This is a genomic window from Bradyrhizobium sp. (genome assembly GCF_052389815.1).
In the GTDB taxonomy this organism is placed as follows: domain Bacteria; phylum Pseudomonadota; class Alphaproteobacteria; order Rhizobiales; family Xanthobacteraceae; genus Bradyrhizobium.
In genome coordinates, this window is sequence record NZ_JBQTHN010000062.1 from 1 (window position 1) to 40,935 (window position 40,935).

The following is a 40,935-nucleotide window of genomic DNA, read 5'->3' on the forward strand; positions in this document are numbered from 1 at the left end:
GCCGCCGGCGCCGAACACCACGACGAGCTTGCGCTTGGCATAAGGCCGCAGCGCCTGCAGCGCCTTGGCCAGCGCATCCGGCTTGTGTGCGTAATCGACGAAGACGGGCGCACCATTGCGCTCGCCGACGCGCTCGAGCCTGCCCTTGGCGCCTTCGAGCTGCTCGATGCCGGCAAACACCCTCTCCGCCTCGCTGCCGGTGCCGATGGCAAGGCCCGCGGCGACCAGCGCGTTCTCGATCTGGAACTCGCCGACCAGCGGAAGCCTGATCGCGTGCTTGCGGCCGCGATGCCCGATGACGAGCTTCTGCGCAAAGCCCTCGATGGCGGCATCGAGCAGACGGATGCCTTCCAGGCCATCCGCCCTGCGGCCGATCGCGACGATGCGAAGCTTTCGCGCACGCGCCGCGGCGATCACCTCGCCCGAGCAATCGTGATCGGCCGATATCACCGCTGCGCCGCCGTCGATCACGAGATCGCGGAACAGCCGCAGCTTGGCGTTGAGGTAATGCGCGACATCGGGATGATAATCCATGTGGTCGCGCGACAGGTTGGTGAAGCCGCCTGCGGCGACGCGCACGCCGTCGAGGCGGCACTGGTCGAGGCCATGCGAGGACGCCTCGAAGGCCAGGTGCGTGACGCCGTCGCGCGCGATCTCGTCGAGCTGGCGATGCAGCGCGATCGGATCGGGCGTGGTCAGCGAGCCGTAGACGGTGCGCTTCGGCGAAACCAGACCGATGGTTCCGATGCTCGCCGACGGGTGGCCGAGGCCTTGCCAGATCTGCCGCGCGAAGGCCGCCACCGACGTCTTGCCGCTGGTTCCGGTGACGGCGGCGATGGTTTCGGGCTGCCTCGGAAAGAATTTCGCCGCCGCCAGCGCCAGCGCGCGGCGCGGATTCGGCGTCGCCACGAAGGGAACGCGCCCGCCCTCCGGCCGGTGCTCGCCCGCCACCGCGACGGCGCCGGCTGCGATGGCCGCCTCGACGAAGCGCGAGCCGTCGGTCTTGCTGCCGGCGAGCGCAAAGAACAGATCCCCCGGATTCACCACGCGGCTGTCGACGGCCAGTCCCCGCACCTCGACCGATTCGCCCGGGGCGTCGATCGTGGAGTCGGAGCCAAAGAGATCGCCTAGTCGCATGCTGTTCCAGTTCCGCCGCCGCGGAGCCTCGCAGGGGCTCACTCCGGCAATAGCAGTGGATTACTGGTTTGTCCTCGATGTCGCAAGAATGAGGCGGTCGGACGGCGGCAGGTCGAAGCGGGGTTCGACCCCCAGCAGCGGCGCAATCCGGGAAATCACGTTGCCGCCGGTCGGCACCGCATTCCAGCCCGAGGTGATGAAGCCGTGGGTTTCCGGCAGCGGTTTCGGCTCGTCCAGCATGATCAGTAGCTGGTATTGCGGATTGTCTGCGGGGAGGATCGCGGTGAAGGAGTTGAGCACCTGCTTCTTGGAATAGCGGCCACCCACGACCTTTTCCGAGGTGCCGGTCTTGCCGCCGATGTAGTAGCCCTTGACGTCGGCCTTCTTGGCGGTGCCGATCTCGGCATTGAGCCGCATCAGATAGCGGATCTTGTCCGACGTGTCCGATTTGATGACCCGCCTGGCCACGGCTTTGGCGTCTTCCTCGGAGCGCTTCAGGAAGGTCGGCGGAATCAACAGGCCGCCGTTCACCATCGCGTTGATGCCCATCACCGCCTGCAGCGGCGCCACCGCGATGCCGTGGCCGAAGGCGATGGTGATGGTGTTGAGCTCGCCCCAGCGCTTCGGCACGATCGGCGAGGCGCTCTCCGGCAGTTCCGTGCGCAGCCGGTCGAGCTGGCCGACCTTCTTGAGGAAAGCCTTGTGCGCCTCGACGCCCTGGCTCAGCGCGACGCGCGCAGCTCCGACGTTCGAGGAGAAGGTGAACACTTCCGACAGCGTGATGGAGCGGCCGAGCGGATGGGTGTCGTGGATGGTGAACTTGCCGTAATGCAGCGCGCCGCGCGCATCGAAGAGCGTGTTGAGGTTGGCCTTGCCGGAATCCAGCGCCATCGCCAGCGTCAGCGTCTTGAAGGTCGACCCCATCTCGAACACGCCCGTGGTGAGGCGATTGATGCGCTCGGGATCGTGCGCCTCCTTCGGGTTGTTCGGATCGAAATCCGGCAGCGACACCAGCGCGACGAGTTCGCCGGTCCTGACGTTGGAGACGAGGCCCGAGGCGGCCTTGGCCTTGTACTTCTCCTTGGCCTTCAACAGCTCATCGCGCAGCGCGTGCTCGACGCGGAGGTCAATCGACAATTCCACCGGCTTCTGCAGCCGGTCGGTGGCAAAGCCCGCGCGATGCAGATCGGCCAGACCGTTATTGTCCAGCCATTTCTCCATGCCGGCGATGCCCTGGTTGTCGGTGTTGACGAGGCCGATCAGGTGCGCGACTTCGGCGCCGGTCGGATAGACGCGCTTGTTCTCGCGCAGGAAGCCGATGCCGGGGATGCCGAGCTTGTGGATGGCCTGCTGCTGCTTGGGCGTGATCTCGCGCTTCAGCCAGGCGAAGCCCTTGCGCGAGGACAGGCGCTCGCGCACCTCGATCGTGTCGAGGTCGGGCATCACGCCGGTCAGGAGCTCGATCGCCTCGTCCTTGTCGATGATGCGGCGCGGCTCCGCGAACAGGCTCGGCGCCTTGATGTCGGTGGCGAGAATTTCGCCGTTGCGGTCGACGATGTCGGGCCGCGCGGTGGCGATCGCGTCCTGCGAGGCGGTGCGGCGCGCGCTGTGGCTGTCGGCGCCGATGGCGAACATCACGAGGCGTCCGCCGATCACGGCATAGACCGCGGCAAAGGCCAGGATGGCAAAGCCGATGCGGGCGCGCGCCTTGACGTTGCGGTCGACATTGCGCCCGTAGAGCAGGCTGCGGATCAGCCGCTGCCGCCAGGGTTCGATGGGTTTTACGTGCTCGCTCATCGCCGCGCTCCCCGCGGCGGCACCGAGCCGGTGATTTCATTGGGGGTGCCTGCCGCCTCGATGGTGTCGAGCATCGAGCCGATCGGGTCGGGATCCCTGGTGAAGTTCGACGGCCGTTCCGGCAGGTTCCTGAGCTGGTCGTATTGCTGGGCGGTGATCGGCTTCAGCGCCAGATGGCGCTCGGTCAGGCCCTGCAGCCTGAGCGGCGCATCGAGCCTGGCCCATTCGGCGCGCAGCACCGCGATGGCGTCGCGCTGCTCGCGGATTTCGGCATTGAGCCGCTGCACGCGCTCGACCCGCGAGGTCGATTCCATCTTGATGTGGTAGACATAGGCCGCCGCGAAGATCAGCATGCCGACGACGAGCAGGTGGATGATCCGCACGATCAGCCTCCCCTCAGGACATCGGCGAGCCGCGGCCAGTCCGGCAATGCGTCTTCGGCATGCGCCGGCGCCGCCGTGCGCGCGGCGGCACGCAGCTTGGCCGAGCGCGCGCGCGGATTGGCCGATATCTCGGCCTCATCAGGCGTGACCGGACGCTTGGTCAGGATTTCGAAGCTGGTCGCGGCCTGCGCGACTTCAGGCATGTGCCGCGAGCCCGCGGAAACCTTGCCGCGCTCGGCGAGGAAATTCTTGACGATGCGGTCTTCCAGCGAGTGGAAGGACACGACGACGAGCCGCCCGCCCGGCTTCAGCACGCGCTCGGCGGCGCAAAGCGCCGCGTGCAGCTCGTCGAGCTCTTCGTTGACGAAAATCCGCAGCGCCTGGAAGGTGCGCGTGGCGGGGTGAATCTCGTTCGGCTTGGCGCGCACTACCCTGGCGACGAGGTCGGCGAGCGCGCGCGTGGTCGCGATCGGCGCCTCCTTGCGGGCGGCGGCGATGGCGCGGGCGATACGTCGCGAATTCCGCTCCTCGCCATAGATGTAGATGATGTTGGCAAGGTCGGTCTCGGACGCCCCGGCGACCACATCCGCCGCGGTCGGCCCCTGCTGCCCCATGCGCATGTCGAGCGGGCCGTCGAAGCGGAACGAAAAGCCGCGCTCCGCCTGGTCGAGCTGCATCGAGGAGACGCCGACATCCATCACGACGCCGTCGACCGCATCGACGCCCTGCGCCGCGCAGATCTCCGCAAGGTTCGAGAAGCGGTCCTGCACCAGAACCAGCCGGCCTTCGGAACTGTCGACCAGGTCGAACCCGCCGGCGATGGCGGTGCGGTCGCGATCGATGCCGATCACCCTCGTGCCGGCGACACCAAGGATCGCCCGACTGTAGCCGCCGGCCCCGAAAGTGGCGTCGACATAGATGCCATCAGCGCGCGGGGCGAGCCATTCGACCGCCTCGCGGCCGAGCACGGAGATATGGCGTTCGGCCGACGTCATGCGGAGGCTCCGGCCAAGCGCCGGACGGAATAGGGGAACCCTGACGCTGACAGGCCCATCACGCTCAAAACCCCTGCGCCTCAAACCCCTGCTCTTCGCCGGGCTGCTCCGGTCGAAATACCTCCGCGCGCCGCGATCACCGGTCCCGGCGGGCCGCAAACCCTGTTCTGGAGACGGAATTTGCCGGGCTGCCATGGGATTTCGAACGCGAAAATGGCCTTGGCCGCGCCCCACAGAGGTCGCGGCTCTTCACCACTTAGTAACGGCACTTAGCCTTAAGAAAGCGTTGACGGTATGCGGCGGCTTTTAGGCGCGTCGTATCGGTCGCGCACCGTACTGATGCACCCCGCACACACTCCGCCAAATTGCGGCCGGGCGAGCGACTTCCCGATTGCCACGAGCAAAGCGTAAAGGAATAGTAAACATCCACTCTTGTCTGCCGTCGTGTCGCCCGGTTTTGGTTCTGTCATGCCTTCTGTTTCGTTCGCGTCTGCTGCTATCGATTCGAAGCGTCAACGCGCCCTCCCGATCCCGAAGGGCACCGCGGACATGAAGGCCTTTACCCCGGATTCCTCGATCGCTTCCGACGTCATTCCATCGCCGAACTATGGCGAGCGCAACAACGGCCGCGCGCCGGACATGATCCTCCTGCATTACACGGGCATGCCGGACGTCGAGGGCGCGATCGCGCAGCTCTGCACGCCCGGTACCGACGTCTCGGCGCATTATATCGTGCTGGAGGACGGCCGCATCGTGCAATGCGTGCCGGAGGCGAAGCGCGCCTGGCACGCCGGCGTGTCGAGCTGGGCCGGCGAGGACGACATCAACTCCTGCTCGATCGGCATCGAGATCGTCAACCGCGGCCACGACTGGGGCTATCCGGACTATCCGTTGCGCCAGATCGCGGCCGTGATCGCGTTGTGCCGCGGCATCATGCTCCGCCGCAACATTGCCGGCCATCGCGTGCTCGGGCATTCCGACGTCGCGCCCTCGCGCAAGAAGGACCCCGGCGAGAAATTCCCGTGGCATTCGCTGGCCAATTCCGGCGTCGGGCACTGGGTGCAGCCGGCGCCGATCGTGCGCGGCGAGTTGATGCAGCTCGGGTCGATCAGCGACGACGTCATGAACATGCAGACCGCGTTCGCCAAGTACGGCTACGGCATTCCCGTCACCGGCAAGTATGACGGCGCGACCATGGAGGTGGTTTCAGCATTCCAGCGCCATTTCCGTCCCGCCAAGATCGATGGCGTTTGCGACCGCTCGACCATGGAGACGCTGCATGCCCTGCTGGCCAGCCTGCCGGCCGAGGCGGTGAACATGGCGACGAAGTAGTTCCGCAGCGGCGGCGAGCCCCCTCACCCCTTCTTCCTGGGGGAAGAGCCGAGCGAAAGCTCAGCTCTTGGAGGGTCGGGGTGAGGGGCAGTCGCGGCGGATCGCAAGTAGGATGGGTCGAGCTCTTCGCGAAACCCATCAGCACCGCCGCCGCGGAGATCATGATGGGTTTCGCAAGAGCTCAACCCATCCTACAGCTTTCTAATCGTGTACCCGATACGAAACCGAAAATTTATTGTAATGAGCACGGGCATCGAACGGCGACACATTGACAGCCTCTCCACGGTTCGAGGTGTCAATGACAAAGGTCAGCTTCTTGCTGAGATTGCCAATCGTAGCGTCAGCGACGCAAGTGCGCTTTCCATCGGCGCTTGAATACGCAACCTCTCGGGCATTTCTTATGTCCGATATTCTGCTGTTATTGTAGATTGTCGTAAAAACCTGCCCGTCGTTACAATTCACGTCTCCCCAGAAATTTGCTCGAAACGCGATAGCTCCCAATATTACCGGCCCCAAAGACAATATCAGATAGAACACGACGCGTTTGCCTAGATCCTGTGGCAAATGCTCCTCCGAGGGATTTTATAATCCGCTGCAATTTGAATGTCGAACGCGGTGACGCCGATCTACAATCGATATCGCACCTTGACTACGATGACAATCTTGCTGGTCATAGCTTTGTAGTCCAGCGAGCCGGAGCCCGGACAAACCGGTCAGGAAAACCCGAACAGCAAGTAGGATGGGTTGAGCTCTTCGCGAAACCCATCAGCACCGCCGCCCGCGGAGATCATGATGGGTTTCGCAAGAGCTCAACCCATCCTACAGCTACCCCGCAAACCCGAACAGCTTCGCCGGATTGCGAACCAAAATTTTCTCCAGCGCCGCTTCATCCGGCGCGTAACTGTACATCAGCTCCAGCAGGTCGGCGTCGTTCGGCGGCTGCACCACCGAGACCGGATGCGGCCAGTCGCTGGCCCAGACGCAGCGGTCGGGGGCTGCCTCGATGTAGGCGCGCGCGATCGGGATGACGTCGTCCCAGGGCGGGCCCTTCTTCGAGGTCTTCTCGCCGAGCGACAGCATCACCCAGAAATTTCCCTTCGACAGCAGCTCCAGCATCTTGACGAGGTTCGGATCGTCCTTGCCGCGCAGGGGATCGGGGCGCGCCATATGATCGATCAGCACGGGCACGTCGAGCGAGGCGTATTTCTCCACGCTCGAGACGATTCCGTCCTTCTCCGGTTGGATTTTTGCGTACCAGCCAAGCTCCCGGATCCGCGCAATCGCGCGTGCGAAATCCTTGTCGGACAGGACCGCGCCGAGCTCCTGGCGGAAGCTGAAGCGGGCGCCGCGCACGCCGGCGTCGTGCAGCTTCGCCAGATACGCGTCGTCCTTCTCGGCAAACACCAGCGCGTTGGCGCAGCCGCGGTAATTCGGACCCATGGCGGCAAGACCGTCGAGCACCACGGCGTGGTCGGCGCCATAGGTCGTGGTCTGCACGATGATGCCGCGCTCGATGCCGAGCGCCTTGTGCATGCGCAGCGCCGCTTCCCAAGTTGCGGTCGGCATGCGGTAGGCCGCGCCCGGCCGCTCCGGATATTTTTCGATCGGCCCAAGCACGTGGAACTGGCTGTCGATGGTTCCCATCGGCGGCAGCCTCATTGGCCGGCGCGGGTTCGGATCGAACGGAAGATAGGGCGGCACCGAAAACTCCTGTCAGTCGATCACGGCGGTGAAATCGCACTGCACCAGCGCGCCGCCTTCCATGCTGTCCATCGGCAGCGCGTGGCGCGCCGGCCGCGAATGCTCGTCGGGAAACATCTTCAGCCACTCGGCATTCACAGGCGCGCGCTGCGAGCGGTCCTTCAGCCACACCGTCATCTTGATGATGTCGTCGGTAGAGCCACCGGCGGCCTCCACCGTCGCCTTCATATGCGCGAACATGTTGGCGCATTGCGCTTCCAGGCTCTCAGGCATCTTTCCGTCGGCATCGCGGCCGAGGATGACGCCGGACATCACGAGATTGCCGATCCGGCTGGCGTTCGGGATTGGATTGGCGTGCTTGAAGCCGCCGATATGGATGCTCTTGCGGCGCGATGGCCCGGTCATGACGATCCCTCCCTCAAACGAACTGGCAGGACACCGAGCCGAACGGCCCGTAATCCGCATGGAACGTGTCGCCGCGGCGGATCTCGACCGGACGGGTGAACGATCCCGCGAGCACGACCTCGCCGGCCGCGAGATGCTCGCCATGCGGTGCGAGTCGATTGGCGAGCCAGGCGATGCCGTTGGCCGGGTGATTGAGCACGCCGGCGGCAAGACCGGTTTCCTCCACCTCGCCATTGCGGAACAACAGCGCACCGATCCAGCGCAGGTCCGCGTCCGAGGGGCGGAACGGCCGGCCGCCCAGCACCAGCGCGGCATTGGCGGCGTTGTCCGAAATCGTGTCCATGACCTTGCGCGCCTTGCCGGTCTCGGGATCGACGCGATGCATGCGCGTCTCGAGAATTTCCAGCGCGGGCGTCACGTAGTCGGTCGCGTTGAGCACGTCGAAGATCGTGCAGTCCGGTCCGCGCAGCGGCGCCTTCAGCACGAAGGCGAGCTCGACCTCGATGCGCGGCGCGGTGAAGCGGTCGAACGGGATCGGGCCAGCGTCGGGATAGAACATGTCGGCAAACAACACGCCGTAATCGGGCTCGGCGATGCCGACCGCGTTCTGCATCGCTTTCGAGGTCAGGCCGATCTTGTGGCCCTTGACTATGCGGCCGCGCGCCAGCTGCAACCTGGTCCAGGCGCGCTGGATGGCGTAGGCGTCCTCGATGGAGAGGTCAGGATGCTCCCGCGTGAACATCGGAACTAGCGACTTGGTGCGCTCGGCCTCGTCGAGCCGCGCCGCGAGGCGATCGATCGTGGCGGTGTCGAGCATGGCTATTGCTCCGCCGCCACGGTATTGCGCAGCACGCCGATCGCTGAGGATTCCACCTCGACCACGTCGCCTACCTTGAGCCAGCGCGGCGGATCGAAGCGCGCGCCGGCGCCGGTCGGCGTTCCCGTCAGGATCACGTCGCCGGGCTTCAGCGTCGCAAAGGTGGAGAGATAGTGAATGAGGAAATCGAACGGGAACATCAACCGCTCGGTCGAATCCTGTTGCCTCACCTCGCCGTTGACGCGGGTGACGATGTCGTGCGGCCCGCGCGGGTCGCATTCATCGGAGGTGACGATCCATGGGCCGATGCTGCCGGAACGGTCGAAGTTCTTGCCCTGGGTGACGTTGAACTTGCCGTGGCGTAGCCAGTCGCGGATGGTGCCCTCGTTGGCCAGCGTCATGCCGAAAATGTGCGACCATGCCGCCTCGCGCGGGATGTGGCGGCCCCCCTTGCCGATCACGATGGCGAGTTCGCCCTCGTAATCGAGTTGCTCCGACACTTTCGGCTTCTCGATCGGCCGGCCCGCGCCCGTGACCGAAGACGGGCTGCGCACGAACAGGCTCGGATATTTCGGCAGGTCCGAGTTGTCCCTGTACTCCTCGTTGCGGTCGCGATAATTGACGCCGATGCACCAGAGCTTTTCCGGTGCGGGAACCGGCGGCAGCAGCGCCAGTTGCCCGAGCGCGTAGTCGGGCATGGCTCCGGCCACGGCCTGCCGGGCGGCCGAAATCCCGTCGCCCGCGATCAGCGCCTTCATATCAGGGAAGTCGCGTCCGATCCGGCTGGAGAGGTCGACGACGCCTTCGCCGACCAGCACGCCGTAGCGCGGCTCGCCCTGCACCTCGTAGCTCAGCAATCGCATTTGCAGGATTCCTCGTTGTTCGCGCCGGGCGCGGCACGCTCAGTCCTGTGATTTCGGCGTTTGGAAGACGGTGTTCAGCGTCACGATCTCGCCGAGGCGCGCGTAGCGGGGGCCTCCGATGCGGGCGATCGGGTCGAGCGCTCCGGTCTCGACCTTGCCGTTGTTCACGAGACCATCGCGGATGTGGAACAGCACGACTTCGCCGACGATGAGGCGGCTCCTGGCCTCGCCGAATTCGAGGCATTGCCGTAACCGGCACTCCATCGCGACCGGCGGCGCCTCGAGGCGCGGCACCTTGATCAGCTCGCTCGGCACGGTCGCGAGCTTCAGATGCTCGACCTCGCTGACCTCGGGGGGATGCTCGACCGAGCTGTCGTGCAGCGCCTGCATCAGCGGCGTGTCGGCGATGTGGATGACGTATTCTTCAGTGTCGAGGATGTTGTGCGCCGTGTCCTTCCAGACGCCGGCCTTGCGGCCGATGCTGATGGCGAGCATCGGCGGCTTCTGCGATACGAAAGTGAACGCGCTGAACGGCGCGAGGTTGAGCACGCCCCTGGCCGACAGGCTCGTCACCCAGGCGATCGGACGCGGCACCACGATGCCGGTCATCAGCCGGTAGATGCGTTCCGCACCGAGCTCCGCAGGATCGATCCGCATGTCCGTCTCGCAGGGCCCGAGCGCGATCAGTTGGCCTTGATGTCCGCCTTGCGCACGATGGGAATCCACTTGGCGTCCTCGCGCGAAAGGTATGCGGTGAAGTCGGCCGGCGTCATCGCCACCGCCTCGGCGCCGATCTTGTCGAATTTCTCCACCACCGCCGGATCCTTCAGGATCGCCATCATCGCCTCCTGCAGCTTCGCAACGATCGGCGCGGGCGTGCCGGCCGGCGCGAACAGGCCGGTGAAGGTCTGGGCATCGAAGTCGGCAAAGCCGAGCTCCTTGAACGTCGGCACGTCAGGCAGCCACGACGTGCGTTTCGTACTGGTCACGGCGAGCGGCCGCAACATGCCGTTCTTGAAATATTGCAACGCCACCGAAATCTGGTCGAAGGCGAAATGCACCTGGCCGCCGATCAAGTCGTTGGTGGCCGGCGCGTTGCCGCGGTAATGCACGGTGACCCATTGTAGCCCAAGCGAGGATTGCGCGAGCTCGCTCAGGAGGTGATTGGTGGTGCCGGCGCCGGGAGAGGCCATCGTCATCTTGCCGGGCTCGCGCTTCACGAGGTCGAAGAATTCCTTCAAATTCTGCGCCTTGACGGAGGGATGCACCTCCAGCACCAGCGGCGTCATCGAGATCGTCGTGATCGGAACGAAGTCGCGCTTCCATCGATAGGCGTCTCGCCTGGCGATCTCGGGCGCGAACAGCACCGGCCCGTTGGCACCGACGAACAGCGTATAGCCGTCATTGGGGGATTTCGCGAAGGCTTCGCCCGCGATGAGACCGCCGGCGCCGGCCTTGTTCTCGATGATGAAGGGCTGGCCGAGCTTCTCCTGCAGCTTGTCGGCGACGATGCGGGCGGCGGTATCGACATTGCCGCCGGCCGGATAGGGCACCATCAGCTTGACGTTTCGCGAAGGCCATTCCTGGGCTGCGGCCGGGCCGGCCAGCATTGCCGCAAACGCAGCCACCATCAGCGTTGGAAACCTCATTGCATCCTCCCGAAGCCGGCGGCGGATCAAATCCGCCAATTCTCATTCAGGCGCGATCATCGGATTTACGGGCTTTACCTGTCGACGAAATTGTGCGGTTTTTGTCCACATTGTGGACAGGAGGTGCGGCATGCGGGCCGACCGGCGAACGGAACGGAGGCAAGAACCGAGGCAGGGCGCGCAGGCGATCCGGCGGGCGCTCGCGGTGCTGCGCATTCTCGCCGCCGGGCGCGAGACCGGCCTGCCGCTCGCCGACGTGGTCCAGGCCACCGGCCTAACCCGCCCGACGGTGCACCGCATCGTTCATGCGCTGATCGAGGAGGGCATCGTCGAGCGCAGCGAGAGGACAGGCCGCTATGCGATCGGCAACCAGGTGCCGGAACTGGCACTGGCGCGGCCGTCGCGCTCGCCGCTGCTCGCCGCGGCGGACGCGGTGCTGCGGCGAACGTCGCAACAGGTTGGCGACACCCTGTTCCTGACGGTGCGCACCGGCAACGACACGCTGTGCGTCGACCGCCGGATCGGCGCCTACCCGATCAAGGTGCTGTCGATCGAGGTCGGCGCGCGGCGCCCGCTCGGCGTCTCCAGCGCGGGCGTTGCCATCCTCGCGGCGCTGCCGGCGCCGGAAGCAAGGAAGATCGTGACCGCCAATGAAGCGAGATTCGTCGCCTATCGCACCGATTCCGTCGCCGTTCTTGCCCAGATCGCCGCCGCAAGGCGGCGCGGCTACAATCTGCGCGAGGTTGGCCTGGTGCAGGGAACTAAGTCGATCTCCACCTGGATCAAGACCATCGACGGCCGCCCCGCGGCCGCGATGACGGTGTCGGCCGTGCGCGCCCGGCTGGGGCCGCGCCGCGAGCAGGAGGTTGCGGAAATCCTGCTGAACGCCTCACGCGAGATCGAGCGGGCACTGCGATCTGCGCCGTAGGTCCGTAAGGTGGGCACGGCGCAAATGCGCCTTTGCCCGCCCTACGAGATCTTAGCGGACCGAAACACCGGCGTGGCTACGCCCACTGGCGCCAATGGGTGGGCTGAATGTCGGAGAGCGCGTTGCCTCGCTGGTCGACCCAATTGGATCCGTCCTTGTGACAAGGAAAAGGGACCGCACGGACGATGCCATCGAAGTCCAATGCGCAGATTTCCAGATCCCGGTCAGACGGCGCTGTCGAAGCGGGATGCCATTCGGCTGAGACCGCATGCATGGTCGACCTCCAGCAATAATGCAGCGAAGCAAGGCTCGTCCATATGCCCAAGTATAGCATGGGAAACGCACCCTGGAATGTGAACGGGTTCGCACGCCTGCGGCCAAATGCGCCGACGCGCATTCACCGGTTCAGTGTGCAGGATGGGTTGAACGGTCAACGCGGGATCGAGCGGGAGTTGTGCTATCTTCTGATCTCGGTGATCTTCACCTTTACCGCGCCGCCATCCTTGAAGATGCGAAAGTCGTATTCGACATTGCCGCCGGCCTTCAGCGCGAGACTCGCGGTGCAGGTGACTTCGGTGTCGGTCTTGCCGACGTTCTTGATGAAATTGTACTTCGACGCGTTGAACTTGTTCTGCTTGTTCAAATCGGAGAGCGTGTCCCGCGTGGTCTTTGCATCGCAGGCCGGCAGGCTGCCGACGCTCGTCACCCTGTCGATCAGCCCCGCCACGGTCACGAGCGCGGTGATGGCGGCGAAGGCATAGAGCAGGTAGCGCAGCCAGGGCGGACTCTTGCGCGCGGCCTGCACCATCATGGTGGTGCCGGCGGCACCCGATACGGTCGAGTAATAGTTCGGCGAAGCCAAATCCTTTTCGTCAGCCATGGCAATACCCCCTCAATAAAATGAGGAGCCTAAACCTCCGGATACGGCTGGCAAGCGAGGGACAATCAGCCTTTCGTCGCGGCCGACTGCGCAAGTTCAACCAGACGGCGTTCATAGAGCCGGCGCAGCGGTTCAAGTTGCGTCGCGGCCGATGCCGCGAGATACGCCTCGCGCGCCGCATCATGGCGGCCAAGCCGGCGCAAGAGATCGGCGCGCACCGCGGGCAAGAGCTCGTAGCCCTTCAAGGTGCCGCGCGCCTCCAGTGCATCGATCAGGTCGAGCGCGCGGCCCGGGCCGTCCACCAACGACACCGCGGCGGCATGGTTGAGCTCGATCACCGGCGACGGGCTGATGCGCAGCAGCACCTCGTAGAGACCGGCGATCTGCGGCCAGTCGGTGGCCTGGTAACTCGGCGCGCGGGCATGCAGCGCGGCGATCGCCGCCTGCACCGCATAGGAGTCGGGCCGACCCGGCATGCGCAGGGCTGCTTCGACCAGCGACAGGCCTTCGGCGATCTGCGCCTTGTCCCACAGCGCGCGGTCCTGCTCCTCCAGCAGCACGATGTCGCCACCCGCGGTTTCGCGTCCCGCGCGGCGGGCATCGTGCAGCAGCATAAGTGCGAGCAGGCCCTTGATCTCGCCGCGGCCGGGCATCAACCCGTCCAGCAGCCGCGCCAGCCTGATGGCCTCGCGTGCGAGGTCCGGGCGCATCAGATCTTCGCCTGCGGTCGCGACGTAGCCTTCGGTGAAGACGAGATAGATCACCGCGAGAACGCCGTGCAGCCGCGGGCCAAGCGCATCGCGCTCCGGCACTTCATAGGGGATGCCGGCGAGGCGGATCTTTTGCTTGGCGCGCAACAGCCGCTGCGCCATGGCATCTTCGCTTGTCAGGAACGCGCGCGCCACCTGCGCCGTGCTCAATCCGCATACCGTGCGCAAGGTCAATGCCACCTGCACCTCCGGCGCAAAGGACGGATGGCAGCAGGTGAAGATCAGCCGCAGCATGTCGTCGTCGAGCGCGGCGTTCGCGGCCTCGCAGGGCGCCGACGCATTGAGCTCGAGTTCATGCATCAATTGCTGCTGCTTTCCGCGAAACGCGACGTTGCGGCGGATGCGGTCAATCGCCTTGTTGCGGCCGACATTGACCAGCCACGCGCGCGCGTTGGACGGCACCCCGACATTCGGCCAGCGCTCCAGCGCCACCGCAAACGCCTCCTGCAGCACGTCTTCCGCCAGATCGAAATCGCCGACGAGGCGGATCAGCGTGGCCATCGCCCGGCCCGCCTCGTCGCGAAAGATTTTTTCGATTTCGGTGGGGGTCATAGGCACGTGCGTGACGTCATACTCCGGGCACCGAACGCAGGCCCGAAATGATCGTCACTTATAGATCATGATTGGTCTGACTTCGATCGAACCCTCTCTGGCGCCCGGAATGCGCGCGGCAAGGCCGAGCGCCATGTCGAGGTCCTTGGCCTCGACCAGATAATAGCCGCCCAGTTGTTCGCGCGTTTCCGCGAACGGACCATCCGTCGTGAGCATCTTGCCGTCGCGGACACGCACCGTGGTCGCAGTCGTCGACGGCTGCAGGGCATCGCCAGCCTTGAAATGGCCGCTTTGGATGATCGACTGGGTAAATTCGCCGTACTCCGCCGACATCTTCTGGCGCGCGGCAGGGTCCATCTTGGCCAGATCGGCTTCGCTTCGATAGATAAGCAGCAGATACTGCATGTGTCGTACTCCTCTGGATCGGCTGGATCGCCGACATCCAGTCGAACGGTCGGCGGCCAAAACGACATCTTCAGGATAGTTTATTTTAGCCGGTTCCAGCCCCGCCCGGCGGCTTGACGGCAGGCTTTTGAACCCCCATCACAGGGGTGTCAGTCGGCCGGACGGCCGCTCCGGCTACGGTCGAAAGGCTGCCGGAGAGGAAAGTCCGGGCTCCATCGACATGCGGTGCCGGATAACGTCCGGCGGGGGCAACCCCAGGGAAAGTGCCACAGAGAACGAACCGCTTCCCCCACCCTGCCCTCCCCCGCTTGCGGGGGAGGGATAAAGGGAGGGGGCGAGCAAGGGTGAAAAGGTGCGGTAAGAGCGCACCGCGCTTCCGGCAACGGAAGCGGCAGGGCAAACCCCACCGGGAGCAAAACCGAATAGGGACGGCAGCGCGGGCCGTTCGCGAAAGCGATAACGCCGCAGGGCTATGTCAGGCCCGCCGTCCGGGTAGGTTGCTCGAGGCCATGTGCAAACATGGTCCCAGAGGAATGGCCGTCGCGTATCGTCTGCGCAAGCGGGCGATGCCCTACAGAACCCGGCTTACAGGCTGGCTGATATGTTCAATGAGGGGCTCGGCGCAACACGCCGGGCCCCTCGCCATCTGCATGCCGGCTCAGTCCCGTCCCGCCTCTTCGATCGCCTGCGCGAGCCGCGCCGGGTTACTGAAGAACATCTCGTGGCTGCCGTCGCATTCGACCAGGCGAAACAGCCCGAGGCGCTCGGACAGGCGCGGATGCCACGGCAGGCCGTGCGGCAGCGCGATGTCCTGCCGGCAATTGACGTAGGATTTTCCAACCGGCAGCTCGGCCAGGGCCTGCTTCAGCGCGACCTTGTCGGTGAACGTCTTGTAGGGATGCAGGTTGAGCCTGGCGTAGGCGGCCTTGGCGAGATCGAGGTCGGCATCGTTGATGAAGGCATCGCGCCAGATTTCGAACGGCAGCATCACGGCATTGTTGTTGGCGGCGGCGACCGCATCGAACAGGCCGACATAGTGCGGCGGGACCATGTCGTTGAGGCACTGCCCGTCGAGCGGGACGAAGGCATTGACGTAGACGAGCCGCCGGATGCGGCCGGTCAGGCGGTCGGCGACACCGGAGATCACCATGCCGCCGTAGCTGTGGCCGACCAGCCGGATGTCGTGCAGATCGTTCTGCTCGATGTAATGGACGATCGATGCGATCGCCTGCTCGAGCCCGCTGCTGCTCCGATCGTCGTCCTTGCTGTTGCCGGCAACCGTCGGGCAATGCACGACGTGCCCCTTCTTGCGCAGGTGCCCGGCAACCCCTTCCATCTCGGCGCCGGTGTGCCATGCGCCGTGTACGAGCACATAAAGATCTGACATTTCTCCCCCCATTCGTTTCGGACATTGATAGGGGCGGCCGTCGCGCCGGATGGCCGGATTAGGCCACCGTCGTCGCCGAATTGCGCCAGGGGATTGTTGTTCAGCGCTGCCGCCTGAAGGCGGCCGGCGTCATGCCGAGATGCTTTCGGCATTGGCGGATGAAATGAGACGGATCGGAGAGGCCCACGCGCAGCCCGATGCCGCCGACGCCGACGTGGTCGAAGCGGGGCTCGCTCAGCATCCTGCGCGCGACGGCCATGCGGTACTCGTTGAGGATGCCGCTGAACGTCAGGCCCGCATTATTGAGCGAGCGGTGCAGCGTCCGCTCCGAAACGCGGAGCTGCTGCGCGACATCGGCGGCCGTCAGGCCCGGTTCGGCGTAGCGCAATCGGATGGCGCCGGCGATCCGGTCGAGCAGCTTTTCGGCATCGCGCCGCTCCGAGGGCGAAGCCGGGATCTCACTGCCATAGGCGAGCGCCAGCAGCGCGCCGAGCTGGTCGGTGAGGATCTGCGCCGGCAGCGGCCGGTCGACCGCGAGTTGCGGCGTCAGCTGGCAGGCGAACGTGCTGAGCGCCGCGCCCCAGCCTGCACGGCCATCGATCCGCCGCCCGATATGGGCATCGGGATCGGATATCCACGACTCCACCCAGGAGATCGGCACCTCCAGCGACAGCGTGTTGGACGTCAGCGGAAAGTTGAACTCATAGCAGCGCCGCGAGTCCAGCAGCATGAGGTCGAACGGCTGCAGGCGTGCCGAACGGCCGCTTTGCATAGCGGTCCATTCATTGTCGGTCTTGCAGAGAAGATAGTAGTAGTCGGTGGCGCTGCGTTTGAGGCTGGCTTGCCGGCGGTAGACATGCTGGGCCGAGCCTTGCACGCGGTTGATGCCGATCGCGTCGAGTTGACCGCGCTCGATGGAGCAGTCGAATCCGGACCGGACCGGTGTCGTGATATCCATTTCGAGAAAGCATTCGCAGACGGCGCCGATCCAGTAATCGAGGCGCCGCTCCGGTTCGACCAGGCCGGTCGACCATGTCTCGATGCCTGCCGTCGTCCTGGCCGCCATGCCCCCAAGCCCTCGCGATCACAGCCGCATCAGCTTGTTGGGGAGACGGGGGGCCTGTCAATCCCGCCTGCCCCGCCCGTCAGGCCGATATCTTCTCCAGCAGCGCCATCAGCGCTTCCGGCGCCGTGACGTTCGGCGAATGGCTTGCGTCGACCTCGAAATGGCGCCAGGCGGGATCGCTCTTCGTCATCTTCGAGAATTGGCCGAAGACGTTCAGCGGCGGAGTCCGCGTCGCATAGATATAGCTGCGCGGCAGCGTCAGCGGTCCTCTTTCGAGCTTGAGCTTCGTCTCGAAACATTTGAGCGGCGTGTGAACGCGGCGCTCGTTCAGCCATGCGACGTCCTCGGGCGAGGTGTCGGGTGGCGTCGGGTTCGGCGGCACGCGCCAGCCGTCGCCGGATCGTGCAAGATCGCGCATGCGGTTCTGCTCGGACTCGGGCAGGAAGTCGAGCAGCGATTGACCGTCCGCGGGCACGAAGGCGTCGATGTAGATCAGCTGTTTCACGTTGTCGCGCGCACGGTCGGCGACGCCGGTGGCGACCATGCCGCCATAGGAGTGGCCGACCAGCACGAAATCGCGGAGGTCCTCATACTTGATGACCTGCAGCATGTCGGTGATGTGGGTGTCGAGATCGATCGCCGGGTGCGCCAGATGCGCGCGCTCGCCGAGCCCGGTATAGGTCGGCGTCAGCAGGCGGTGGCCCGCCTCGTTCATCAGCGGATGCATCTTCCTCCAGGCCCATCCAGCCGACCAGGCGCCGTGGCAGACGAGGAATGTTTTTGGGGATGAACTCATCGGGCGCGTTTCCATGTTATTTCGTTTGGCGCCCGCGATAGTACCTGCCGCCCGCGTCGTGTAAACGATGCCTCACCACACACACCGTCATTCCGGGATGGTGCGCAGCACCAGACCTGGACTCTCGAGATTCCGCGTTCGCGCTTCGCGCGCCCCGGAATGACAAAAGGAAAGAAGAAGAGTGGACCTCGCCACCTATGCCGTCCTGCTGTTCGGCGCGCTGGCCGGCGGCTTCGTGTCGGGGCTGGCCGGGTTCGGCACCGCGCTGATGGCGCTCGGGATCTGGCTCTATGTGCTGTCGCCGGCCGTCGCCGTGCCGCTGGTGCTGATCTGCTCGGTCTCTTCGCAGCTCTCCACGTTGCCGTCGATGTGGCGCCTGATGGACTTCAGGCTCGCCTTGCCTTTCGTGCTCGGCGGCCTCGCCGGCATGCCGATCGGCGCGCTGCTGGTGGCGCGCGCCGATCCGGCCGTGTTCAAGCTGAGCGTGGGCACGATGCTGGTGGTGTTTCCGACCGCGCTCTATTTTGTCCGCACGCCGCTGGCGTTTCGCTTCGGCGGACGGGCGGCGGATGCCGCGGTCGGCTTTGCCGGCGGTATTCTCGGCGGGCTCGCCGGGCTGTCGGGCCCGCTGCCGACGCTGTGGGCGAGCATCCGCGGCTGGACCAAAGACCAGCGCCGCGGCGTGTTCCAGATCTTCAACGGCACGGTGCTCGGCGCCGCCCTCGCCCTTCAGATCGCCAGCGGCTTCGTCGCGCGCGAGGTGTTCTGGCTCGCCTTGCTGGCGCTGCCCGGCACGCTGTTCGGCGCACGGCTCGGCATGTGGACCTATCGCACTTTGAACGACCGGAATTTCTACGACATCGTGCTCGGGCTGTTGTTTCTCTCCGGCCTCGGCTTGCTGTGGAGCAGCATTGCACCGAGATGACGCGCGCATGGCGGCCATGTGCACCGAATGGGCCGGCTATGCGAATGCGGACGAAGCCGATAACCAGACATCCATGTCATCCACCACGCATGTCATGGCTTCGCACGACCGGCGCGAGCAGCTCGGCCTCCTGCTCGGCTTCGTCGGCATGGCGATCTTCGGCGGCACGCTGCCGGCGACGCGGCTGGCGGTGTCCGCGATCGATCCCCTTGCACTCACCGCGCTGCGTGCGGCCATCGCCGGCATCTGTTCGCTGGCGCTGCTGATCGCGCTGCGCCGGCCGCTGCCGCCGCGCGCGCTGTGGCCGCAGCTCGTCATTGCCATGATCTGCGTCGTCGTCCTGTTTCCGCTGTTCATGGCGTGGGGCATGCAGACGGTCGACGCCTCGCATGGCGGCGTAGTGCTCGGCGTGCTGCCGATCGCCACCGCGCTGGTGGCGGTTGCGATCACCCATGAGCGGCCGCGGCCGTTGTTCTGGATCGCCTCGCTCGCGGGCGCAGCGCTCGTCATTGCTTTTGCGCTGCGCCAGGGCGGCGGCGCGATGTCATCGGGCGATCTCCTGCTGTTCGCGGCGGTCGCGGTATCCGCCATCGGCTACGCCTTCTCGGGACGGCTCACATCCGGCATGCCGGGCTGGGAAGTAATCAGCTGGGTCCTTGTCATCGCGCTGCCGCTCTCGATTCCGGCGGCATGGCTCACCATGCCGGCCGACATCATGCGGCTGCCGACCGGGCCCCTGCTAGGCCTGCTCTATGTCGCGCTGTTCTCGCAATGGATCGGCTTCTTTGCCTGGAATGCCGGCATGGCGATGGGCGGCATCGCGCGGGTATCGCAGGTGCAGCTGCTGCAGCCCTTCGTCACCTTCGCGCTCGCGGCCTACTTCAACGACGAGAGCATCACATGGCAGATCGTGGCGTTCGCCGCCGCCGTGGTGGCGACGGTCGCGATCTCGACGCGGACCCGCGGGCGCGTGACGCCGGTGGTGGAGAGTTGAAGGTCAAGCGCGACTGTTATTGATGGCGGCGACGCGAATGGGTCACCGGTGCGCCGGATGACGGACGGGCCTGCGAGGCAAAGGCGGCGTTCGTGCCCTCGTATTGCTGCCCACGGATCGCACGGCCATATGGCGTGAGCTGCCCGCCATTGAGCACGTCGCGATCCGGGTTCTGTGCCGCAAACGCACTCGGCTCTGACCATTGCGCCTGGGCCAGGGTCGATGTCAGGCCGGCGGCCGCCATCATCGCGGTCGCGATGACAAGATTCATGCGAGTCATATCGTTCTCCATCGTCAACGTCGCGGGTCAACGTGGCGGGTCACCGGTCCGCGCAATCCAGCACTGCGTCCGCAGCAATTCGCCCCGAAGAGTCTTGCTTGCAAGAGCCATGTAGGCGGACCGTTCGAAATTGCCCGTCCGGCAGGATCACACTTGCGTGCGGTACGGTATCGACGCGAGCGCCGGGGCAGAAGGCGCTCGCTACTCAGCCGCCATCGGCTCCGGACTGACCTTCCGCTCCGGCGGCGCCAGCCGTTTCCTGAACTCGCGACGCAACAGCCACAAGGCAAGTGCAGCCTGCAGCGTGGTGGTCACGATCGACAGATACCAGACATGCTCGATCGCAAAGCCGGGCCGTGTCGATAGCCAGATCACCGGCACCGCATAGGTGAGCAGGCGGGTGCCCGAACTCAGCAGCACCGGCTTGGTGTTGCCAAGGCCCTGGAACATGCTGTGGCAGGTGAAGATCACCCCTTGTGCCACGAGGTTCAGCGACACGAACTGCAGGAACTGCATGGCGACCGCCATCGTTTCCCGATCTTTCGAGAAGCCAGCGAGCAACAGGCCGGGCCAGCACTGCGCCAGGATCATGAAGCCGATCATGACAGCGGTGGCGATCAACACCGCCTTGACGAAGGTATCTCGTACGCGTCGGGCATTGCCGGCGCCGAAATTCTGGCCAGCGATCGGTCCAGCTGCCAGCGCAACCGCCAGCGCCGGCATCTGGATCAGGCCCAGCACACGCGTGCCGATGCCGAACCCGGCCTGGGCCGCTGCGCCGAAATCGCGCAGCACATAATAGATCACGCCCATCCACGCGAAGATGATCGCAAACTCCCCGCCTGCCGGCAGGCCGACATTGAGGATGCGCTTCCATTGCCGCAGCTGTGGACGCCACTGCGCGGGTGTGAGGCGGACATAGCGCTCGAACCTGTGGAAATACCCAAACAGCATCAGCACGCCGATCAGGACGGCGATCGAGCTGGCCAGGCCCGCACCGGCAACGCCGAGCGCATGGCCCGTGCCCCAGCCCGCGATCAGGACAGGCGCCAGCGCGATGTTGAGGATCACGGCGAGCACCTGCACCAGCATGCTCGGCCGCACGATGCCAGTGGCCCGCAGCGCGGCCCCCATCACCTGCATCACGAATTGCAGCGCCAGCGCCGGCATGAACCACAATAGATATGTGGTGCCCGCTTCGACGGTGGCTTCGTCAGCGGCGACCGAACGCATGTAAAGCCGGGCCAGCGCGGCTCCCACGACCAGGGTCAACAGCCCGCACAGCACCGACAGCACGACCGACTGGTTGAAGACCAGGTTGGCGTCGGCGCGGTCCCTACGCCCGACGGCATGCGCCATCAGCGCGACCGTGCCGACGCCCAGCACCTGCATCAGTCCGTTGATCAGGAATCCGGCATTGCCCGCCGCAGCCACGCCCGCGACGGCGGCCTCGCCGAGCCCCGCGACGAAGTACAGGTCGACCAGCTGGCAGATCATGATGGTGATCATGCCGGCGACGATCGGTGGCGCCATGCTCAGGATGTGGCTCACAATAGAGCCGCGCGTCAGGTCTTTCATTGTCAAAATCCATTTTCGGCGCGTGGCTGTCCGGACAACCACGCGCCACAATTCACTCCGCAGCCGAGATGAACTCCGTGGCCTGCCGCTCGAACAGGCCGCGATAGATGCCGCCAACCCGCGCGGTCAGCGAAGCGTGCGTGCCCTGCTCGACGATCTCGCCGCGATCGAACACCAGGATGCGGTCGAGGCTGCGCACCGTCGACAGCCGGTGCGCGATCACGATCGAGGTGCGTCCCTTCATCAGCCGCTCCATCGCCTGCTGGATCAGCGCTTCCGATTCCGAATCGAGGCTGGAGGTCGCCTCGTCCAGGATCAGCACCGGCGCGTCCGCGAGAAAAGCGCGCGCCAGCGCCACGCGCTGCCGCTCACCGCCGGACAGCTTGACGCCGCGCTCGCCCACCAGTGTGCCGTAACCCTTCGGCAGCCGCAGGATGAAATCGTGCGCGTTCGCTAGCCGCGCCGCCTGCTCGATCGCCGCCATGCTGGCGCCCGGCCTTCCATAGGCGATGTTCTCGGCCAGCGAGCGGTGAAACAGGATCGGGTCCTGCTGCACGATCGCGATCTGGCTGCGCAGCGATTGCTGCGTCGCCAGCGCGATGTCCTGCCCGTCGATCAGAATGCGGCCGCCGGTGACGTCGTAGAGCCGCTGCACCAGCTTGACGAAAGTCGTCTTGCCGGAGCCGGAGCGCCCGACCAGGCCAACGCGCTCGCCGGCGCGGATGTCGACCGACAGACCGTCATACAGCGGCGCGCGATGACCGCCGTAAAGGAACGTGACGTCGTCGAACACGATGCGTCCGCCCTGGATGTCGATCGGTCGCGCATCATCAGCGTCGGCAATACCGATCGGCTCGTCATGGATCGCCACCAGCTCCTCCATGTCGTTTACCGAGCGCTGCAGATTGTTGATGTGCATGCCGACATCGCGCAGATACGCATGGATGATGTAGTAGCTGGTCAGGACATAGGTGACGTCGCCCGGCGAGGCGCGCCCCGCCATCCACAGCAGCACCGCGCCGCCGATCACGGACGCGCGGAAGCACAGCAACACGGTGAGCTGCGCCGTCGAGGTGTAGTTGTAGCGCAGCCAGGTCCGCCGGACCCGCGCGCGCCAGCGTGCGATGACGCCGTCGAGCCGTGCATCCTCGCGTGCTTCGGCGCCGAACGACTTCACCACCGCGTTGCAGGTCATGGCGTCGGCCAGCGTGCCGCCCACTTTGGTGTCCCACGCATTGGAGAGGCGTGCGGCCGGCGCGATGTAGCGGACCGAGAAGGCCAGCGTCATCGCGACGTAGACGATGGTGCCGACCAGGATCACGAGGCCGAGCTGCGGCCAGTGCAGGCCGAGCAGGATCATCGAGCCCACCAGCACCGTCAGCGACGGCGCCAGCGCCATCAAAATGGTGTCGTTGAGCAGGTCGAGGGCCCACATGCCGCGCGTGATCTTGCGCACGGTCGAGCCGGCAAAGGAATTGGCGTGCCAGTCGGTGGAGAACCGCTGCACGCGCATGAAGGCGTCACGCGCCACGTCCGACATGATCTGCAGCGTGAACGGCACGATCGCCTGCAGGCCGATCAGCCGCAGGACCATCGAGGCCAGGCCCAGCGCCACGATGGCGCCGAACGCGACGAAGGCTGCGTGCCGCGCCTCGGCATCCGCCGCGCCGCGGGTCAGCGCGTCGACGAGATGGCCGGAGAACACGGGCATGAAGAGGTCGGCGACGGTCGCGCCCAGCAGGCCGCCGGCAACAGTGGCCGCGCGATACGGCTGCTCCAGCCAGTGGCGGAACACGAAGGGCAGCACCACGCGTATAGCCGTGGGGCGGTCTTTTCTCTTGGCGGTCATGGCATCATCCGGCTGCGCTTGGCGCGCAAGCCGGCTCCAAATGCTTGACGCGGGGCGGCAACAGGCCGGACGCGCGCGTCGTTGAAATCGATAACTCGTTGGGAAGTCGGGAAGATCGGGACTTCAGGCCCGACCAATGTCGGCAGAAATGACGCCTGCTAGGCGTGGGTGCCCGACATGAGCGAACGCGGGCGGTCGATCTGCGAAATCAGCAAAATCATGCAAATCCCTCCCCGGTTCGAGTGCAACGAAGCGCTGCTTATAGATACATCATGGCAAAATTTCAACGCGCGAAGCGAGCCCGGCAGGGCGATTCGGCGAGCAGTGTTGCAGAAGCGCCCATGAGAAGTCAGCGCAGCCGTTTCTCGACCTCACGCGCCACCAGAGCGTTGCCTTCAGCGGAGAAGTGATCGTCGCCGACGATGTAGAGGCGCTCGTACCAGTTCCTGTCGGCCTCGGCTTCCGCGAACAGCACCGGGAACAGATTGATGAACGTCTTGCAGCGCTTTTCGCAGAACCCGCGCCACAGCGCGACCTGGCGGCTGTCGCGATCGCCCTGCGCGATCTGCTGCGCCCAGGGATAGACGACGATGCTGAGCGGGATGTTGCGCGCGGCAAGAAGGTCGGCGAGCTTGCCCATGTTCTGCAGCGATCGGGCGATGCCGCCCTCAGCGCCGAGCGGCCGGGTCTCTCCGCTGACGTCGAATCCTTGAATGCTCCAGCCGATGCGGCCACGATCGGTCGAGAGCGCCTGTTTGCGGTTGCCGAGCAGCGACTGGATCCAGCGCTTGAGCGAAATGCGCAGGCGGTTGGTGATGACGAAGCGGTCGATGAAGAACTCGGATTTCTTCGGGCGCGCATCCGGCTGCATCGACCCCTCCGATGCCGTGCAGTAGGCGCGATATTTGGGATCCTCGTCGATGCAGAAATAAGAGGCCGCCTCGTCCGTGACATCAGACGTATCGGAAAACACCATCACCTCGTCGAACTCCAGCCCGCTCTCGAGCAGATGCTTGACCTTCCGGTAATAGATGCTCGGCGAGTAGGAGGCGACGCCGGCGTCGAGGAACTCGACCTTGTCGCCGCGCGCTTCGCCCGCGCGCTGCAGCCGGCCGGCGAAGGAATCCTCGAAGCGCATGCCGATTCCTTCGGCAAAGGAATCGCCGATCAGGAGGATGCGGCGCGAGGCGGATTTCAACGGCACGTCCCGCGCCGATGCATCCTTGAAGCCGAGGCTGTTGGTGATCAGGGGATAGCGCACCTCGCCCCAGACGTCGTGCCCTTCGAATTTCGCGGCGAAGCCGTGGTCGTAGACGGGATTGGCGATGCGCGCCGCGCGCTGGGTTTCCTCTCCCCGCGTGAGACTGGACCAGGCGAAATCGAACAGCAGGAACAAAGCGAGGCAATAGGCGCCAATGGCGGTCCAAACCAGGGCCCGCGGCAGCCTGCCACTACGCGACCGGATCGCAACATCGTCGGACATTCAGGGAACCTGTCTCGAAACGGGTGCTTTTTCGGCTTTCCCGGGCAGCCTGCAAAGCATAAAAGGGCGGCGAATGAAACCTCCGGCGGCCCCCTCCCCGAACCTTCCGAGATGAACAAGCGCGCCCAGTCCAGCCATGAGGCCTTCGAGCGCGACGAGCAGGTCGTCGCCGGCTCCGACCGCTCGTTCGGGCTTGTCATGGCCGGCGCATTCGCGGTGGTGACCGCCCTGAACGCCTGGCATGCGGGGCGGATCTGGCCGTGGACGGCGGGCCTCGCCGCCGCCTTCCTGATCGCAGCGCTGCTGAAGCCGGCGGTGCTCAATCCGCTCAACCGCCTCTGGCTCAAATTCGGCCTGCTGCTGCACCGGATCGTCAACCCCGTCATCATGGCGCTCCTGTTCTACGGCACGGTGCTGCCGACAGGCCTCGTGATGCGCGCCATGGGCCGCGACCTGCTGCGGCTGAAGCGCGAGCCCGGCGCCGACAGCTACTGGATCGTGCGCACGCCGCCGGGGCCGTCGCCCGAAACGATGAAAGACCAATTCTAGAGAGACCGCGGAATGGATTTCCTGAAAGAACTTTGGCGTTTCATGCGCGTGCGCAAGAAATTCTGGCTGCTGCCGATTCTGATCATGATGGTGGTGTTCGGCGGCCTCGTCGTGCTGACCAAGGGCTCGGCGATCGCACCGTTCATCTACACCCTGTTCTGAGCGACGCGATTTCGTTGACGATGCGAATCCTCGGTATCTCCGCCTTCTATCACGACAGCGCCGTGGCGCTGATCGAGGACGGCCGCATCGTCGCCGCCGCGCAGGAGGAACGCTTCACGCGGAAGAAGCACGATCCCTCCTTCCCGCACAACGCCATCGCCTGGTGTCTCACTGAAGCCGGCGTCGCCGCAGAAGCGCTCGACCATGTCGTGTTCTACGACAAGCCGTTCCTGAAGTTCGAGCGCTTGCTCGAGACCTATGTCGCGCTGGCGCCGCGCGGCTTTGCCTCCTTCAAGATGTCGATCCCGCTCTGGCTGAAGGAAAAGCTGTTCCAGAAGAGCCTGCTCACCGACGAACTGAAGAAATTCGCGCCCGAGTTCGACCGCACCAAGCTTCTGTTCTGCGAGCACCATCTGAGCCACGCGGCATCCGCCTTCTATCCCTCGCCGTACGAGAATGCCGCGGTGCTCACCATGGACGGCGTCGGCGAATGGGCGACCACGTCGGCAGCGATCGGCAGCGGCGGCAAGCTGGAGATCTTCCAGGAGATCCATTTCCCGCATTCGCTGGGCCTCCTGTATTCCGCCGCGACCTATTACACCGGCTTCAAGGTCAACTCAGGCGAATACAAGGTGATGGGACTCGCGCCCTATGGCGAGCCGAAATACGCAAAGCTCATTCTCGATCACCTGGTCGACCTGAAGCCGGACGGCTCGTTCCGCCTCGACCTCTCCTATTTCGACTACTGCACCGGCTTCACAATGACCAACGAGCGCTTTGCCAAGCTGTTCGGTCAGCCGGTGCGCACGCCCGACCAATTGCTGACGCCGTTCCACATGGATGTCGCGGCCTCGATCCAGGCGGTGCTGGAAGAAGCGGTGCTGCGGATGACGCGCAGCCTCGCGAAACAGTCCGGATCGCGCAATCTCTGCCTTGCCGGCGGCGTGGCGCTGAACTGCGTCGCCAACGGCAAGGTGCTGCGCGACGGCCATTTCGACAATATCTGGATCCAGCCGGCCGCGGGCGATGCCGGCGGCGCGGTGGGCGCTGCGCTGTCCGCCTATCACGGCTTTGCCGGACGGCCGCGAAAGCCGAACGGCGCCGACGGCATGGCCGGCGCCTATCTCGGCCCGCAATATTCGCAAGCCGACATCGAGCGGCGGCTGACCACGGCGCGCGCAAAATTCGCCGTGCTCGACGAAGCCGCGATGATCGACGCGACCGCACAGGCGCTCGCCGACCAGAAGGCCGTCGGCTGGTTCCAGGGCCGCATGGAGTTCGGCCCGCGCTCGCTCGGCGCGCGCTCGATCCTCGGCGATGCCCGCTCGCCCGCCATGCAGAAGAACCTCAATCTCAAGGTCAAGTACCGCGAGAGTTTCCGCCCCTTCGCGCCCGCCGTGCTGCGCGAGGACGTCGCCGACTGGTTCGACCTCAAGTCCGACAGCCCCTACATGCTTGTTGTCGCCGACGTGCGCGAAGATCGCCGCCGCCAGATGAGCGCGGAGGAGCAGGCGCTGTTCGGCATCGACAAGCTGAACGTGTCGCGCTCGGAAATCCCGGCGGTGACGCATGTCGACTACTCGGCCCGCATCCAGACCGTGCACCGCGACACCAATCCGCTGTTCCACGGCCTCCTGACCCGCTTCAAGCAGCTCACCGGCTGTCCCGTGCTGGTCAACACCAGCTTCAACGTCCGCGGCGAGCCGATCGTCTGCACACCGGAGGACGCTTTCCGCTGCTTCATGGGCAACGAGCTCGACGTGCTGGTGGTCGGCAACTGCGTGCTGCAGAAGAGCGAGCAGGACCCGGCGCTGAAGCTGGACTACAGCGAGGCGTTCGAGCTTGATTGATGTGGCGGCGTCGGCCACTCGTGGCAATCCAACTATGCACGGATCGCGTGAGGACGCTCTTTTACTGAGCGTCCCCACGCTGTGTACGCGTTCGCGGCGAGCCTCCGCCGAAATCCGAGCGCTCGTAACGGATTCTGCGGCGCCCTCCCGACATCCGTGCGTCAATGAGGACGCGCCCTAGAGCCCCCGTGCGTGCCGGCGCTGGGACGGATGTTCTGATTGTGGTGGAAGACGTTCTCGGGGTCGTACGTGGTCTTCACGCCCACCAGCCGGTCGTAGACGGAGTCGCCGTACGCCTCGCGGACCCGGTCGGGGTCTTCGTCGCCGCCGAGGAAGTTGACGTAGACGCCTTCGCGGAAGCGGCCGAGGGCGGCGAGGAACCCCCTCGTCCAGGCCGTCTCCCTGTCGCCGAAGTTCTCGCCGGGCCGCCACGCAGCGTGGACGATGATCGCGTGCGACGCTTGCCGGTTCCCGAACGCGGTCGCGCCCTCGGCAACCCGGCTCACCGCCCCCTTCAGATGGAACATTGCCACGTACGACCGCGGCGACGAGCACGAGAACGCGTGCCCGGCAATCACGTCGATGAGGTCGTCGCGGAGCGCAGGGAGGTGGGTTGCCTTCCAGTAGTAGTTCCAACCGTGGAGGACGGTCGAGTCGAGCGCGCTCTGGAAGGCCACGTACGGCTTGGGCGCGGCCAGATCGAGGAGAGGAGTCCGAAATGCGCGGAGCGGGCGGAGCGCCTTCTCACCATCCTCGATCGGCCCGGCGTAGCACGCGCCGACCATCACCACCGGGCGCCAGTGCAGACTCTCGGGGATGACCGGTAGAGGCGGCGCGGTGCAGAATTTTACGACCGTGCCGAGTTCGTCGGGAGCATCGCGGACGAAGTCGCGGTAGAAGCGGAGAACCTCCCCGGCGTCGGTTGCGTCCCAGAGGATTGGCCCGGCCAGGACGGTGGGCCCGACGGAGTGAAGGCGGAACTCGAACGAGGTGACCACGCCGAAGTTGCCGCCGCCGCCTCGTAGCGCCCAGAACAGGTCGGGATGCTCGTCCTCGGACGCCCGCAGCAACCGGCCGTCGGCCGTTACGACGTCGGCGGCGAGCAGATTGTCGATGGTAAGGCCATGCTTGCGCATCAGCCAGCCGACGCCGCCGCCGAGGGTGAGTCCGGCGACTCCGGTGTGGCTCACGATTCCGCCCGTGGTGGCCAGGCCGTGCGCCTGCGTCTCGTGGTCGACGTCGCCCCACAGCGCGCCGCCCTGCACCCAGGCTCTGCGGCCGGCGGGATCGACTCGCACCCCGCGCATCGCCGACAGGTCGATGACGATCCCGTCGTCGCACACGGCGGCACCCGCTACATTGTGGCCTCCACCCCGTATGGCGATCTCCAGATTGTGATCGCGGGCGAAACGCACGGCCGCGACCACGTCGGCGGTCCCGATGCATCGGGCGATCAGGTGCGGACGCCGGTCAATGGCACCGTTCCAGACTGCACGGGCGATGTCGTAGTCGGCGTGGTCGGCACTGATTAGCCGGCCTCGGAACCCGTCGAGCTCCACGACGGTTGGCTGCTTGCTGCGGTGGCCGATCTCCGCGGGCATTGGTGTGGTCATGGTGTCCTCCTCTCTTCGAGAGGACCGGATCGGACCACGACGAACTACCGCCGTATAGTCAAGAAACTGGACTTCAAAGCCGACGACGGGTGTGGGACAATGGCCGCATGAGGACGTATGGCCAATATTGTCCCATCGCCCGTGGCGCCGAGATCTTCGCCGAGCGCTGGACTCCGCTGATCATCCGCAATCTGTACGTCGGCTGCGGAAGCTTCGGTGAAATCCTGGAAGGCGCGCCCGGGCTCTCCCGTACCATGCTCTCGCAGCGGCTCAAGCAGCTCGAACGGGTCGGTGTCGTCGAGTCCTTACCCAAGCCCGACGGGCGCGGACACCACTACGAACTCACCTCCGCGGGCCACGACCTCTTCGCCGTCTGCCAGTCGCTCGGCGAGTGGGGTGCGCATTGGCTCGAGATCGCCCCCCAGCACCTCGACCCCTTTGTTGCCCTCTGGTCGATGTGCAACGCGCTCCGCCGGGACCGCCTCCCGGATCGACGCGTCGTCATCCGTTTCGACTTCACCGGCCGCCCGCGCCGGGAACGCTACTGGCTGCTCATCGAACTCGGGGACACCGAGATCTGCAAGACGAACCCCGGCCTTGACGAGGACCTCTACATTACCGCGGAGGCCGAAGCATTCGTCAAATGGCACGCTGGCCAGCTGACATGGGCCCAGGCCACACGCGAGGACCGCATCCAGCTCGACGGCGACCTGTCGCTTATAAGAGCCTTCCCAACCTGGAACGCCCGCAGCATGTTCGCCCACATCAGACCGGTCTCCCGCGCCGCAGGCAGCGCAGGCTGAAGCCTCGATGCGGCCTCGCACGATGGATTGATGTGACGGCGCCGCGCCGGCAGGGGCGCCGAACGTCCGCCCGCCGGTATCGGCAATACTATTGCGCGCGATTGGCCGCGATCGGGTTCGACGATTGCAGCGCCCTGAGCGCTGCGAACGTGTCGGCGTCGAATTCGCCGTCGGTGCGCCCCCTGTAGAATCCAAAATCCCTCAGCAACTCCTGCACCTTTCCCTTGGTGTCGGCGTGCCAGGAGCCGTGCAGCTCGAAGAGGCTCTTTCGCGCGTCATCGGAGCCCATTCGATAAGCGTTCAGGAGATACTCTGCCGCCTGCTTCGCATTGCGGTCCACAGTCTCGCCCCGATCCAGGACCAGCGCGTAGTTGCGCATGCCGCTCGGGTGGCCGGCGGCTGCCGCGCTTTCGAACCAGCGGGCCGCTTCTCTACTATCCTTCGCTACGCCCTCTCCACTCTCGTAGAGATAAGCGAGGTCCGACATGGCAACGCCAAGCCCCTTGTCGGCGGCCTGGCGGAACCAGAACGCTGCCGTGCGCATGTCTTGCTTGATGACGGCGCCCGAGTAATACGACACGCCGATCCGCCACATCGCCGCGGGGTAACCGTCCTTGGCCAGGTCGAGCAGGATGTCGACGCCGTACACTTTGTCGATCTTGGTCGGCGATTGCAGCAAGGCACGCGCCATCTGGGCCCGCAGGCGCGGCGTCGAGGGATCCTGCAGGATGGCGGCGATGCAGGCCGGCACAGCTTCCTTGACGTTGATGTTTTTCAGCGCGACCCGCGGGGCACGCGAGTCGGGAATGTCCGCCCCATAGCTGGCGAGACGGTCGCAGTTCGCCACCGCATTCGGGTTCGCCCAATTGGCGGCGGCGCTTGCCAGCGGCGTTCGCTTGCCGAGGTATTCGCTGAAGGCGCGGTTGTTGAACACCGGACGGGCCGCGCCCGATGAGGGAGTGGCGGCGGCGACTTGCGGCGGCCTGGACGGCTGAGCTGCTGCAGGCGGCAAATTCGGGTCGCCCTTCGCTGGCGCGCCGCCATCGGCGGCAAGATACAGCTGGCCGATGATCTGGTCGTAATAGGCCGGCACCTGGGTGTGGCCTATGGTCAGCGAAAGGTCGCGCACCGCCACCTGAACGGACTTTGCAACGGCCGTGAGCGGGTAATTCCTCTTTCCGATCTCCTTGAGGAAAATGCGCGTAAACACCGAATTCGGATCGAGATCGGTGCTGGACATGCGGTCGAGCGCGGACTGCCCGACGCCCGCGGAGTAGAGCACGAACACGCCTTCGGGCGGAGCGCCCTGCGCAAGCCCGCGCGCGCCTCCAAGGCTTCTGGTGCCGCTCGCCTGGAACGGATTGTCGCGGCATGCGTCCAGGACGAAGACCGTGGCGCGGGCGCCGCGGTCCTGCAGATCCGAGATGACTTTGTCGGTTGCAATGGCCTCGCCGGTGAGAAGGCTTTCCTGCCCCTGCCTTGCCGGCGGCACATCGGTCGGAAGGATGTAGTTGATGCCGCGGATCTCGATGCCGTGCCCGGCATAGTAGAGGACCGCAAGATCCCCCGGCGCGACCCGGTCCATGAAAATAGAGAGCTGCCGAACGAAATCGCGGCGGCCGACGTCGGTCGCGAGCTGGACCTGAAAGCCGAGCGCCTCCAGCGTGGCAGAGACGGCACGGGCATCGTTGACGGCCCGTTCCAGCCTCGACACGCTCTCATAGGCATTGTTGCCCACTACAAGGGCGATGCGCTTCTCCGCGCTGGCAGGGCCCGGCAACAACGCCGCAGCAAGTGCGAAAACCGGCAAGATCGGGCGAATTGCCGAAACAACGGCCGATAGCATGATGCCGTCCTGCAAGAATGCGGCGGTAATGCCGCGCTACCCAGGGCCTGTGAAAATCGATGGCCGGCAACAAATCCGGTTCAGGGCGCAACATCTTAAGGCTCAAATCGGGATTGTCGAGGAGGAGCAAGCCCGCAGACCCGGGCGTCCGCTTCCGGCGGCGGCCGATCTGGCGCAATCGCGGTGGACGACATATGTCGGCTGTAAGAACGCGCTACGGCCGCCAAACAGCTTGAAGGAGATGGCGATGCGCATACTTCGTTGGATGATCCTGGGCAGCGCGATGATCCTGGCGGCTGCCCCTGCCACGGCCCAAACCTACAATTCCAAAGGCCCGGTCTGTCTGCAGAAATGGCAGTGGGGCGGCAGCTACTACTACGACTGCTATTATTCGTCATGGGATCAGTGCCGGGCGGCGGCGGTAGGACTTGCGGCGATGTGCGTGGAAAACCCGTACTGGCCGCGAGCGCGCTCGAAATTCTCCGGCGGCATTCCGCGCTGATCGGCCGATACCGGCCCGGGTTTTTGCGCGCTAAAGCGGGATGGTGTTTGGTTGAATCGCACGTCCGGCAGACTCGCTTCACCTCTCCCTTCGGGCCCCTTCGGGAGAGGTGAACCGTGGGTGCCAGTTCAACCTTATCTCATCGCGCTTTAATGCCCGCCATCGCCGCCGCCGAGCAGCGCCGCTGACGGCTTGTTCAAGAGCAGCACCAGCAGGCTCAAGGCCAGATAGAAGACCGTCAGCAGGTAGAAGGCATCGCCATAGCCCATGACGGCGGCCTGGCGGTGCACGATCTGCGACAGCTGCTTCAGCGCCATCAGCGTCGCATCGCCCATGCCCTGCATGCGCTGGGTGAACATGTTGAGCGTCTCGACCGCGGTGGCGTTGCCCCAGTTCACTCGCTCGTGCAGTCGCGCGATGTGCAGATCGGTGCGTTCGTTCAGCACCTGGTTGATGACGGCAAGCCCGAGCGCACCGCCGAGATTGCGCATCAGGTTGAACAGGCCGGAGGCGTTCTTCACCCGCTCCGGCGGCAGCGTGCCGAGCGCGATGGTGTTGGTCGGCACCATCGCGCACATCATGCCGATGCCGCGCAGCACCTGCGGCACGAACAGCTCCCAGAAGTCGTAGTCCTTGGTAATCCACGTCATCTGCCAGGAGCCGAGCGCGAAGACGATCAGACCGAAAGCGATGATCAGGCGCATGTCGATGATCGTCATCAGCCGGCCGATGATCGGCGCCACCAGGAACATGGTGATCCCGGAGACGAACATGGTCTCGCCGATCATCAGCGCGCTGTAGCCGCGCACCTCGGCGAGATAGCGCGGATACATGTAGGTCAGGCCGTAAAGGCCGACGCCGATGAACAGCGCGATCAGGCAGCCGATGCCGAAATTGCGGTCGGCAAACGTCGTCAGGTCGACGATCGGCTCCCTCGCCGTGAACACGCGCCAGAAGAAGGCGATCGCCGAGATCGCGCAGATCGCGGTGCTCACCGCGATCGAGGTGTCCTGCAGCCATTGATGGCGCGGCCCCTCTTCCAGCACGTATTCCAGCGTACCGAGGAAGCTCGCCATGAACGCGAGGCCCCACCAGTCGAAATGATCGAGCAGCTTGAAGTCGGGTCGGTCGAAATCGCACAGCACCAGCACGCCGATGGTGATGCCGATGCCGGGCACGATGTTGATGAAGAACAGCCAGTGCCACGACATCCAGTCGGTGATCAGGCCGCCGACCGTCGGGCCGATGGTTGGCGCGAGTGTCGCAACAAGCCCGATGATCGGGCCGACGATGTAGAACTTGCTGCGCGGGAACACCGTGTAGGCCGAGGCAAACACCGTCGGGATCATGCCGGCGCCGAGGAATCCCTGGATCGCGCGCCAGAAGATCATCTGCTCCAGCGTCGAGGCGAAGCCGCAGAAGAAGCTCGCGACGGTGAAGCCGAAGGCGGAAATCGCAAACAACAGCCGCGTGCCGAGCGCGCGCGACATGAAGCCGGACAGCGGGATCGCGATCACCTCGGCGATCAGGTACGATGTCTGCACCCACGACACTTCGCTCTGGCTCGCCGAGAGCCCTGCCTGGATTTCGTTGAGCGAAGCGGAGACGATCTGGATGTCCAGGATGGACATGAACATCCCGAACACCATGATGAGGAAGGCGAACAGCCGCTTTGGCGGAATCCGTTCGGACATCTCGGCCGGGTTCATCATGGCAGGCGTTGCAGTGGTGGCGTCAGCCATGTTCTGCGACACCCTTCGGAATCATTTTCTTGCGCATGATCTTGTCCGAAAACCGGCCTCCACTTTTCGGGATCATGCGCTTACTTCGGCTGCGTCATCCCGGGTGAATCGAGATCGGCCTCGTCGTCGGCGTCATGTGCGCCTTCGCGCGTGTCGACGGTGGTGTAGACCGACATGCCGGCGCGCAGCAAATGCTGCCTCGCCACGCTCTTGGGCACGCGGATGCGCACCGGCACGCGCTGCACGATCTTGGTGAAATTGCCGGTGGCGTTGTCCGGCGGCAGCAGCGTGAACACCGAGCCTGCGCCCGCCGAAATGCTGTCGACCACGCCCCTGAACTTGCGGAAGCCGTAGGCGTCGACCTTGATCATGACCGGCTGGCCGGGACGGATTCGCTTGAGCTGCGTCTCCTTGTAGTTGGCATCGATGAAGACCTCGTCGAGCGGCACCACGTTGCCGAGCCGCTGGCCGGCCTGGATCATGTCGCCGACATTGACGAGGCGATTGGAGAAGGTGCCGTCGACCGGCGCACGCACATGGGTGAAGTCGAGATCGCGCTCGGCCTTGGCGAGCGCGGCCTGCAATTCCTTCAGTTGCGCGCGCGCCTCGTTCTGCTGTGCCTTGGTCACCTCGACATTGTCGCGCGCGGCGTCGAAGGCAGCCTGCGCGGACCGCACGGCGGCGGCGCCCTGGTCGCGGCTAGCTTCCGAGACCTCGAACGCGGCGCGCGAGGCAAAGCCCTTGGTTGACAGCTGCTGCTGGCGCTCGAAGTCGAGCCCGGCGCGCTTCAGCACGGCTTCCGCGGAGACGAGTTGCGCCTTCGATTGCTCGACCGCGCTTTCCAGCGCGGTGACCTGGCGGCCGATGCGTTCGATGGTCGCCTGCTGGGTCGCGATCTTGCTGCGTGCGGACTCGACCGCAATGCGATAGTCGCCGTCGTCGATGCGGAAGATGACGTCGCCCTTCTTCACGAGGCTGTTGTCGCCGGGCATGATCGCCGTGATGTGGCCGGCGACGCGCGCGCCCAGCATGGTGTTGTTGGCGCGCACATAGGCATCGTCGGTCGAGACGTAGAAGCGGCCGACGAGGACGTAGTGAACGGCGTAGCTGGCAGCGGCGAGCGCGAGCAGGCCGATGATGCCGATCGCGACGAATTTGCGCTTGCCCGATTTCGGCGCGGCGGCCGCGGGCGCTGCCGCCGGCGCGCCGGCGGGCTTCTCTGCTGGCGTTGCGTTCGGCGATTCAGGCGCGTGACGTTTGGCCTCTTCCGCAACGTGGCGGAGCTGCTCGAGTCCGGGCGAAGCATGGCCGGACGCGTTGCCCTCCGCGGTTTCGGCATCGGGCCGGATCGCGCGGGCGGCCTGGTCTCTGGTCGCGGCCATTCCGGCCTCCTCACAAACGGTGTCGCGACACTGACCAAAGCCCGGACGGACCCTCGCCACTTTGTCGGCGCTCAAATTATCATTGACCGAACGGTTCGGTCAATCTAGTATTATCGCCAAACGGACCATACGGTCGAATTCCTTCCACCCCCTTCGCAGTCGCGGAATCTTTCCCCGGAAGCTGAACCAATGGTTGCAAGCGCTCCAAATTTGCATCCGATTTCCGGCGAGGAGGAAAGCGCCAAGCGCCGCCAGATTCTCCAGGGCGCGCGCAAGGTGTTCATGGATCTCGGCTTTGACGGCGCCAGCATGGGCGAGATCGCCCGCGCCTGCGGCGTTTCCAAGGGCACCCTTTATGTCTACTTCGCCGACAAGTACCGCCTGTTCGAGGCGATCGTGGAAGAAGAACAGATCGAACAGAGCCGGACCGCCTTCAATTTCGATCCCGCACGCGACGTCGAGACCACGCTACGCGAATTCGGCCGCGCCTATATCGGCGTGCTGTGCCGTCCCGGCGGGGGGTCCGCGATCCGCACGGTGATGGCGATCGCCGAGCGCATGCCCGAGGTCGGCCGCCGCTATTATGAAAACGTATTGGACTTGAGCATCACGCGCCTCGCCACCTATCTCGAGGCGCATGTGAAATCAGGCGACCTCGACATTCCCGACTGCCGCCTCGCCGCCTCGCAGTTCATGCTGACGTGCCAGGCCGGCCTGTTCCTGCCCTTCGTCTTCCAGGCCGCACCCGCGCCTTCGCCTGCGCGCATCGGCGAAGTGGCCGACAGCGCCGTGCGGATGTTTCTGGCGGCGTATCGGGCGAAGTGAGCAACCGTCGAGTGAAGTAACCACGACCGTCATTGCGAGCCAACGGGTCCGCGCAAAGCGCGGCCCGATGACAGGCTCAGCGAAGCAATCCAGCTTTGCCGCAACAAAGGAAGCTGGATTGTTTCGTCGCTTCGCTCCTCGCAATGACGGCGGAGCCGGCGCATATCCAACAATCCCAAAACCGTGATTTGACGTTTTGACCGTAAGTGTCAAATTCGTCAAATGAGCCCGCGCGACCGCATTCTCGACGCCGCGATGACGGTGTTCCGCCGGCATGGGTTCCGCCGTTCCTCGATCGAGGAGACGGCGGAGGCCGCAGGCCTGACGCGGCAGGCGCTCTATCATCATTTCAAGTCGAAGGAAGCGCTGTTCCGCGCGGTGATCGAGCGCGTGCATGACGGCGCGCTCGCCGATGGCGCTGATGCCGCCGAGCGCGCAGAGGCCGCGGGCAAGCCGCTCGCCGCCATCGTCGTGGCGCAGGTCGCCGCGCGGCTGCGGGCGTTCGTCGCCTCCTTTGACGGCTCGCCGCACGTCGAGGAGCTGTTCTCCGAACACCTGATCCACGCGCGCGATCTCTATCAGCATTATTCCGCCTTGCATGACGCGCAGGTGGCCGCCACCATCGCACGCACGGTCAGGCGCCAGAAGCTGACGCTGGTCCCCGGCATGACCGCGGCGAAGCTGGCCCGCTATGTCGAGCTTGCGGTCACCGGCACGAAGTCCGCCTATCCGTCGATGCGGCCCGCCGACGCCTTCCTGCGCGATGCGGAGGCGATGCTGCGCACGCTGATCGCCGGCGCCATCGCGCCATCGAAGCCGAACAAGCCAGCATCCGCCCGTCCCGTCCGCCGCAAAGCAGGAGCCCGGAAATGAGCACCATGACGATCAACGGCAAATCCGCCGCGCTTCCCGACGATCGCGATGCGATGCTGGTCGATGTCATCAGAGACAATCTCGACCTCACCGGCACCAAGCTGGTCTGCGGCTCGGGCGTCTGCGGCGCCTGCACGGTGCTGCTCGACGGCGCGCCGGTGGCAAGCTGCCTGATGCCCGCGCAGGCCGCTGCCGGAAAATCCGTCACCACGGTCGAGGGCATCGCCGCGAAAGGCATGCATCCGATCCAGAAAGCCTTCATGGCGCACGACGCGCTGCAATGCGGCTTCTGCACGCCCGGCTTCATCGTCGAGGCGGCGGCCTTCCACGATCGCTGGCGCGCGGCCAACGGCACGGCTGCGCCGTCGCGCGAGGAGATCGGCGCGGCGCTGTCGGGACACCTGTGCCGCTGCGGCGCCTATGACGGCATCTTCAGCGCGGTTGCCGCCGCCTGCGCCGGCCAGTTCGACGGCAAGGACGTGCAGCCGCCGCGCGTCGAGGCCGGCGCCAAGGTAACGGGCGCGGCCAAATACACCGTCGACATCAGGCATGATGGGCAGCTCGAAGGCGTCATCCTGCGCTCCAACGCGGCGCATGCGAAGATCGGCAATGTCGACCTGGCGCCGGCGCTCGCCATGCCGGGCGTCGCGGCGGCGGTCTCGCTGCTCGCCGACGACGGCGTCGTGCGTTTCGTCGGCGCGCCGATCGCGGCGGTCGCAGCCACGGACCGCAAGGCCGCGCTTGCCGCCATCGACGCCATCCGCCTGTCGAGCCAGCCCCTGCCGGCCGTGGTCGGCCTCGACGACGCGCGCGGCTCCGATGCGCCCGTCGTGTTCGACAGGTCGAGCCGCAAAAAGGCCGGCAACGTCTCGGAAGGCGCCGGCGGCCCCGCGCCATGGAAGGGAAATCTGCGCGGGCCTTCCAACGCGTTCTCGCTGAAGGCGAAAAAGGCGCGCAACTGGATCGGCGGGGCGCGCGAGGCGCGCGACCCGCTGCTGGTCGAGGCGACGTTCCGCACCCCCACGCAGCAGCACACCTGCCTCGAGCCGCATGCCGCGGTTGCCCGCTTCGACGGCGACCGCCTCACCGTGCACGTCTCGACCCAAGCCGTGTTTCACCTGGCCGAGCTGATCGCCAAACGCTTCGGCATCGCGCACGACAAGGTGCGCGTCATCGCCGACCACGTCGGCGGCGGCTTCGGCTCGAAGGCGAGCTTCGGCACCGAGACCATTGCGGCGATTGAGCTCGCGCGCGCCGCAAAGGCGCCGGTGCGGGTCGTGTTCGACCGGCATGAGGAGCTTTCCGTCACCGGCTACCGGCCGGCGGCCGAGATGAAGATCGCGCTGCTGCCATCGCCGGAAGGCGCGCTGAAGGCGTTGACGTTCAACGCGTATGCCGACACCGGCGCCGCCACCAACTCCACGCTCGCCGGGCTGGCGCGCCTGATCTATCCGGCCGAAGCGAAGGAGCTCGCCGATTTCGACGTCGTCAGCAACCTGCCGCCCGGCGCGCCGTTCCGCGGGCCCGGCGGACCGCCGATGGCATTCGCGCTGGAGCAGGCCGTCGACGAAGCCGCGCTCAAGATGAAGGTCGACCCGATCGCCTTGCGCAAACGGTGGGACACCAATCCCAACCGCCGCAGGCTCTACGACTGGGCGTCGAATCTCGAGGTCTGGAAGAGCCGCAAGAGCGCGGCGGCGCAGACCGGCCGCTATCGCCGCGGCGTCGGTGTCGCCAGCGGCTTCTGGCTCTATATCTGGCAACCCGGGTCTTCCGTCGAAGTCGCCGTCAAGGGCGGCCGCCTCATCGCCAGCAGCTCGACCCAGGACATCGGCCAGGGCAGCCGTACCGTGATCGCCAACACCGTCGCACGCGAGTTCGGAATAGAGCCGCATGAGGTGGAGGTGCGGATCGGCGATTCCCGTCTGCCGGAAGGTCCCGGCGCCGGCGGCAGCCGCGTCACGGCCTCGGTGATTCCACCGACGCTGATCGCCGTGCAGAAGCTGAAGGCTGCGATCGAGCGCAACGCGAAGCAGAAGCCGGCGCCCGGCTCGAACGCGCCGTGGCGCGAGCTGCTCGCGGCCTCGCCCGATCTTGCCGCCTCCGGCGTGCGCCCCGAAGACGCCAGGCCATCCTCGCCCGACGTGCGCTCGCCGCTGCGGGAGGCCGGCTTCATCGGTATCATCTTCGGCTGGATGATGCGTCGCTTCTCCAACCTTGCGATCGGCGCCGGCGTGCCGAGCTCGGTGCAGGTGGTGGAGGTCGAGGTCGACACCTGGCTCGGCCATGTCCGGGTGCTCAACGTTCACACCGGAATTGCGGTCGGCAAGATCGCAGCGCCGGCGCTGGCGCGCAGCCAGGCGACCGGCTCGGTCATCCAGGGCATCGGATATGCGCTCTACGAGGCGCGCGAGACCGATGCGCGAAGCGGCCATGTGCTGACGTCGAACCTGGAGGACTACCGCATACCGGGGATCGCCGACACGCCCGAGATCGACGTGCATTTCGACGAAGCCGGATTCGAGCATGTGATGGGCGGCAGCGCCGGAATCGGCGAGGTCGCGACCGTGCCGACTTCGCCGGCGATTGCGAACGCGATTCGTGATGCCATCGGCATCCGGCCGACGGAAATGCCGATCACGCCGGCGCGCATTATCGCCGCCCTCAACGCAAGGAGCGCAGCATGAGCGAGACAGCCACCATGGGGATCGCGGGCGAATTCCGCGCCGCCGGCACCGACCTCTCCGAGCGCCGCCGCACCGGCGTGTCGAAAGGTCCCGTGATCGATCTCGTCCTGCCCGGCGATGACGGCATCGTCTGGGGCGGCGACGGCGCCGCCACCATCGGCGCGTTCGCCACCATCGCAACCATCGCCGCTGACAAGCGCATCGAGGACGGCTATCCCGGCGTCGCCGCCACCGCGCTCGGGCTGGCCACGCCGCAGATCCGGCATCTCGCCACGCTCGGCGGCAATCTCGCGCAGCGTTCGCGCTGCTGGTATTTCCGCAATCCGCACATCGCCTGTCTGAAGAAGGGCGGCAGCGACTGCCCGGCGCGGCCCGGCAATCATCTCTACCACGTCGCCTTCGATCGCGGCCCCTGCGTCGCGCCGCATCCGTCCTCGATGGCCTGCGCGCTGCTCGCCTACGAGGCGACGGTGACGACCGACCGCCGCAAGGGAATCTCCGTCGCAGAATTGCTCGGCGATGGCTCCGACGGCCGCGCCGATCACGCGCTGCAAGCGGGCGAGACGATCCGCAGCATCGCGCTGCCCCCTCCGCTCGCGGGCGAGCGCGCCCGCTACAAGCGCGCGATCAGCCGCAGCTATGCCGAGTGGCCGCTGGTGGAAGTCTGCGCGCGTGCGGTGATCGCGGACGGCGCGCTCAAATCCGTGCGCATCGCCGCCGGCGGCATCGCGCCGAGGCCGCTGCGCCTCACCGCAGCGGAAGCCGCGCTCGAAGGCCGGCCACCGACGGAGGCGACCATCGCCAACGCGGCCAGGCTCGCCACCGACGGCGCCAATCCGCTGCCGATGACGGGCTACAAGCTCGACCTGTTGCGCGGCCTGATGCGCGATCTCCTGACGCAGATTGCAGCTTGATCGACTGCGTAGGTACAGGATGGGTTGAGCCCTTTGCGAAACCCATCACGCTTGTTGCGCAGGGCATGATGGGTATCGCTTTCGCTCCACCCATCCTTGTATCAGCACGACCTGCTAAGGTGTGAGGGTTCCGCAAGGAATGGCCCGGCCTGGGTGGCCACCCGGACCGGGCCGCTGACCGTTGGATCGTAACCCATCGAAGCATCGTGAGCTGA

At 65.6% G+C, this 40,935-nt stretch carries 37 protein-coding genes and 1 other RNA gene; 14 read left to right on the top strand and 24 right to left on the bottom strand.

Annotated elements, in window-relative coordinates:
* The 4 genes from ACT4OC_RS10910 to rsmH all read right to left on the bottom strand — a co-directional run.
* Nucleotides 1–1,137: UDP-N-acetylmuramoyl-L-alanyl-D-glutamate--2,6-diaminopimelate ligase (locus ACT4OC_RS10910; RefSeq protein WP_444838996.1), on the bottom strand; the 1,137-nt coding region annotated here is incomplete at its 3' end.
* A gap of 60 nt (nucleotides 1,138–1,197) precedes the next feature.
* Nucleotides 1,198–2,934, bottom strand: a complete 1,737-nt coding sequence (locus ACT4OC_RS10915; protein ID WP_444838997.1) for a peptidoglycan D,D-transpeptidase FtsI family protein — start codon at nucleotides 2,932–2,934, stop codon at nucleotides 1,198–1,200.
* Nucleotides 2,931–3,317, bottom strand: a complete 387-nt coding sequence (ftsL, locus tag ACT4OC_RS10920; RefSeq protein WP_444838998.1) for a cell division protein FtsL — start codon at nucleotides 3,315–3,317, stop codon at nucleotides 2,931–2,933. The genes ACT4OC_RS10915 and ftsL overlap by 4 nt, the downstream gene beginning before the upstream one ends.
* A 2-nt stretch (nucleotides 3,318–3,319) precedes the next feature.
* Nucleotides 3,320–4,312, bottom strand: coding sequence for a 16S rRNA (cytosine(1402)-N(4))-methyltransferase RsmH (rsmH, locus tag ACT4OC_RS10925; protein WP_444838999.1), 993 nt, complete (start codon nucleotides 4,310–4,312; stop codon nucleotides 3,320–3,322).
* A gap of 549 nt (nucleotides 4,313–4,861) precedes the next feature.
* Here rsmH and ACT4OC_RS10930 point away from each other — a divergent pair.
* Nucleotides 4,862–5,644: an N-acetylmuramoyl-L-alanine amidase gene (locus ACT4OC_RS10930; RefSeq protein WP_444839000.1), complete on the top strand. Its 783-nt coding sequence runs from the start codon at nucleotides 4,862–4,864 to the stop codon at nucleotides 5,642–5,644.
* Between the two features lie 825 nt (nucleotides 5,645–6,469).
* Here the strand turns inward: ACT4OC_RS10930 and ACT4OC_RS10935 are convergent.
* The 6 genes from ACT4OC_RS10935 to ACT4OC_RS10960 are packed head-to-tail and all read right to left on the bottom strand — an operon-like array spanning nucleotide 6,470 to nucleotide 11,079.
* Nucleotides 6,470–7,345: an amidohydrolase family protein gene (locus ACT4OC_RS10935; protein WP_444839001.1), complete on the bottom strand. Its 876-nt coding sequence runs from the start codon at nucleotides 7,343–7,345 to the stop codon at nucleotides 6,470–6,472.
* A 12-nt stretch (nucleotides 7,346–7,357) separates the two neighbouring features.
* Nucleotides 7,358–7,750, bottom strand: a complete 393-nt coding sequence (locus tag ACT4OC_RS10940; RefSeq protein ID WP_444839002.1) for a RidA family protein — start codon at nucleotides 7,748–7,750, stop codon at nucleotides 7,358–7,360.
* A 13-nt stretch (nucleotides 7,751–7,763) separates the two neighbouring features.
* The gene (hpaH, locus tag ACT4OC_RS10945) at nucleotides 7,764–8,567 is read right to left on the bottom strand and encodes a 2-oxo-hept-4-ene-1,7-dioate hydratase (protein WP_444839003.1); all 804 of its coding nucleotides are present in this window, start codon (nucleotides 8,565–8,567) and stop codon (nucleotides 7,764–7,766) included.
* Between the two features lie 2 nt (nucleotides 8,568–8,569).
* On the bottom strand, nucleotides 8,570–9,430 hold the full coding sequence (locus ACT4OC_RS10950) for a fumarylacetoacetate hydrolase family protein (RefSeq protein ID WP_444839004.1): 861 nt from the start codon (nucleotides 9,428–9,430) through the stop codon (nucleotides 8,570–8,572).
* Between the two features lie 39 nt (nucleotides 9,431–9,469).
* Entirely contained in the window at nucleotides 9,470–10,087 is a 618-nt protein-coding gene (locus ACT4OC_RS10955; protein ID WP_444839005.1) for a flavin reductase family protein, read from the bottom strand.
* Nucleotides 10,088–10,113: 26 nt separating this feature from the next.
* Nucleotides 10,114–11,079 (bottom strand): Bug family tripartite tricarboxylate transporter substrate binding protein, encoded by a 966-nt coding sequence (locus tag ACT4OC_RS10960; RefSeq protein ID WP_444839006.1) that lies wholly within the window; start codon nucleotides 11,077–11,079, stop codon nucleotides 10,114–10,116.
* A gap of 130 nt (nucleotides 11,080–11,209) precedes the next feature.
* Here ACT4OC_RS10960 and ACT4OC_RS10965 point away from each other — a divergent pair, with 130 nt between their 5' ends.
* On the top strand, nucleotides 11,210–12,007 hold the full coding sequence (locus ACT4OC_RS10965) for an IclR family transcriptional regulator (protein ID WP_444839007.1): 798 nt from the start codon (nucleotides 11,210–11,212) through the stop codon (nucleotides 12,005–12,007).
* A gap of 457 nt (nucleotides 12,008–12,464) precedes the next feature.
* Here ACT4OC_RS10965 and ACT4OC_RS10970 read toward each other — a convergent pair whose 3' ends face one another.
* The 3 genes from ACT4OC_RS10970 to ACT4OC_RS10980 form a co-directional block, all read right to left on the bottom strand.
* Nucleotides 12,465–12,887 (bottom strand): hypothetical protein, encoded by a 423-nt coding sequence (locus ACT4OC_RS10970; RefSeq protein WP_444839008.1) that lies wholly within the window; start codon nucleotides 12,885–12,887, stop codon nucleotides 12,465–12,467.
* 65 nt (nucleotides 12,888–12,952) lie between these two features.
* Nucleotides 12,953–14,209, bottom strand: coding sequence for an RNA polymerase sigma factor (locus ACT4OC_RS10975; protein ID WP_444839009.1), 1,257 nt, complete (start codon nucleotides 14,207–14,209; stop codon nucleotides 12,953–12,955).
* A 54-nt stretch (nucleotides 14,210–14,263) separates the two neighbouring features.
* Entirely contained in the window at nucleotides 14,264–14,614 is a 351-nt protein-coding gene (locus ACT4OC_RS10980) for a YciI family protein (protein WP_444839010.1), read from the bottom strand.
* A 149-nt stretch (nucleotides 14,615–14,763) separates the two neighbouring features.
* On the opposite strand from ACT4OC_RS10980, the gene rnpB reads away from it, so the two are divergent.
* Nucleotides 14,764–15,218, top strand: an RNA gene (rnpB, locus tag ACT4OC_RS10985) — RNase P RNA component class A.
* Nucleotides 15,219–15,272: 54 nt separating this feature from the next.
* On the opposite strand, the gene ACT4OC_RS10990 is transcribed toward rnpB, so the two are convergent.
* The 3 genes from ACT4OC_RS10990 to ACT4OC_RS11000 all read right to left on the bottom strand — a co-directional run bounded on the left by ACT4OC_RS10990 (nucleotide 15,273) and on the right by ACT4OC_RS11000 (nucleotide 17,863).
* Nucleotides 15,273–16,001 (bottom strand): alpha/beta fold hydrolase, encoded by a 729-nt coding sequence (locus tag ACT4OC_RS10990; RefSeq protein ID WP_444839011.1) that lies wholly within the window; start codon nucleotides 15,999–16,001, stop codon nucleotides 15,273–15,275.
* Between the two features lie 100 nt (nucleotides 16,002–16,101).
* Nucleotides 16,102–17,067 (bottom strand): helix-turn-helix domain-containing protein, encoded by a 966-nt coding sequence (locus ACT4OC_RS10995; RefSeq protein WP_444839012.1) that lies wholly within the window; start codon nucleotides 17,065–17,067, stop codon nucleotides 16,102–16,104.
* Between the two features lie 79 nt (nucleotides 17,068–17,146).
* Nucleotides 17,147–17,863 (bottom strand): alpha/beta fold hydrolase, encoded by a 717-nt coding sequence (locus ACT4OC_RS11000; RefSeq protein WP_444839013.1) that lies wholly within the window; start codon nucleotides 17,861–17,863, stop codon nucleotides 17,147–17,149.
* Nucleotides 17,864–18,044: 181 nt separating this feature from the next.
* Here ACT4OC_RS11000 and ACT4OC_RS11005 point away from each other — a divergent pair, with 181 nt between their 5' ends.
* Together ACT4OC_RS11005 and ACT4OC_RS11010 are read left to right on the top strand one after the other, a co-directional pair.
* Entirely contained in the window at nucleotides 18,045–18,788 is a 744-nt protein-coding gene (locus ACT4OC_RS11005) for a sulfite exporter TauE/SafE family protein (RefSeq protein WP_444839014.1), read from the top strand.
* A 7-nt stretch (nucleotides 18,789–18,795) separates the two neighbouring features.
* A complete protein-coding gene (locus tag ACT4OC_RS11010; protein ID WP_444839015.1) occupies nucleotides 18,796–19,782 on the top strand; it encodes a DMT family transporter in 987 nt (328 codons plus the stop codon).
* Nucleotides 19,783–19,798: 16 nt separating this feature from the next.
* On the opposite strand, the gene ACT4OC_RS11015 is transcribed toward ACT4OC_RS11010, so the two are convergent.
* The 4 genes from ACT4OC_RS11015 to ACT4OC_RS11030 form a co-directional block, all read right to left on the bottom strand.
* Nucleotides 19,799–20,053, bottom strand: coding sequence for a hypothetical protein (locus tag ACT4OC_RS11015; RefSeq protein ID WP_444839016.1), 255 nt, complete (start codon nucleotides 20,051–20,053; stop codon nucleotides 19,799–19,801).
* A 210-nt stretch (nucleotides 20,054–20,263) separates the two neighbouring features.
* On the bottom strand, nucleotides 20,264–21,640 hold the full coding sequence (locus tag ACT4OC_RS11020; RefSeq protein WP_444839017.1) for an MATE family efflux transporter: 1,377 nt from the start codon (nucleotides 21,638–21,640) through the stop codon (nucleotides 20,264–20,266).
* Between the two features lie 52 nt (nucleotides 21,641–21,692).
* Nucleotides 21,693–23,489 (bottom strand): ABC transporter ATP-binding protein, encoded by a 1,797-nt coding sequence (locus ACT4OC_RS11025; RefSeq protein ID WP_444839018.1) that lies wholly within the window; start codon nucleotides 23,487–23,489, stop codon nucleotides 21,693–21,695.
* Nucleotides 23,490–23,838: 349 nt separating this feature from the next.
* Nucleotides 23,839–24,972 carry a hypothetical protein gene (locus tag ACT4OC_RS11030; protein ID WP_444839019.1) on the bottom strand — a complete coding sequence of 378 codons (1,134 nt, stop codon included), beginning with the start codon at nucleotides 24,970–24,972 and terminating at the stop codon, nucleotides 23,839–23,841.
* A gap of 111 nt (nucleotides 24,973–25,083) precedes the next feature.
* On the opposite strand from ACT4OC_RS11030, the gene ACT4OC_RS11035 reads away from it, so the two are divergent.
* From ACT4OC_RS11035 to ACT4OC_RS11045, 3 genes are read left to right on the top strand one after another with little or no spacing between them, the layout of a single operon-like run.
* Nucleotides 25,084–25,521, top strand: a complete 438-nt coding sequence (locus tag ACT4OC_RS11035) for a hypothetical protein (protein WP_444839020.1) — start codon at nucleotides 25,084–25,086, stop codon at nucleotides 25,519–25,521.
* A 12-nt stretch (nucleotides 25,522–25,533) separates the two neighbouring features.
* On the top strand, nucleotides 25,534–25,683 hold the full coding sequence (locus ACT4OC_RS11040) for a DUF5989 family protein (RefSeq protein ID WP_212224791.1): 150 nt from the start codon (nucleotides 25,534–25,536) through the stop codon (nucleotides 25,681–25,683).
* A gap of 20 nt (nucleotides 25,684–25,703) precedes the next feature.
* Complete coding sequence (locus ACT4OC_RS11045; protein ID WP_444839031.1) at nucleotides 25,704–27,533, top strand: carbamoyltransferase family protein; 1,830 nt, start codon at nucleotides 25,704–25,706, stop codon at nucleotides 27,531–27,533.
* Between the two features lie 161 nt (nucleotides 27,534–27,694).
* Here ACT4OC_RS11045 and ACT4OC_RS11050 read toward each other — a convergent pair whose 3' ends face one another.
* Entirely contained in the window at nucleotides 27,695–29,146 is a 1,452-nt protein-coding gene (locus tag ACT4OC_RS11050) for an FAD-binding oxidoreductase (RefSeq protein WP_444839021.1), read from the bottom strand.
* A gap of 107 nt (nucleotides 29,147–29,253) precedes the next feature.
* Between ACT4OC_RS11050 and ACT4OC_RS11055 the strand changes: the two genes are divergently transcribed.
* A complete protein-coding gene (locus ACT4OC_RS11055) occupies nucleotides 29,254–29,949 on the top strand; it encodes a winged helix-turn-helix transcriptional regulator (protein ID WP_444839022.1) in 696 nt (231 codons plus the stop codon).
* An 88-nt stretch (nucleotides 29,950–30,037) separates the two neighbouring features.
* Here ACT4OC_RS11055 and ACT4OC_RS11060 read toward each other — a convergent pair whose 3' ends face one another.
* Nucleotides 30,038–31,795, bottom strand: a complete 1,758-nt coding sequence (locus ACT4OC_RS11060; protein WP_444839023.1) for a caspase family protein — start codon at nucleotides 31,793–31,795, stop codon at nucleotides 30,038–30,040.
* A 247-nt stretch (nucleotides 31,796–32,042) separates the two neighbouring features.
* Between ACT4OC_RS11060 and ACT4OC_RS11065 the strand changes: the two genes are divergently transcribed.
* Nucleotides 32,043–32,297 carry a DUF3551 domain-containing protein gene (locus ACT4OC_RS11065; protein ID WP_444839024.1) on the top strand — a complete coding sequence of 85 codons (255 nt, stop codon included), beginning with the start codon at nucleotides 32,043–32,045 and terminating at the stop codon, nucleotides 32,295–32,297.
* Between the two features lie 149 nt (nucleotides 32,298–32,446).
* On the opposite strand, the gene ACT4OC_RS11070 is transcribed toward ACT4OC_RS11065, so the two are convergent.
* Together ACT4OC_RS11070 and ACT4OC_RS11075 are read right to left on the bottom strand one after the other, a co-directional pair.
* Entirely contained in the window at nucleotides 32,447–34,039 is a 1,593-nt protein-coding gene (locus ACT4OC_RS11070) for a DHA2 family efflux MFS transporter permease subunit (RefSeq protein ID WP_444839025.1), read from the bottom strand.
* 80 nt (nucleotides 34,040–34,119) lie between these two features.
* Nucleotides 34,120–35,421: an HlyD family secretion protein gene (locus ACT4OC_RS11075; protein WP_444839026.1), complete on the bottom strand. Its 1,302-nt coding sequence runs from the start codon at nucleotides 35,419–35,421 to the stop codon at nucleotides 34,120–34,122.
* Between the two features lie 189 nt (nucleotides 35,422–35,610).
* Between ACT4OC_RS11075 and ACT4OC_RS11080 the strand changes: the two genes are divergently transcribed.
* From ACT4OC_RS11080 to ACT4OC_RS11095, 4 genes are all read left to right on the top strand, one after another.
* Nucleotides 35,611–36,246, top strand: coding sequence for a TetR/AcrR family transcriptional regulator (locus ACT4OC_RS11080; RefSeq protein WP_444839027.1), 636 nt, complete (start codon nucleotides 35,611–35,613; stop codon nucleotides 36,244–36,246).
* Between the two features lie 222 nt (nucleotides 36,247–36,468).
* Nucleotides 36,469–37,119 carry a TetR/AcrR family transcriptional regulator gene (locus ACT4OC_RS11085; protein ID WP_444839028.1) on the top strand — a complete coding sequence of 217 codons (651 nt, stop codon included), beginning with the start codon at nucleotides 36,469–36,471 and terminating at the stop codon, nucleotides 37,117–37,119.
* The gene (locus ACT4OC_RS11090; protein ID WP_444839029.1) at nucleotides 37,116–39,806 is read left to right on the top strand and encodes a molybdopterin-dependent oxidoreductase; all 2,691 of its coding nucleotides are present in this window, start codon (nucleotides 37,116–37,118) and stop codon (nucleotides 39,804–39,806) included. Before ACT4OC_RS11085 ends, ACT4OC_RS11090 begins: the two co-directional genes overlap by 4 nt.
* Nucleotides 39,803–40,720, top strand: a complete 918-nt coding sequence (locus ACT4OC_RS11095; RefSeq protein ID WP_444839030.1) for an FAD binding domain-containing protein — start codon at nucleotides 39,803–39,805, stop codon at nucleotides 40,718–40,720. Before ACT4OC_RS11090 ends, ACT4OC_RS11095 begins: the two co-directional genes overlap by 4 nt.
* Nucleotides 40,721–40,935: the final 215 nt, after the last annotated feature.

What these genes read in the sequence shown, in the direction of transcription:
- ACT4OC_RS11030 (WP_444839019.1), bottom strand. Translation starts at nt 24,972, where the DNA reads ATGTCCGACGATGTTGCGATCCGGTCGCGTAGTGGCAGGCTGCCGCGG.
- ACT4OC_RS10965 (WP_444839007.1), top strand. Translation starts at nt 11,210, where the DNA reads ATGCGGGCCGACCGGCGAACGGAACGGAGGCAAGAACCGAGGCAGGGC.
- ACT4OC_RS10975 (WP_444839009.1), bottom strand. Translation starts at nt 14,209, where the DNA reads ATGACCCCCACCGAAATCGAAAAAATCTTTCGCGACGAGGCGGGCCGG.
- ACT4OC_RS11065 (WP_444839024.1), top strand. Translation starts at nt 32,043, where the DNA reads ATGCGCATACTTCGTTGGATGATCCTGGGCAGCGCGATGATCCTGGCG.
- ACT4OC_RS11055 (WP_444839022.1), top strand. Translation starts at nt 29,254, where the DNA reads ATGAGGACGTATGGCCAATATTGTCCCATCGCCCGTGGCGCCGAGATC.
- ACT4OC_RS11025 (WP_444839018.1), bottom strand. Translation starts at nt 23,489, where the DNA reads ATGACCGCCAAGAGAAAAGACCGCCCCACGGCTATACGCGTGGTGCTG.
- rsmH (WP_444838999.1), bottom strand. Translation starts at nt 4,312, where the DNA reads ATGACGTCGGCCGAACGCCATATCTCCGTGCTCGGCCGCGAGGCGGTC.
- ACT4OC_RS10950 (WP_444839004.1), bottom strand. Translation starts at nt 9,430, where the DNA reads ATGCGATTGCTGAGCTACGAGGTGCAGGGCGAGCCGCGCTACGGCGTG.
- ACT4OC_RS11075 (WP_444839026.1), bottom strand. Translation starts at nt 35,421, where the DNA reads ATGGCCGCGACCAGAGACCAGGCCGCCCGCGCGATCCGGCCCGATGCC.
- ACT4OC_RS10955 (WP_444839005.1), bottom strand. Translation starts at nt 10,087, where the DNA reads ATGCGGATCGATCCTGCGGAGCTCGGTGCGGAACGCATCTACCGGCTG.
- ACT4OC_RS10915 (WP_444838997.1), bottom strand. Translation starts at nt 2,934, where the DNA reads ATGAGCGAGCACGTAAAACCCATCGAACCCTGGCGGCAGCGGCTGATC.
- ACT4OC_RS10980 (WP_444839010.1), bottom strand. Translation starts at nt 14,614, where the DNA reads ATGCAGTATCTGCTGCTTATCTATCGAAGCGAAGCCGATCTGGCCAAG.
- ACT4OC_RS10960 (WP_444839006.1), bottom strand. Translation starts at nt 11,079, where the DNA reads ATGAGGTTTCCAACGCTGATGGTGGCTGCGTTTGCGGCAATGCTGGCC.
- ACT4OC_RS10995 (WP_444839012.1), bottom strand. Translation starts at nt 17,067, where the DNA reads ATGGCGGCCAGGACGACGGCAGGCATCGAGACATGGTCGACCGGCCTG.
- ACT4OC_RS11095 (WP_444839030.1), top strand. Translation starts at nt 39,803, where the DNA reads ATGAGCGAGACAGCCACCATGGGGATCGCGGGCGAATTCCGCGCCGCC.
- ACT4OC_RS11035 (WP_444839020.1), top strand. Translation starts at nt 25,084, where the DNA reads ATGAACAAGCGCGCCCAGTCCAGCCATGAGGCCTTCGAGCGCGACGAG.
- ACT4OC_RS11020 (WP_444839017.1), bottom strand. Translation starts at nt 21,640, where the DNA reads ATGAAAGACCTGACGCGCGGCTCTATTGTGAGCCACATCCTGAGCATG.
- ACT4OC_RS11000 (WP_444839013.1), bottom strand. Translation starts at nt 17,863, where the DNA reads ATGAGTTCATCCCCAAAAACATTCCTCGTCTGCCACGGCGCCTGGTCG.
- ACT4OC_RS11040 (WP_212224791.1), top strand. Translation starts at nt 25,534, where the DNA reads ATGGATTTCCTGAAAGAACTTTGGCGTTTCATGCGCGTGCGCAAGAAA.
- ACT4OC_RS11080 (WP_444839027.1), top strand. Translation starts at nt 35,611, where the DNA reads ATGGTTGCAAGCGCTCCAAATTTGCATCCGATTTCCGGCGAGGAGGAA.
- ACT4OC_RS11060 (WP_444839023.1), bottom strand. Translation starts at nt 31,795, where the DNA reads ATGCTATCGGCCGTTGTTTCGGCAATTCGCCCGATCTTGCCGGTTTTC.
- ACT4OC_RS10930 (WP_444839000.1), top strand. Translation starts at nt 4,862, where the DNA reads ATGAAGGCCTTTACCCCGGATTCCTCGATCGCTTCCGACGTCATTCCA.
- ACT4OC_RS11045 (WP_444839031.1), top strand. Translation starts at nt 25,704, where the DNA reads ATGCGAATCCTCGGTATCTCCGCCTTCTATCACGACAGCGCCGTGGCG.
- ACT4OC_RS10940 (WP_444839002.1), bottom strand. Translation starts at nt 7,750, where the DNA reads ATGACCGGGCCATCGCGCCGCAAGAGCATCCATATCGGCGGCTTCAAG.
- ACT4OC_RS10990 (WP_444839011.1), bottom strand. Translation starts at nt 16,001, where the DNA reads ATGTCAGATCTTTATGTGCTCGTACACGGCGCATGGCACACCGGCGCC.
- ACT4OC_RS10970 (WP_444839008.1), bottom strand. Translation starts at nt 12,887, where the DNA reads ATGGCTGACGAAAAGGATTTGGCTTCGCCGAACTATTACTCGACCGTA.
- ACT4OC_RS11085 (WP_444839028.1), top strand. Translation starts at nt 36,469, where the DNA reads ATGAGCCCGCGCGACCGCATTCTCGACGCCGCGATGACGGTGTTCCGC.
- ACT4OC_RS11010 (WP_444839015.1), top strand. Translation starts at nt 18,796, where the DNA reads ATGGCGGCCATGTGCACCGAATGGGCCGGCTATGCGAATGCGGACGAA.
- hpaH (WP_444839003.1), bottom strand. Translation starts at nt 8,567, where the DNA reads ATGCTCGACACCGCCACGATCGATCGCCTCGCGGCGCGGCTCGACGAG.
- ACT4OC_RS11015 (WP_444839016.1), bottom strand. Translation starts at nt 20,053, where the DNA reads ATGAATCTTGTCATCGCGACCGCGATGATGGCGGCCGCCGGCCTGACA.
- ACT4OC_RS11090 (WP_444839029.1), top strand. Translation starts at nt 37,116, where the DNA reads ATGAGCACCATGACGATCAACGGCAAATCCGCCGCGCTTCCCGACGAT.
- ACT4OC_RS11050 (WP_444839021.1), bottom strand. Translation starts at nt 29,146, where the DNA reads ATGACCACACCAATGCCCGCGGAGATCGGCCACCGCAGCAAGCAGCCA.
- ACT4OC_RS11070 (WP_444839025.1), bottom strand. Translation starts at nt 34,039, where the DNA reads ATGGCTGACGCCACCACTGCAACGCCTGCCATGATGAACCCGGCCGAG.